General features: G+C 68.9%; 53 protein-coding genes and 4 pseudogenes. 29 read left to right on the plus strand and 28 right to left on the minus strand.

Translation table 11 applies throughout. The features are described 5' to 3' along the window. Positions 1–220 (minus strand): hypothetical protein (locus ABZ911_RS37740; RefSeq protein WP_358067581.1); only part of this gene is annotated, 220 nt, incomplete at its 3' end. Positions 221–300: 80 nt separating this feature from the next. Here ABZ911_RS37740 and ABZ911_RS37745 point away from each other — a divergent pair. Next, positions 301–711, plus strand: coding sequence for an NPP1 family protein (locus ABZ911_RS37745; protein ID WP_358067584.1), 411 nt, complete (start codon positions 301–303; stop codon positions 709–711). 24 nt (positions 712–735) lie between these two features. Beyond that, positions 736–1,341 carry a VOC family protein gene (locus ABZ911_RS37750; RefSeq protein WP_358067587.1) on the plus strand — a complete coding sequence of 202 codons (606 nt, stop codon included), beginning with the start codon at positions 736–738 and terminating at the stop codon, positions 1,339–1,341. On the opposite strand, the gene ABZ911_RS37755 is transcribed toward ABZ911_RS37750, so the two are convergent. The 3 genes from ABZ911_RS37755 to ABZ911_RS37765 all read right to left on the minus strand — a co-directional run bounded on the left by ABZ911_RS37755 (position 1,338) and on the right by ABZ911_RS37765 (position 3,817). After that, positions 1,338–1,883 carry a hypothetical protein gene (locus tag ABZ911_RS37755; RefSeq protein ID WP_358067590.1) on the minus strand — a complete coding sequence of 182 codons (546 nt, stop codon included), beginning with the start codon at positions 1,881–1,883 and terminating at the stop codon, positions 1,338–1,340. The two genes, ABZ911_RS37750 and ABZ911_RS37755, sit on opposite strands and share 4 nt — an antisense overlap. A 174-nt stretch (positions 1,884–2,057) precedes the next feature. Then, positions 2,058–2,876, minus strand: a complete 819-nt coding sequence (locus ABZ911_RS37760) for an ABC transporter permease (RefSeq protein WP_358067593.1) — start codon at positions 2,874–2,876, stop codon at positions 2,058–2,060. Beyond that, positions 2,873–3,817, minus strand: coding sequence for an ATP-binding cassette domain-containing protein (locus ABZ911_RS37765; RefSeq protein ID WP_358067596.1), 945 nt, complete (start codon positions 3,815–3,817; stop codon positions 2,873–2,875). Before ABZ911_RS37765 ends, ABZ911_RS37760 begins: the two co-directional genes overlap by 4 nt. Positions 3,818–3,875: 58 nt before the next feature. On the opposite strand from ABZ911_RS37765, the gene ABZ911_RS37770 reads away from it, so the two are divergent. Beyond that, positions 3,876–4,721, plus strand: a complete 846-nt coding sequence (locus ABZ911_RS37770; protein WP_358067599.1) for a TetR/AcrR family transcriptional regulator — start codon at positions 3,876–3,878, stop codon at positions 4,719–4,721. A gap of 317 nt (positions 4,722–5,038) precedes the next feature. Here the strand turns inward: ABZ911_RS37770 and ABZ911_RS37775 are convergent, their stop codons facing one another. The 4 genes from ABZ911_RS37775 to ABZ911_RS37790 form a co-directional block, all read right to left on the minus strand. Beyond that, positions 5,039–5,905 carry an MBL fold metallo-hydrolase gene (locus ABZ911_RS37775; protein ID WP_358067602.1) on the minus strand — a complete coding sequence of 289 codons (867 nt, stop codon included), beginning with the start codon at positions 5,903–5,905 and terminating at the stop codon, positions 5,039–5,041. Positions 5,906–6,049: 144 nt separating this feature from the next. Continuing rightward, the gene (locus tag ABZ911_RS37780; RefSeq protein ID WP_358067605.1) at positions 6,050–6,580 is read right to left on the minus strand and encodes a DUF1992 domain-containing protein; all 531 of its coding nucleotides are present in this window, start codon (positions 6,578–6,580) and stop codon (positions 6,050–6,052) included. A gap of 86 nt (positions 6,581–6,666) precedes the next feature. Further along, positions 6,667–6,918 carry a hypothetical protein gene (locus ABZ911_RS37785; protein WP_358067608.1) on the minus strand — a complete coding sequence of 84 codons (252 nt, stop codon included), beginning with the start codon at positions 6,916–6,918 and terminating at the stop codon, positions 6,667–6,669. A gap of 504 nt (positions 6,919–7,422) precedes the next feature. After that, positions 7,423–8,034 carry a TetR/AcrR family transcriptional regulator gene (locus ABZ911_RS37790; RefSeq protein WP_358067611.1) on the minus strand — a complete coding sequence of 204 codons (612 nt, stop codon included), beginning with the start codon at positions 8,032–8,034 and terminating at the stop codon, positions 7,423–7,425. A gap of 220 nt (positions 8,035–8,254) precedes the next feature. Here ABZ911_RS37790 and ABZ911_RS37795 point away from each other — a divergent pair, with 220 nt between their 5' ends. From ABZ911_RS37795 to ABZ911_RS37830, 8 genes are all read left to right on the plus strand, one after another. Continuing rightward, the gene (locus ABZ911_RS37795) at positions 8,255–9,973 is read left to right on the plus strand and encodes an FAD-dependent monooxygenase (protein WP_358067614.1); all 1,719 of its coding nucleotides are present in this window, start codon (positions 8,255–8,257) and stop codon (positions 9,971–9,973) included. 41 nt (positions 9,974–10,014) lie between these two features. Beyond that, positions 10,015–10,614: a VOC family protein gene (locus ABZ911_RS37800; protein ID WP_358067617.1), complete on the plus strand. Its 600-nt coding sequence runs from the start codon at positions 10,015–10,017 to the stop codon at positions 10,612–10,614. Between the two features lie 47 nt (positions 10,615–10,661). Beyond that, positions 10,662–14,168, plus strand: coding sequence for an indolepyruvate ferredoxin oxidoreductase family protein (locus tag ABZ911_RS37805; protein WP_358067620.1), 3,507 nt, complete (start codon positions 10,662–10,664; stop codon positions 14,166–14,168). Continuing rightward, the gene (locus ABZ911_RS37810) at positions 14,131–14,451 is read left to right on the plus strand and encodes a Dabb family protein (RefSeq protein WP_358067623.1); all 321 of its coding nucleotides are present in this window, start codon (positions 14,131–14,133) and stop codon (positions 14,449–14,451) included. The genes ABZ911_RS37805 and ABZ911_RS37810 overlap by 38 nt, the downstream gene beginning before the upstream one ends. Before the next feature lie 18 nt (positions 14,452–14,469). Next, entirely contained in the window at positions 14,470–15,321 is an 852-nt protein-coding gene (locus tag ABZ911_RS37815) for a fumarylacetoacetate hydrolase family protein (protein WP_358067625.1), read from the plus strand. Next, positions 15,318–17,339, plus strand: coding sequence for an acetoacetate--CoA ligase (locus ABZ911_RS37820; protein ID WP_358067628.1), 2,022 nt, complete (start codon positions 15,318–15,320; stop codon positions 17,337–17,339). Before ABZ911_RS37815 ends, ABZ911_RS37820 begins: the two co-directional genes overlap by 4 nt. 259 nt (positions 17,340–17,598) lie before the next feature. Beyond that, positions 17,599–18,057, plus strand: a complete 459-nt coding sequence (locus tag ABZ911_RS37825) for a DUF1579 family protein (RefSeq protein WP_358067631.1) — start codon at positions 17,599–17,601, stop codon at positions 18,055–18,057. A 218-nt stretch (positions 18,058–18,275) separates the two neighbouring features. Next, a complete protein-coding gene (locus tag ABZ911_RS37830; protein WP_358067634.1) occupies positions 18,276–19,820 on the plus strand; it encodes a carboxylesterase family protein in 1,545 nt (514 codons plus the stop codon). 514 nt (positions 19,821–20,334) lie between these two features. On the opposite strand, the gene ABZ911_RS37835 is transcribed toward ABZ911_RS37830, so the two are convergent. Then, positions 20,335–21,678, minus strand: coding sequence for an aminotransferase class V-fold PLP-dependent enzyme (locus ABZ911_RS37835; RefSeq protein ID WP_358067637.1), 1,344 nt, complete (start codon positions 21,676–21,678; stop codon positions 20,335–20,337). Positions 21,679–21,848: 170 nt separating this feature from the next. Here ABZ911_RS37835 and ABZ911_RS37840 point away from each other — a divergent pair, with 170 nt between their 5' ends. The 3 genes from ABZ911_RS37840 to ABZ911_RS37850 all read left to right on the plus strand — a co-directional run bounded on the left by ABZ911_RS37840 (position 21,849) and on the right by ABZ911_RS37850 (position 25,009). Next, entirely contained in the window at positions 21,849–22,445 is a 597-nt protein-coding gene (locus tag ABZ911_RS37840; RefSeq protein WP_358067640.1) for a hypothetical protein, read from the plus strand. A 156-nt stretch (positions 22,446–22,601) separates the two neighbouring features. Further along, complete coding sequence (locus ABZ911_RS37845) at positions 22,602–23,747, plus strand: PLP-dependent cysteine synthase family protein (protein WP_358067643.1); 1,146 nt, start codon at positions 22,602–22,604, stop codon at positions 23,745–23,747. Next, positions 23,744–25,009: an MFS transporter gene (locus ABZ911_RS37850; RefSeq protein ID WP_358067646.1), complete on the plus strand. Its 1,266-nt coding sequence runs from the start codon at positions 23,744–23,746 to the stop codon at positions 25,007–25,009. The genes ABZ911_RS37845 and ABZ911_RS37850 overlap by 4 nt, the downstream gene beginning before the upstream one ends. 46 nt (positions 25,010–25,055) lie before the next feature. Here the strand turns inward: ABZ911_RS37850 and ABZ911_RS37855 are convergent, their stop codons facing one another. Then, complete coding sequence (locus tag ABZ911_RS37855) at positions 25,056–25,331, minus strand: hypothetical protein (protein WP_358067649.1); 276 nt, start codon at positions 25,329–25,331, stop codon at positions 25,056–25,058. Positions 25,332–25,372: 41 nt separating this feature from the next. Here ABZ911_RS37855 and ABZ911_RS37860 point away from each other — a divergent pair, with 41 nt between their 5' ends. Together ABZ911_RS37860 and ABZ911_RS37865 are read left to right on the plus strand one after the other, a co-directional pair. Then, entirely contained in the window at positions 25,373–25,567 is a 195-nt protein-coding gene (locus ABZ911_RS37860) for a hypothetical protein (protein ID WP_358067652.1), read from the plus strand. 154 nt (positions 25,568–25,721) lie between these two features. Continuing rightward, positions 25,722–26,102, plus strand: a pseudogene (locus ABZ911_RS37865) (AraC family transcriptional regulator); the annotation flags it as partial. Positions 26,103–26,426: 324 nt separating this feature from the next. On the opposite strand, the gene ABZ911_RS37870 reads toward ABZ911_RS37865, so the two are convergent. From ABZ911_RS37870 to ABZ911_RS37890, 5 genes are all read right to left on the minus strand, one after another. Continuing rightward, entirely contained in the window at positions 26,427–26,840 is a 414-nt protein-coding gene (locus ABZ911_RS37870; RefSeq protein ID WP_358067655.1) for an arsenate reductase ArsC, read from the minus strand. Continuing rightward, entirely contained in the window at positions 26,830–27,921 is a 1,092-nt protein-coding gene (arsB, locus tag ABZ911_RS37875) for an ACR3 family arsenite efflux transporter (RefSeq protein WP_358067658.1), read from the minus strand. The genes ABZ911_RS37870 and arsB overlap by 11 nt, the downstream gene beginning before the upstream one ends. 4 nt (positions 27,922–27,925) lie before the next feature. After that, the gene (locus tag ABZ911_RS37880) at positions 27,926–28,267 is read right to left on the minus strand and encodes a metalloregulator ArsR/SmtB family transcription factor (protein WP_358067661.1); all 342 of its coding nucleotides are present in this window, start codon (positions 28,265–28,267) and stop codon (positions 27,926–27,928) included. Between the two features lie 398 nt (positions 28,268–28,665). Beyond that, the gene (locus tag ABZ911_RS37885) at positions 28,666–29,895 is read right to left on the minus strand and encodes a GNAT family N-acetyltransferase (protein WP_358067664.1); all 1,230 of its coding nucleotides are present in this window, start codon (positions 29,893–29,895) and stop codon (positions 28,666–28,668) included. 12 nt (positions 29,896–29,907) lie between these two features. Beyond that, complete coding sequence (locus tag ABZ911_RS37890; RefSeq protein ID WP_358067667.1) at positions 29,908–30,246, minus strand: metalloregulator ArsR/SmtB family transcription factor; 339 nt, start codon at positions 30,244–30,246, stop codon at positions 29,908–29,910. Between the two features lie 549 nt (positions 30,247–30,795). On the opposite strand from ABZ911_RS37890, the gene ABZ911_RS37895 reads away from it, so the two are divergent. Further along, a complete protein-coding gene (locus ABZ911_RS37895; RefSeq protein ID WP_358067670.1) occupies positions 30,796–31,095 on the plus strand; it encodes a hypothetical protein in 300 nt (99 codons plus the stop codon). A gap of 305 nt (positions 31,096–31,400) precedes the next feature. Here the strand turns inward: ABZ911_RS37895 and ABZ911_RS37900 are convergent, their stop codons facing one another. Beyond that, on the minus strand, positions 31,401–32,060 hold the full coding sequence (locus ABZ911_RS37900) for a helix-turn-helix domain-containing protein (protein WP_358067673.1): 660 nt from the start codon (positions 32,058–32,060) through the stop codon (positions 31,401–31,403). Positions 32,061–32,211: 151 nt separating this feature from the next. Between ABZ911_RS37900 and ABZ911_RS37905 the strand changes: the two genes are divergently transcribed. The 3 genes from ABZ911_RS37905 to ABZ911_RS37915 are packed head-to-tail and all read left to right on the plus strand — an operon-like array spanning position 32,212 to position 36,781. Then, the gene (locus ABZ911_RS37905) at positions 32,212–33,318 is read left to right on the plus strand and encodes a serine hydrolase domain-containing protein (protein WP_358067675.1); all 1,107 of its coding nucleotides are present in this window, start codon (positions 32,212–32,214) and stop codon (positions 33,316–33,318) included. Then, positions 33,228–35,069 carry an ABC transporter ATP-binding protein gene (locus ABZ911_RS37910; RefSeq protein ID WP_358067678.1) on the plus strand — a complete coding sequence of 614 codons (1,842 nt, stop codon included), beginning with the start codon at positions 33,228–33,230 and terminating at the stop codon, positions 35,067–35,069. Before ABZ911_RS37905 ends, ABZ911_RS37910 begins: the two co-directional genes overlap by 91 nt. Continuing rightward, entirely contained in the window at positions 35,066–36,781 is a 1,716-nt protein-coding gene (locus ABZ911_RS37915; RefSeq protein WP_358067681.1) for an ABC transporter ATP-binding protein, read from the plus strand. Before ABZ911_RS37910 ends, ABZ911_RS37915 begins: the two co-directional genes overlap by 4 nt. Before the next feature lie 79 nt (positions 36,782–36,860). Here ABZ911_RS37915 and ABZ911_RS37920 read toward each other — a convergent pair whose 3' ends face one another. Then, positions 36,861–37,388 carry an IS110 family transposase gene (locus tag ABZ911_RS37920; RefSeq protein ID WP_358067684.1) on the minus strand — a complete coding sequence of 176 codons (528 nt, stop codon included), beginning with the start codon at positions 37,386–37,388 and terminating at the stop codon, positions 36,861–36,863. A gap of 114 nt (positions 37,389–37,502) precedes the next feature. Between ABZ911_RS37920 and ABZ911_RS37925 the strand changes: the two genes are divergently transcribed. The 4 genes and pseudogenes from ABZ911_RS37925 to ABZ911_RS37940 form a co-directional block, all read left to right on the plus strand. After that, positions 37,503–37,829, plus strand: a complete 327-nt coding sequence (locus tag ABZ911_RS37925) for a PadR family transcriptional regulator (RefSeq protein WP_155350237.1) — start codon at positions 37,503–37,505, stop codon at positions 37,827–37,829. Further along, positions 37,826–38,182 carry a DUF1048 domain-containing protein gene (locus tag ABZ911_RS37930; protein ID WP_358067687.1) on the plus strand — a complete coding sequence of 119 codons (357 nt, stop codon included), beginning with the start codon at positions 37,826–37,828 and terminating at the stop codon, positions 38,180–38,182. Before ABZ911_RS37925 ends, ABZ911_RS37930 begins: the two co-directional genes overlap by 4 nt. Position 38,183: 1 nt before the next feature. Beyond that, positions 38,184–38,510, plus strand: a complete 327-nt coding sequence (locus ABZ911_RS37935; RefSeq protein WP_358067690.1) for a DUF1048 domain-containing protein — start codon at positions 38,184–38,186, stop codon at positions 38,508–38,510. 297 nt (positions 38,511–38,807) lie between these two features. Beyond that, positions 38,808–39,122: pseudogene (locus ABZ911_RS37940) on the plus strand (MFS transporter); the annotation flags it as partial. 238 nt (positions 39,123–39,360) lie between these two features. On the opposite strand, the gene ABZ911_RS37945 reads toward ABZ911_RS37940, so the two are convergent. Next, positions 39,361–40,248 carry a recombinase family protein gene (locus tag ABZ911_RS37945; RefSeq protein ID WP_358067693.1) on the minus strand — a complete coding sequence of 296 codons (888 nt, stop codon included), beginning with the start codon at positions 40,246–40,248 and terminating at the stop codon, positions 39,361–39,363. A 497-nt stretch (positions 40,249–40,745) separates the two neighbouring features. Between ABZ911_RS37945 and ABZ911_RS37950 the strand changes: the two genes are divergently transcribed. Further along, the gene (locus ABZ911_RS37950; protein ID WP_358067696.1) at positions 40,746–41,105 is read left to right on the plus strand and encodes a hypothetical protein; all 360 of its coding nucleotides are present in this window, start codon (positions 40,746–40,748) and stop codon (positions 41,103–41,105) included. On the opposite strand, the gene ABZ911_RS37955 is transcribed toward ABZ911_RS37950, so the two are convergent. Next, positions 41,095–41,532, minus strand: coding sequence for a histidine phosphatase family protein (locus ABZ911_RS37955; RefSeq protein WP_358067699.1), 438 nt, complete (start codon positions 41,530–41,532; stop codon positions 41,095–41,097). The genes ABZ911_RS37950 and ABZ911_RS37955 overlap by 11 nt on opposite strands. A 365-nt stretch (positions 41,533–41,897) precedes the next feature. On the opposite strand from ABZ911_RS37955, the gene ABZ911_RS37960 reads away from it, so the two are divergent. Both ABZ911_RS37960 and ABZ911_RS37965 read left to right on the plus strand, forming a co-directional pair. Further along, the gene (locus tag ABZ911_RS37960; RefSeq protein ID WP_358067702.1) at positions 41,898–42,665 is read left to right on the plus strand and encodes a hypothetical protein; all 768 of its coding nucleotides are present in this window, start codon (positions 41,898–41,900) and stop codon (positions 42,663–42,665) included. A gap of 332 nt (positions 42,666–42,997) precedes the next feature. Beyond that, on the plus strand, positions 42,998–43,252 hold the full coding sequence (locus ABZ911_RS37965) for a DUF6283 family protein (RefSeq protein WP_358067705.1): 255 nt from the start codon (positions 42,998–43,000) through the stop codon (positions 43,250–43,252). Between the two features lie 142 nt (positions 43,253–43,394). Here ABZ911_RS37965 and ABZ911_RS37970 read toward each other — a convergent pair whose 3' ends face one another. The 5 genes and pseudogenes from ABZ911_RS37970 to ABZ911_RS37990 all read right to left on the minus strand — a co-directional run bounded on the left by ABZ911_RS37970 (position 43,395) and on the right by ABZ911_RS37990 (position 46,726). After that, the gene (locus ABZ911_RS37970; RefSeq protein WP_358067707.1) at positions 43,395–44,189 is read right to left on the minus strand and encodes an SDR family oxidoreductase; all 795 of its coding nucleotides are present in this window, start codon (positions 44,187–44,189) and stop codon (positions 43,395–43,397) included. Positions 44,190–44,464: 275 nt separating this feature from the next. After that, positions 44,465–44,830 (minus strand): annotated as a pseudogene (locus ABZ911_RS37975) (ATP-binding protein); the annotation flags it as partial. A gap of 506 nt (positions 44,831–45,336) precedes the next feature. Continuing rightward, positions 45,337–45,495: pseudogene (locus tag ABZ911_RS37980) on the minus strand (DUF4158 domain-containing protein); the annotation flags it as partial. Positions 45,496–45,628: 133 nt separating this feature from the next. Beyond that, complete coding sequence (locus ABZ911_RS37985; protein ID WP_358067728.1) at positions 45,629–46,093, minus strand: aldo/keto reductase; 465 nt, start codon at positions 46,091–46,093, stop codon at positions 45,629–45,631. 21 nt (positions 46,094–46,114) lie between these two features. Continuing rightward, complete coding sequence (locus ABZ911_RS37990; protein ID WP_358067710.1) at positions 46,115–46,726, minus strand: TetR/AcrR family transcriptional regulator; 612 nt, start codon at positions 46,724–46,726, stop codon at positions 46,115–46,117. A 139-nt stretch (positions 46,727–46,865) separates the two neighbouring features. Between ABZ911_RS37990 and ABZ911_RS37995 the strand changes: the two genes are divergently transcribed. Both ABZ911_RS37995 and ABZ911_RS38000 read left to right on the plus strand, forming a co-directional pair. After that, the gene (locus ABZ911_RS37995) at positions 46,866–47,087 is read left to right on the plus strand and encodes a hypothetical protein (protein ID WP_358067713.1); all 222 of its coding nucleotides are present in this window, start codon (positions 46,866–46,868) and stop codon (positions 47,085–47,087) included. Continuing rightward, positions 47,084–48,646, plus strand: a complete 1,563-nt coding sequence (locus ABZ911_RS38000) for a carboxylesterase/lipase family protein (protein WP_358067716.1) — start codon at positions 47,084–47,086, stop codon at positions 48,644–48,646. Before ABZ911_RS37995 ends, ABZ911_RS38000 begins: the two co-directional genes overlap by 4 nt. Positions 48,647–49,073: 427 nt before the next feature. On the opposite strand, the gene ABZ911_RS38005 is transcribed toward ABZ911_RS38000, so the two are convergent. From ABZ911_RS38005 to ABZ911_RS38020, 4 genes are all read right to left on the minus strand, one after another. Continuing rightward, a complete protein-coding gene (locus ABZ911_RS38005) occupies positions 49,074–49,568 on the minus strand; it encodes a CocE/NonD family hydrolase (RefSeq protein WP_358067719.1) in 495 nt (164 codons plus the stop codon). Then, entirely contained in the window at positions 49,483–49,998 is a 516-nt protein-coding gene (locus ABZ911_RS38010; RefSeq protein ID WP_358067722.1) for a Clp protease N-terminal domain-containing protein, read from the minus strand. The genes ABZ911_RS38005 and ABZ911_RS38010 overlap by 86 nt, the downstream gene beginning before the upstream one ends. Beyond that, positions 49,998–50,186 (minus strand): helix-turn-helix domain-containing protein, encoded by a 189-nt coding sequence (locus tag ABZ911_RS38015; RefSeq protein WP_358067731.1) that lies wholly within the window; start codon positions 50,184–50,186, stop codon positions 49,998–50,000. The genes ABZ911_RS38010 and ABZ911_RS38015 overlap by 1 nt, the downstream gene beginning before the upstream one ends. A gap of 152 nt (positions 50,187–50,338) precedes the next feature. Beyond that, positions 50,339–50,678 (minus strand): helix-turn-helix domain-containing protein (locus ABZ911_RS38020; protein ID WP_358067725.1); only part of this gene is annotated, 340 nt, incomplete at its 5' end.

Here is a 50,678-nt window from a genome sequence, read left to right on the forward strand (position 1 = left end):
CTCGGCAATCGATGACGGCGAGCTCACGGTGACCGGCGACCTTGAGGCGGTCAGGCGACTGATCGACGCAGTCCCGCCACGCTGACGGCGACCAGCGCACCCGAGTCGGAGTCGCGGACACGGCTGCGGTGAGGAAGCCGGGGAACGCCTGCCACACGCCAGGGTACCGATGCAGCAGGGCCTGGATCTGGTTGCCGTCCCACAGGCGCCACTTGCGCAACCGTGATAGACGGGCGTGCCTGGCCTTCCGCTCGCTGCCACTTCGAGAAGGACCAGTCCACCTACTAGCCGACCGGGCACGTGCACGACTGGGAGCACGTCATCGTCTGGGTGAACAGCAACGAGGTCAAGTACGTGTCGGCGTCGGCGCACGGCAACTGGAACACCCGCTGGCGTGACCAGGTGCGCTTCGACCCCAGAGGCACCCACCCGAAGATCGTCTACCACAAGGACGGCGGCTTGACGCACGCCTTCCGCTTCGCCAACGCCGCCGATGACACGGTGGAGAACCACACCGGCGGATGGTTTTACCCGCGCCTGATCGGCTGGAACGGCTACCCGGGTATTTCCAACGGAGATGTCAGTTTCCGGAACGTGTTCGGGTACCACTCCAACTTCGGCGACGCCCGCCCGGCTTCCATGGAGTCCCAGCTCGAACGAGCCAAGCCCGGCGGCATCCCGTTCGACCCCAAGGACCCCTGGTCCTGGTAACGAATCGCCACCAAGGAGATAGCGATGGGCACCACAGATGCCGGCCTCGGCAGCTTCGACATGAAGATCGAGGTGATCGTCCTGCCCGTCTCTGACGTCGAGCGGGCGACGGAGTTCTACCGCAGGATCGGCTGGAGGCAGGACGTCACGCCGCCCGGGGTCGAGCAGTTCACGCCGCCGGGTTCGCCGGGCTCGGTGCACTTCGGGGAGAACATCACCTCGGCCGCGCCCGGCTCGGCCAGGGGGTACGTGATCGTCTCCGACATCGAGGCTGCCAGGCGCGCGCTGGTCGCGGCCGGCGTCGACGTCGGCGAGATCTTCCACCGCACCCCGGACGGGCAAGCCGACGGTCTGGATCCGGAGCGCCGCACCTACAACTCCCTCGCCACCTTCAGCGACCCCGACGGCAACACCTGGGTCATGCAGGAGGTCACGACCCGGCTGCCCGGGCGCGTGGATCCGGCTCCGACCTCGTACACCTCCGTGGGCGAACTGGCCGAGGCGCTGCGGCGGGCCGAATCCGCCCACGGTGAGCACGAGAAGCGCACCGGCGAACCGGACGCGGACTGGCCCAGCTGGTACGCCGCGTACATGATCGCCGAGCAGGCCGGGACGGAGCTGCCCACCTAGAAACCGTGTGGACATGCCGCCCTGTGCTCAGCCGAGTCGGCTCTGGATGATTCCGGCGAGGGCGGCATGTCCGGCTTTGTTGGGATGCGCCGAACCAGCGGTGATGGGCAGCAGGGGCTCGACGTAGCGCTTGCCGGGGGACTGGCACATGTCGTGGCCGACCACTGGTTGGTGTAGGAGGCCTTCAGCGTGGTCTGCACGGTGCGCCGATACACCGGCCCCTTGGTCTTGAACTCGTGCACCAGCTCGCGCAGCGTCTGCTCGCCGCCGCGGACAGCGGGGAAGACCACCTCGCGCACCATGCCGTCCGGCGCGGCCAGCGAGGCATCGGCGATGGTGAACAGGAGGTTCTCCTTGCCACACTTCCTGCAGGAGTACGGGCAAGCCGCTTGGAATGCCGCGATGTGGATGACGACGCTCTGCTGGCCGTCGTCGGTGCTCAGCGCGAGGGTGAAGGATCCCGGGAGGGTGCCGCTGACGTCTCCGGAAAGTGGGTCAGGTCTTCGGTGGTGGAGACGATGCCGCCGGCCGCCCAGCCCCATGAGGTGTTGAGCGCGGTGACGTCGATGGGCGGCTTGTCATGGTCGATCATTGACGCCCAGTTCTCCGCGGTGAGCGTCGCCGGGTCGACGCCATCCTTGAGGGCGCGCGCCGGCCAGGTAGTCGGAGGAGAACTATTCGGAGGAGAACACGCGGTCTGCAGATGCCTGGAGCGTTCAGCGTCCTCTGCGCATGTAGGCGCGGAGCGACAGCGGGACGAAGATCACCAGCAGCGCGGCCGACCAGAGCAGGACGGCGGTCACCGGATGCGCGAGTGGCCAGGCCACGTTTCCGGACGGGGCGCCCGGGTTGCCGAACAGCTCCCGTGAGGCGGCGGTGAGCACGCTCACCGGGTTCCAGTCGGCCAGGAAACGCAGCCAGCCCGGCATGCCGTCGGTCGGGACGAACGCGTTCGACAGCATCGTGAACGGCAGGAACAGCGGCACCATCGCGTCGGCGACCTGGTCGTTCTTCACCGCCAGGCCCACATAGACGCCCACCCAGCTCAGCGCGTACCGCAGCACGATCATCAGCAGGAACGCCTGGGCCGTGGGGATCAGGCCGCGGTGCGGCTGCCAGCCCACCAGCAGGCCCGCGCCCACCATGATGGCCAGCATCAGCAGGCCGGTCAGCAGGTCGGCGCCGGTCTGCCCGAACGGCACCGCCAAGCGCGCCATCGGCATGGAGCGGAACCGGTCCATCACACCGCGGGAGGCGTCGGTGGCCATCCGCGTCATGACCCCCATCACCGCGGAGAAGGTCACCATCGCGAACAGGCCGGGCATGAGGTACTCGCGGTAGTCGCCGCCGCCCGGCACCTGGATCGCGCTGCCGAAGACGTAGCCGAACAGCACCACCATGATGGCCGGGAAGATCAGCGCGGCGATGATCTGTCCGGGCTCTTGCCGCAGCCGTCCCAGCTCGCGGCCGACCAGGGTCAGTCCGTCGGTGAGTGTCCAGCGCAGGCGGCCCAGTGGCGAGGTGAGGGCGGTCATCGGACGGGCTCCTTGCGGTCGGTGAGGCGCAGGAACACCTCGTCGAGGGTGGGGCGGCGCAGGCTCACGTCGGCGGCGGCGACTCCGGCGTGGTCGAGCTTGCGCACGATGTCGGCGAGGCGGAGGCCGGTGGCGGGCAGGGCGACGCTGAGCCGGTCGGCGTCGGTCGTCGTGGGTTCGGTGCCGGCCAGGGTGTTCAGGACGGTCGCCGCCTCAGGCATCGCGGCGGGGTCTTCGAGGGTGACGTCGAGGCGGTCGCCGATCGTGGCCTTCAGCTCGTCGGGTGTGCCCGTGGCGATCACCTGTCCGTGGTCGACGACGGCGATGTCGTCGGCCAGCTGGTCGGCCTCGTCCAGGTACTGCGTGGTGAGCAGCACCGTGGTGCCGTCCGCCACCAGCTCGCGGACGTTGTCCCAGATCTCGCCGCGGCTGCGCGGGTCCAGGCCAGTGGTCGGCTCGTCCAGGAAGAGCACCTCGGGGCGCAGGATGAGGCTGGTGATCAGGTCCAGGCGGCGCCGCATGCCGCCGGAGTAGCCGGTGACCTGCCGATCGGCGGCGTCCATCAGACCGAAGCGTTCGAGCAACTCGTCGGCCCGCCGGTGCGCCTCGCGCCGGGACAGGTGGTAGAGGCGCCCGAACATGCGCAGGTTGCCGCGGCCGGTGAGCTTCTCGTCCACGGCGGCGTACTGGCCCGCGAGCCCGATCCTGGCGCGCACCTTGCCGGCCTCGCGGACGACGTCGTATCCGGCGATGCGGGCGTGCCCGGCATCGGGATCGGACAAGGTCGCCAGGATGCGCACCGCGGTCGTCTTCCCCGCGCCGTTGGGCCCCAGCACGCCGCAGACCGTTCCTCTCGGAACGCTCAGGTCCAGCCCCCGTAGCGCATGGGTGTCGCCGAAGGACTTGTGCAGCCCCTCGGCGACCACGATCGGATCAGGCATGACCCCTCCACTGGGTACGTTGTACGCGGTTGCGGGTCAGGTTAGATTACTGGGTACCATGTACGCAACTGGGGAGGAGGAGACGGTGGCCGACGCCGAGTACGTGAACATCTGGATGCGGCCCGAGCGCCCCGCCCGCGGGCCGAAGCCGGTCTACAGCCGCGCGCAGATCACCGAGGCGGCGATCCGGATCGCCGACGCCGAGGGGCTGGAGGCCGCCACCATGCGGCGGATCGCCGCTGAGATCGGCGCCGGCGCGATGTCCCTCTACCGGTACGTCCCGAGCCGCGGCAACCTGGTCGAGCTCATGGCCGACCGGCTGATGGGCGAGATCGACGTCACGAGCATGCCCTCGGGCGACTGGCGCGCCGACCTGACCCGCTACGCCGACGGGCTGCGGGCGATGTGGCTGAGGCACCCGTGGATCGCCACCGTGCAGCGGTCACTCCCCAGCTTCGGCCCCAACCAACTGCTCTTGATCGAACGGCTGATGGGAGTGCTCGACGCCTTCGTCTCCATCGACGAGAACCTCAGCCTCATAGCCATGCTGAACAGCTACATCGAGGGCACCGTCCGCGAGGAGATCAGCTCGGCCGAGGAAGTCCGCCGCAGCGGGCTCAGCGAGTCGGAGTGGATGGCGCGGAGCTACCCGTACATCGACCGGCTGGTGAAGAGCGGGGACTACCCGATCTTCACCAAGATCGTGATGGAGGCGCGCCAGCCGCACCTGAGCCGCAACGACCAGTTCCGGTACGGGCTCCAGCGCGTCCTCGACTGCATTGCCGCGGCCCTCCCGTCAACGGCCGAGTCTCCGATGTCTGCGCACCGAGAGGGGCGGGAAGAACAAGACAGGCCAGGGCAGGCTCGTAGTCGACCATCCGAGAGGACATCAAGAGCGAAATAGACGCACAAGCCATGCCTAACGGCCGTCTGTACCTAGGTACCGAATGCAGTAGCGCCAGAATCCGGTCCGATCCTCCCCGAAGGCCTGTACGAGTGGGAGACGTTCGCCACGGTGCCGCTCTGCGGGTAGCGGCGTTGCCGACAGCAGCCGAGCAGAATGGGGTAGATGGGAATCGCGTTGAGCCGCAGGGCGGGCCAGGACGCCGTCGAGGCGGTCCTCGACAAGGCGTACGGCGACGCCTACGAAGAGATCTACGCCGAGCCGCCGTACAACGCCGGCCCCTTGTTCACCCAGGCCCAGCGGCCTACCAGTGCGGCCTACCAGCGGGTGGCGGTGAAGTCGACGGGGCGGGGTCGCAGCTGGGCCGTTCGCGCCGCGAGGTTCCGCAGCCGGTGCGCCATGTCCTCCTCGGGGAGCTGCATGCGGTCACCATGTCCGGGCAGCAGCCAGGTGAAGCGGAGCCGGCCGACGACCCGGGCCAGGGAGGCGGCCAACTCTTCGATCGAGTACCAGGTAACGCTCTCGGCCACCACGATGTCCGCCGTCGTACGGGACCAGTAGAAGCTGTCTCCGCTGAAGCAGTACCGCTCGTCGGCGACGAAGAGCACGCTCCCCAGCGTGTGCCCGGGCAGCGGGTGGGCGATCACCCCTTCACCCACCTCGATCGGGTCGGTGCCGCGCATGACCTGGTCGGCGTCGGGCGCCGCGTCGAGATCGCCTTCGTGGATCCAGAGCCTGGCCCCGAAGCGGTCGGCGTACTGGCGGCCGTGCGCGGCGTGATCCCGGTGGGTGATCAGGACGTCGGTGATCGGAGCCAGTTCCTCGTACCGCGCGGCCAGTGCGGCACTCCAGCGAGGCGTGTCGATCAGCATGCTTCCCGAAGGGCGGCGCAGCAGATAGGAATTGGCTGCGGCGTTGTGCGGCGAATTATGTCCGAGCAGGTGAACACCGTCGTCCAGCTGTAGCGGGAAGGGGTCGAGCCCCGCCTCCTGCCGCTTGCCGGATTGACGAATGGAACGGGTGTGGCAGGCGTACGCGGCAGTCTGCAACTGCCTTATCTCCGCCAGGTTGTCCGGCTGGCGCAGCACCTGCGAGCGGCCGTCCACCTCGCCGATCACCCCTGGGGCGAGCTGCCGGGCGACATCGCAGTTCGTACAGCGACCGTCCACATACCAGTTATTCATAGCGTCTCCCCTGCGCCAATGGATGGGAACGCCTTTATGGATATCGTGCAGGGCGCGAAAAATAGAAGGGGGTGCAACTCTTGATATTTTCCGGGGTATCGCGTCCCCCCAAAAACCCGTTACTAACTCTACGTAGCCAAATATTCACACACGGGAGCCATGTCGAGCAGGCGAGACCCGGGGCCGATCGGCTCCCCGTTCAGCCGCGCCGCGCCCGCCGGAAGAAAGATCGCTTCTTCCGGGGCGGCGGTTCGGCGGCGGGCTTCTCCTCCTCGACCGGGTGGCGGGCCCGCCACTCGCGGACGACCTCTTCCACGTCAAAAGGGAAAGGGTGAGCGGAGGGCCGGACAGGAGCTTCCGATGGCCGTCGCGGATCTCGTCGTTGATGTCCTCGACGATCTCGCGGGCCTCGGCCTCCGTCCGCGCCTCCACCGCCCGCGCACGCGCCTCCTCGGCCTTCTTCCGCAACGCGAGAGTCCCCGGCAGGGGAAACGACAGCTCCTCCTCCCGCAGCTTCTGTTTGATCCACCACATCTCGTCGTACGGCCTGCCCGCGCCCGGAATGGGCTTGCCGGCACCGGGCAGGTTGTCGAACTGCCCCCGCTCGGTGGTCTCACGGATCTGCCGGTCGATCCACGTCTCGAAGCCGACCCCAGGGGGTTTGCGGTCCGTCACGAGCCTCGCCTCCCTCGCTTTCGAGGATAAACGGGCGCCCCCGGCCCCGGCATGCGAGATCCACATCCCTGCGAGCGGATTCGATCTCACCAGCCCGGTTCGTCGCATCCTCGGTGGTCGGCGGGCTCCACCTGGAGGGTGGCGTGGGCGACGCCGTGCCGTTGGCGCAGCAGGTCGCGTGCCTGGTCCAGGACGGCGTGGCCGTCGCCCTGGTCGCGGGTGACGAGGTGGGCGGTGGCGACGTTCATCCCGGAGGTCAGGGTCCACCGGTGCAGATCGTGGACCTCCCGTACCCCGTCGAGGGCGGCCAGGTCGGCCGCGACGGTGGCGGCGTCCATCCCGTCGGGGACGTGCTGGCCGTACGGCGAAGACCTGGCGGCCCAGCGCGACGGCGGTGTCCCAGAAGGGCTGGCCGGTGGCGGCGACGAGCCATCCGGCGGCGATGACGCCGACCGAACCTGCGGTGTCGGCCACGACCTCAAGGTAGGCGCCCTTGACGTTGAGGCTCTCGGTGGCGCCCGAGCGCAGGGCCAGGGAGTTGCGGCCGTAGTCGTTGCCGGCCGGCGCGGTGATCAGGACGCCTGCCTCGATGGCGTGGGTGATGGCGCGTTTGAGCATCGGGTCGGCGTCATGCGAGGCGGTGTGGTGGGCCGGAGTGTATTGATGATGGAGGAAGTCGGCCACCGGCCGTACGGGCGTACCGACGGCTGCCCGAGGACCTCTAACCCCTGACCCCGATCAGCAGTAACACGCTGAGAGCGTCCAGGAGCCGCCGTGCCGCTCCTGGGCTCAATCCCGGCATCCCGAGTTCGCCCGGCAGCGGCCAGGACAGTGCCGGGCGGTCAGGCCACCGGGGTCAGATCCCCGAGCATCGTGGTCACGTCGGGATGATGGCCCTCGACGCTGCGCAGCGCGGCGATCAGCGCGTCGTTCGCGAGCTGGACGATGTCGTCGAGGGGCACGTCGCCGTGTGCCAGCCAGTCCAGAGTGATCTCGTCCAGGAACCCGACCCAGCCGCGAAGCGCGGTCCGCAGGATCGGCGCCGGGGCTGACGTGATTCCGAACACCTCCAGCGTCAGCTCGACACCCGCGCCCCGCGCGGCCTCGAAGATCTGCCGGACCTCGGGATCGAGGAGTCCGCTGCGCATGAAGCCGACGAACGCCTGGGGATGGCGGCTGATGTACTCGAAGTGGCGCCTGACCATGCCGTGGAGGCGGGCTTCGGTGGTGCGTTCGGCGGTGCGGGGGCGCTGGTACTCCTGGACGTCACGGGAGAACTGCCGTAGCGCCTCCACATAGATGCCGTGCTTGTCCTTGAAGTAGTAGAAGAGCAGGCCGTGGGCGACACCGGCCTCGTCGGCGATGTCGTCGATGAAGATGTCCTCGTACGGCCGTTCGGAGAAGAGCTTGACCGCCGCCGCGAGGAGCTGCCGACGGCGCTCACCGCGGCGCACGGTGCCCTGCCCGGTGCCCTGACGGTTCGACCTCCGCTGTTTCGCACTGCCATCGGAACGAGGTTCGGCGTCGCCGGACCGCGACCGTGCGCTCTTCTCTTGTGCCCCCTCGACCATGTGCCGAGCATAACGAGCCGGAGGGAAGTCTCAGGCCGGACATCTTTGACTTGAAGTCAAAGTAGCGTTAGCGTGTCCCCACTTCGACCGACAGGGAGCGCTGATGGACGTGACAGAGGTGGAAGTTCTGGTGGTCGGTGCCGGGCCGGTGGGCCTGAGTACCGCACTGATGCTCGGCCGGTTCGGCATCAAGACACGGGTGGTGGAGCGGCGCGTCTCGACCTCGACGCATCCGAAAGCGCACGTCATCAATCCGCGAACCATGGAGCTGTTCCGCCAGTGGGGCATCGCGGACCGGATCCGGGCCGCCGCGCTTCCGCTTGAGCACGGCATCGGCGTTGGGTGGATGACTCGGATGACCGGGATCGAACTCGGGTCCATCGTGGCCTCCGACGACCCCGGCGAGCTGGCGAAGATGCTCGCCGACTCGAGCGAGGGGATCGTCTCGTGTCCGCAGGACGAGATCGAGCCGATCCTGCTCGAGGCGGTGCGGGCACTCGGCGTAGACGTCTCCTTCGATGCCGAGCTGACGGGGATCGCCCAGGATTCCGCTGGGGTGGATGTGACGGTGCGGCGTACGGGCGAATCCGCTGAAAGCTCGATGAGGGCCCGCTACGTGGTGGCGGCTGACGGCGCGCGCAGCCCGGTCCGTGAGCTCCTGGGCATTCGCAGTGACGAGATCGCGCCGGTCGGGCACATGATCAACGCACATTTCCAGGCTGATCTCACACATCTCACGCGCGACCGGCCGTACGTCGTGTGGTGGATCATCAATCTGCGGACGCAAGGCGCCTTCATCGCCCTGAACGGCAGTGATCGCTGGACGTACAACTTCGCGTTCGACCCCGCGCGAGAGAGCGCCGGCGACTTCCCGCCCGAGCGGTGCGCGGAGATCATCCGGGAGGCGGCCGGAGATCCGGACCTCACGATCGATGTGCGCAGCGTGCTGCCGTGGAAGTTGGAGATCGCGATCGCGGAACGGTTCCGGGACGGCCGGGTGTTCCTCGCGGGCGACGCGGCCCACCGGTTCCCGCCTACCGGGGGCTTCGGCATGAACACCGGCGTCCAGGACGCGCACAACCTCGCGTGGAAGCTCGCCGCGGTGCTGCGCGGACAGGCCGGTGAGCGGCTGCTGGCGACGTACGAGGAAGAGCGCGTGCCGGTGGCGCGGTTCAACGCGACGCAGAGCATGCGCAACGCCGAGAAGATGGCGCAGACCGGGGCGTTGCTCACCGATCCGCAGGCGCTGTCTGCGATCGAGGAGCCCGCGGGTGGCGAGCTGCGGACCCGTCTCGCCGCCGCTATCCCGGCCCAGAAGGAGCACTTCTTCTTCCAGGGGCAGACGTTCGGCCACGTGTACGCGTCAGCGGCCGTCATCGACGATGGGAGCCAAGCCCCGCGTTCGACGATCGGCGAGTACCGGATGAGCGCACGCCCGGGCGCGTTGGCACCGCACGCGTGGTTCCGCACAGCGGACGGCGCGCGCGTGGCCACGGTCGATCTGATGCGCGACGGGTTCCTCGTGCTGACCGGCCCGCACGGGCAGCCATGGATCGACGCGGCGCGGGACGTCGGCCGGGAGTTCGGCCTGGCCATCGCGGCGTACCGGGTCGGTCCGGACGGCGATCTTCAGGACGAGGACGACGCCTGGCAGCAGGTATGGGGTGTCGGCCCGCGCGGGTGCGTCGTGGTGCGCCCGGACGGTCATGTGGCGCTGCGTCACCCCGACCTGGACGCCGACCTGGCGTCGGTGCTGCACAACCTCCTCGCGCGGCACGAGACGGGCGCGAGGTCCTTCACATCAGCCGAGAACCGCCCCTGACATCAGTGCCAACAGTTCAAACACCCCAAGGGAGATCAGCAATGGCTGCCAAGATGAGGCTCGCGCACACGGTGCTGCAGACCAACCACAAGAACGAGATGCGCGACTGGTACTGCCGGGTCCTGGATGCGCACGTCGTGTTCGAGACCGAGGCGCTGGCGTTCCTGACCTACGACGAGGAGCACCACCGACTGGGGCTGACATCCGCTCCGATCGCGCTGGCCCCGCGCACGCCCATGACGGTCGGGCTCGGGCACACGGCCTACACCTTCGACACGATCGACGACCTGCTCGGCCGGTTCGTCGAGCTGCGAGAGGCCGGCATCCGCCCGCACGTGTGTGTCGCGCACGGCCCCACGACGTCCATGTACTACCGCGACCCGGACGGCAACCTGGTCGAGTTGCAGATCGACACCTTCGCGACCGCGGAGGAGGTGACCGCGTACCTCACGGGGCCGGAGTTCGACGCCGACCCGATCGGGCCGGCGTTCGACGCCGACCGCCTGCTCAGCGACTACCAGAGCGGCACTCCGCTGGCCGAGCTCACCAGCCGGGCCTGGGCGCTGGCCGGGCCCGAGCTGACGCACCCGTTGCTCGCTCTCAGCTCCGACCAGCCTGCGCGGCCGGTGTCGACCGGCTGACGAGCCGGTACCGCAACCACCACGACGGCCGCCAGGAAGGACCCACTGTGACGGGCAAACTCCAGCATCACGCGGGACCCGACTCCCGCTACACGGCAACAGACGGGCGCGTGCTGATGTCCGGAGTGCAGGCGCTCGTACGCCTGATCTTCGACCAGCGCCGCGCCGACGCCGTAGCCGGGCTGCGCACAGGTGCGTACGTGTCGGGATACCAGGGATCACCGCTCGGCACCGTCGATCTGGAATTCGACCGGCAGAGCCGCCTGGCCGAGGAACTCGGCATCGTCTTCCAGCCCGGCGTCAACGAGGAACTGGCCGCGACCGCCGTGGCGGGCAGCCAGCTGGTCGTGGGACAGGCCTCGCGCACGGTCGACGGCGTGCTCGGGGTCTGGTATGGCAAGTCACCCGGCGTCGACCGCGCCTCCGACGCGATCCGGCACGGCAACCTCGTCGGTACGGCGGCCGCCGGCGGCGTGCTCATGCTGGTGGGTGACGACCCGGCGGCCAAGTCGTCCACCGTGCCGGGCGCGTCCGAGGCACTGCTCGCCGCCCTCGGTGTGCCCGTGCTGCACCCGGGCAACGTCCAGGAACTGCTCGACCTCGGACGGCACGCCATCGCGTGTTCGCGTGCCTCGGGTCTGTGGGCCGCGCTGAAGGTGGTCACCCGGGTCGCCGACGCCACCGCGACCGTCGAGGTGGGCGGCGACCGTAGCGCCTCGGGCCAGGACACGAGTACCGATCATCGGCCCGACGCGCTGATGATCGGCCCGCGGCTGCTGGAGATGGAACGCGACCTGGTCGAGGCACGGCTGGAGCGCGCCCGCGCGTACGGGAGGCGCCACCGCCTCGCCCACGTCACCCATGAGGCACCCAGTGCGCGGCTCGGTGTCGTGACGTCCGGCACCGCGTACTACGACCTCATGCAGGCCCTGGGCCACCTCGCGGTAGAGGCCGACCTGCTGCGCGTGCTCAAGGTCGACATGATCTATCCGCTGGACGAGCAGGCGATACACGACTTCGCGGCCGGACTGGAGGAGGTACTGGTCCTGGAGGAGAAGGGGCCGTTCCTCGAACGGCTGGTGAAGGACGCGCTGTACGGCACCCAGGGGGCACCGCGCGTGACGGGCAAGCGCGACGAGCACGGCGCGCCGCTGGTGCCGACCGCCGGAGTGCTCGACGCGGACATCGTCGCACGCGTGGTCGCGGCCCGACTGCTCGCGCACCATGATCTGCCGCGACTACGCGACCGCGCGGCGGGCCTGGAGACGGCACGGCGGCGCACGCTGCCGCTCATCCAGCAGCGCACACCCTTCTTCTGCTCCGGCTGCCCGCACAACATGTCGACCAAGGTCCCGGACGGCTCCCTGGTGGGTGCCGGCATCGGCTGCCACGGCATGGTCATGGTGAACCAGGAGGGACACGGAGAGATCACCGGTGTCACCCAGATGGGCGGCGAAGGGGCCCACTGGATCGGCATGGCGCCGTTCCTCGGTCGGCCGCACCTGGTGCAGAACATCGGCGACGGCACGTTCGCCCACTCGGGCTCACTCGCGATCCGGGCGGCGGTGTCGGCGGGTGTCAACATCACCTACAAACTGCTCTACAACGACGCCGTGGCGATGACCGGCGGGCAGCAGGCGCAGGGCCGCCTGTCGGTGTCCGCGATCACGCGCCTGCTCGAAGCCGAGGGCGTACGCCGGATCATCATCACGACCGAGGACATCACGCGGTACCGGGGCGTGCCGATCGCCCGTATCGCGGAGGCGCGTCCGCGTTCGCAGTTGATCGCCGCCCAGGAGGAGCTGGCGGCGGTGCCGGGCGTCACCGTGCTGATCCACGACCAGATGTGCGCGATCGAGAAACGCCGCAAGCGTAAACGCGGTGAGCTCGCGGAGCCGCCCGAACAGGTGCTGATCAACACGCGGATCTGTGAGGGATGCGGAGACTGCGGTGCGAAGTCGGGCTGTCTGTCGGTCGAGCCGGTGGAGACCGAGTTCGGCCGCAAAACCCAGATCCACCAGTCGTCGTGCACCAAGGATTTCTCCTGCCTGGAGGGTGACTGTCCGGCGTTCCTGACCGTGTTGCCGGGGCCGGGGCCACGTGATCAGGTCACGGCGAGGCGGCCGGAACTGCCGAGACTGCCCGAACTGCCGCTGCCGGACTTTCGAGCGCGGTCCAAGGATCTACGCATCCGCATGGTGGGCATCGGCGGCACGGGCGTCGTCACGGTCGCGCAGGTGCTCAGTGCGGCGGCGATGCTCGACGGCCTGCACACCGGTGGCCTCGATCAGACCGGACTCAGCCAGAAGGCCGGACCGGTGGTGTCGGACCTGCGGATCTCCGCGGAACCGATCGGCGACTCCGCCACCGTCTCCGTCGGTGGGATCGACCTCCTGCTGGGCCTCGACATCCTCGGTGCCGCGTCCGGGGCGAACCTCGCCAACGCGACGACCGAGCGCACGGTCGCCGTGGTCTGCGCCGGCCTCGCACCCACCGGGCGGATGGCCGTCGACGTCACGGCGCCCGCGCCTGACCTCCAGGCCGCGAAGTCCGTCATCGACGGCTGCACGCGCGCGAGCGACAATCTGTACCTCGATGCCCGCGCTCTCGCCCAGCAGGTGTTCGGCGACCACCTGCCGACCAATGTGATCATGCTGGGTGCCGCGTGGCAGCACGGCATGCTGCCGATCTCGCTCAAGGCGATCGAAGAGGCGTTCCGGATCAACGGGACCGCCGTCGATCAAAACCTCGCCGCGTTCGCGTGGGGGAGGGCGACGGTGGCCGCTCCGGACATCGTACGCGAGGTCTGGGAGGTGACTGAGGGCGTCGCGGATGTGCGGACCCCCGGTGCCGCCGCCCTGGTCGACAGCGTCACCACCGCTCCGGGCGAGCTGCGCAGGCTGCTCATGATCCGAGTGCCCGAACTGGTCGCGTACCAGAACGTGAACTACGCCCGGAGCTACGTCGAATTCGTCGCGCGCGTCCATGAGATCGAGTCGCAGCGCATGCCCGGCAGCACCCGTGTCGCCGAGTCAGTAGCTCGGGGCCTCTTCAAACTGATGGCCTACAAGGACGAGTACGAGGTCGCGCGGCTGCATCTGATGCAGGTCTCCACACTGCCCAAGGGCGCCAGATACGCGCTCCATCTGCACCCGCCTGTGCTGCGCGCCCTGGGGATGAAGAACAAGATCAAATTCGGTAGGTGGAGCACCCCGCTGTTCCGCCTCCTCCACACGGCTCGGCCCCTGCGGGGCACCCGGCTCGACCCGTTCGGACTCACCATGCTTCGGCGCACCGAGCGGGAGCTGATCGGCGAGTACACCGACCACGTGTGCCACGCGCTCCGAGCGCTCACCCCGGCCTCGCTCGAGGTGGTCACGGAACTGTGCGACCTGCCCGACACCATACGCGGCTACGAGGAACTCAAGCTCGAAAACGTCGCGCGCTTCCGCGAACGGGCCCGCACTCTGCGCGAACGGCTGCCTCACCCCACCACCTCACCCCCTGGAGACGACCATGCTGATGCACGTGGTGCTCGCCACCTGGAAGCCTGACGTCGCCGCGCGCGATGTCACCGAGATCCACACCGCCGTCGCGAGGTTCGCGCACGAGATCCCCAGCGTCTTGCTCGTACGCGCGGGCACCGACCTGCAGTTGCATGATCAGAACGCCGACTTCGGCATGACCGCGGTCTTCGCGGACGAGCAGGGGCTCAAGGAGTTCGCCGCGCACCCGGCGCACCTGTGGGTCTCGCAGCGCCTCGCCACCATGGTCGCCTCGGTGACCCGGATCCAGTTCCCGCTCGCCGACGGCGACCCGATCGCCACCATCGCCTGAAGGCACGAGGAGACCGACATGCGCGTGGCTACCCTCAACGGCCGGCTGAACGTCCTCGTCGGCGGCGGCGCCGTCGACGTCCACGAGGCGAGCGGTGGCAGGCTCCCGGCGGATCCCGACCGGGCGTTCGAGCACTGGGACCGGCTCCGGGACTGGGCCGCCGATCTCACCCCGGAGCAGGCCACCCCGCTGAACGGACAGCGCGTCGGACCCCCGGTGTCACGCCCGCGGCAGGTGTTCGCGGTCGGGGCCAACTACCGTGACCACGCCGCCGAGGCCGGACTCGACGTGCCGGACGACCCCGTGGTCTTCGGCAAGTTCGCCAGCTGCCTCACCGGGCCGTACGACCCGGTGACACTGCCCAGCCAGGCAGTGGACTGGGAGGTGGAGTTGGTCGTGGTCGTCGGCCGGCGCGCCGAGCGCGCCACCGCCGAGGACGGCTGGTCGTACGTCGCGGGGCTGACCGTGGGGCAGGACCTGTCCGAACGCACCGTGCAGTTCAGTTCCCCGGTGCTTCAGCTGTCACTGGCCAAGTCCTCGCCGGGCTTCGGCCCGATCGGTCCCGCGATCGTCACCCCCGACGATTTCGACGACCCTGACGATCTCCGTCTCGGGTGTTCGATCGGCGACGAGGTTCTCCAGGACGGCCGGTCCAGCGATCTCGTGTTCGCGGTGCCCGAACTGGTCGCTCGGCTGTCCGCGTACTGCACACTGCTTCCCGGGGATCTGATCTTCACGGGTACGCCGACGGGTGTGGGCGCCGCGCGGCGACCGCCGCGATTCCTCCGGCCGGGCGAGACCCTGGTCAGCTGGGTGGAGGGTATCGGTGAGCTGCGTAACCCCTTGATCGCGCGGGAGTCCGCATCATGACGCGGCCTCACGCGACAACGGGGGAGCCGTTGTGGACGCCGCCCCCGTCCCAGATCGAGGGCGCTCGCGTCGTCGCGTTCGCGCGCTGGCTCGAAGCCGAGCGGAATACCGGACCGCTGCCCGACTACCGATCGCTGTGGAGATGGTCCGTCGAGCATGTGCCCGAGTTCTGGGCGGCTGTCTGGGATTACTTCGGCATCGTGGCGCACACGCCGTACACCCGGGTGCTCACCGGCGACACGATGCCGGGCGTGCGGTGGTTCGAGGGCGCCGCACTCAACTACGTCGATCACGTGTTTCGCCACGCCGTCGGCGACGCTCCCGCCGTCATCGAGGCCACCGAGCCCGGCCCCGGCGGTCCCGCGGGCCGCACGGAAGTGTCATGGGACGAGCTGCGGCGGCAGGTGGCCGCCGTCGCGGCGACGCTGCGCTCGCTCGGCGTGGGCGTCGGCGACCGTGTCGTCGGCTATCTGCCCAACAGCACCGAGACCATGGTCGCCTTCCTGGCCGCGGCGAGCCTTGGAGCCGTCTGGTCGGTCTGCGGCCAGGACTACGGCCCCACCGCGGCCTGTGACCGCTTCGCGCAGCTGGCGCCGACCGTCCTCGTCACCGCGGACGGTTACCGTCACGGTGGCCGGGAGCACGACCGGCGTGTGTCGTCCCGCGAACTGTGCGACGGCCTGCCGACGCTTCGGGCGACCATCGTCGTGAACCGTCTGGGACTCGACACGACATCTCTCGGCGACACGATCAGATGGGCCGACGCCACTGCCGGTGATCATAGATTGGAGCCGGTGGCGGTTCCCTTCGACCACCCGCTGTGGATCCTGTTCTCGTCCGGTACGACGGGCTTGCCCAAGGGGATCGTGCACGGGCACGGTGGCGTCCTCGTCGAGCATCTCAAATCGCTCGCGCTCCATTTCGACCTGCTCCCGGGCGACCGCTTCCTGTGGCACACCACACCGAGTTGGATGATGTGGAACCTCCAGGTGTCCGGGCTGCTCACGGGGGCGACGGTGGTGTGTTACGACGGCAGCCCGGTGTTCCCGCGGACCGACGCGCTGTGGGCGCTGGCCGCCGAACTCGGCGTCACGGTGCTCGGCACGAGCCCGGGATACCTGCTCGGCTGCGCGAAGGACGGGGTGCATCCGGGCGCAGATCACGACCTGACGGCTCTGCGCATCCTGGGGTCCACGGGGTCGGTACTGCCGGCCGAGTCGTACCACTGGGTCGCCGACCACATCGGCACGCGCGTGCAGGTGGTTTCCACGACAGGAGGCACCGACGTGGTGACCGGCTTCGCGGGCGGCGCGCCGACGGTGCCGGTATGGGCCGGAGAGATCTCCGTACCATGCCTCGCGGTTTCGCTCGACGCGTGGGACGAGCACGGGCGCAGTGTCATGGACCAGGTCGGGGAACTGGTCGTCACGCGGCCCATGCCGTCGATGCCGGTGTCCTTCTGGAATGACCCTGACCGGTCCCGCTACCGGCAGGCGTACTTCGACGTATACCTCGGGGTATGGCGGCACGGAGACTGGATCACCATGACGGACCGCGGAAGCGTCCTGGTGCACGGACGCTCCGATGCCACACTGAACCGCAACGGCGTGCGGATGGGCAGTGCCGACATCTACCAGGCGGTTGAGCGGTTGCCTGAGATCTCCGAGGCGCTGGTCGTGGGCGTCGAGGGCGACGACGGCTCGTACTGGATGCCGTTGTTCGTCGCACTCAGCGCGGACGCGCGGCTCGACCAGGCGCTGTGTGAACGCATCCGCACCGTGATCCGCGTGGAGGTCTCACCGCGGCACATGCCAGATGAGATCATCGTGGCGCCCGGTATCCCTCATACCCGCACCGGCAAGAAGCTCGAGATACCCGTCAAGCGTCTGTTCCACGGTGCTGCCGCCGAAGACGTGTTCGACCTTGAAGCCGTTGACGACCCCGCGCTCATCCCGTGGTTCACGAGCTTTCACCAGCAGCGCCGATCCGCGGCACGGGACCACCGAGGGGATGTGTGAGCGGCCGCACGAAGGCTTCTCGTTCGGCCTCCTGTGGGGACGCCAGGCCAGTGGCTCGCTATCGCCACGGAACATCACCCGCCGATACTTCGCGGTCGCGTACCAGCACGAGGATCGCGCGACGGGTCGGGTCGGCGACCGCTCGCAGCGCCTCGTCCACCGTCCACCGCCTTCACCCGGTCCGCTTGCGCATCCACCGGATCGCCTGTAAGTATTTAAGCAACATCTTACATACTTTCCAGATCAGGGGAAACGCACCATGCCCGACAACACCCAAGCTTCGACACCGGAGAACGAGCACCTGAACGCGCTGGTCGGCCGGTGGCGTTCACAAGGGCAGACGGTCGCCACCTCGACCGAACCCGCGTTCCAGATCACCGGATCCGACACATACGAGTGGCTGGAGGGCAGGTTCTTCCTCATTCACCGCGTGGACGTGCGCATCAACGATGACAAGGTCGAAGTCATCGAAATGATCGGCCCCTACGATCCGGAGACCCGCACCTACCCCATGCGCTCCTTCGACAACCGGGGCAACTTCGCTACGATGCGGGCGAGCGTGGACGACAACGGCATCTGGACATTCGCCGGCGAAACAGAACGGGCCACCCTGGTGATCGCCGAAGACCGCACCACCATGACGGCCAGGTGGGAACGCATCGACAACGGCCCGGATTGGCTGCACTGGATGGACATGACCTTCACAAAGGTCTCCTAACCCCAGCCGCCTCCTCACCTCGTCGCCAAGCCTCCGGCAGCCAACCTCCGTGGAGAGGCCCCGCAGCAATTGATCAACATTTTCGGCACTCTGAGATGAACAAACGTCACAGTGGGTAATGACGTGGTGTCTGGCCGCAGCTGGCGGCCTGGACGGTGCTCCGGGGGACGGCCGGTCCTGTGCGAGCGTGTGCCGCCCTGTCCCGGCCGAGGAGTGTCATGTCGCCCACCACCGTTGAGGTCCCGACCGCCTATGGCCCGGTATCGGGGCTGATCGAGAACGGGATCGCGTCCTTCCGCGGGATCCCCTATGCCGCAGCTCCCGTCGGGCCGAACAGATTCGGCGCGCCCGTACCGCCCGACACGTGGAGTGCGCCGCTGCCCGCCCACGAGTACGGACCGACCCCGCCGCAGCCGCCGCTCAAGGGGAAGCTCGGCAAGCTGTTCCACAACCCGGTCATCCCCGGGGACGGCTACCTCAACCTGAACGTGTGGACCAGCGCCACCGGCTCCGACATGCCGGTGCTGGTGTGGATCCACGGCGGCGCGTTCACCACCGGCTCCTCCGCGGTGACGACCTACGACGGCGCCACCTTCGCCCGCGACGGCGTCGTCTGCGTCACCATCAACTACCGCCTCGGGGTGGACGGCTTCGCCTACATCGAAGACGCTCCCGCCCCAGCCAACCGCGGGCTGCTCGACCAGATCTTCGCCTTGGAGTGGGTGCGGGACAACATCGCCGGCTTCGGCGGCGACCCCGGCAACATCACCGTGGCAGGCGAGTCCGCCGGCGCGATGAGCGTGCTGACCCTGCTCTCCCTCGGCCGGGACCTGTTCCACCAGGCCATCGTCGAAAGCGGCACCGCGCACATCGGCCAGACCCTCGAGGACGCCGCCCTGATCACCGCCGCCGTCGCCACCCGGCTGGGTGTGGAGCCGACCGCCCACGCGCTCGCGGCGGTGGACACCGCCGCCCTGATAACGGCGCAGGGCGAGGTGAGCGACGACGTCACCTCCAGCGCCGACCCCGAGCGGTACGGGGCGAGCACCATCGCCTCGTGCGGCATGTCGTTCATGCCGGTGATCGACGGCAAGGTGGTTCCGCAACTGCCGATCGACGCCATCGCCGACGGACGGGGCGCTGACGTGCCGTTGCTGATCGGCACCACGGTCGAGGAGTTCAGGACCTTCGTCGTTCCCACCCCCATGGTGGGCTGGCCCGGTGCGGCGGCGTTCAGGACCAGGACCGAGGTCTACGGTGCCCCGGCCGGCTTCTACGGCCGCTACGCCGAGACCAGCGTCGAGCCGTACGTCCGCAACGCCCCCTCCGGCATCGCCTGTGCGACGCTGACCGACCGCATGTTCCGCATCCCCACCTACCGCATCGCCGAGGCTCGCAGCGACGCGCCTGCCACCACCCACGTCTTCGAGTTCGGCTGGCGGTCACCCACCACGCCCAACATCCTTCGCGTCAAGCTCGGCGCCTGCCACAGCCTTCCCCTCCCCTTCGCGTGGGACACGCTCGACAATCCCGACAGCGCGGAGTTCACCGGTCCGAACCCGCCCCAGGATCTCGCGGACGCCTTGCACGGACGCTGGGTCGAGTTCGTCAAGACCCGTGAGCTCGACCAGTGGGCTCCCTACAACACCACCGAACGCCCGGTGATGACCTTCTACCGCGACAACAAGCCGGACAACGTCATCGTCCACGACCCGCGCCGCGACGAGCGCGAGATCTGGAAGAACGAGCTCAACCCGAGCTGACCGGCAGCACAGTGCCGGCCTCCTGCCCGCTGGGTCGTCTGCGACCGGTGCGGCGTCCGGCAAGGTGGTGAGCAGGTGGACGTGCGGGAAGGCGACCGGATCCCAGGAGGTGAAGGCTGCCGGGTGTCGGAGCCCGGTGCCGGGACGGTCGCCATTCTCGGTCAGAGTCCGGGCGGTATGGGAGTCCACGGTTCCAGCCGCCAAGAGATGTCTTCGACGTCGAGAACAAGATGAGATCCGCGATCGCGGCCGCGGAGATCGCTGGGTGGACGGTTCGGATGCATCGCTGATCAGGCTTGGCGGGGAGCGCCTGGTGACGTTGCGGGAGGAGATCCCTCAGCCGCAGCCAACCACACCTCGCGATCTTGGCCGTGTGCTGCGGGACCTGCATGCTCTCACGCCGCGGTGAGCCGGTGGCCTGTCGGCTTTCGCCGCACCCGGCGTGCTTGCGGCCCGGCCGCCGTGCTGGTGGGCTGCCCGGCTGCTGCCTGCGATCTGCTGCGCTCACCGGGTGTCACCTGGTGGTGTTCTGCGAGGCCGGAGGGCGGCGGTTGATGGCGCGCAGCGCGTTCGCCAGCCGGTCCACATCGTCGGCAGAGGTGAACAGGGCCGGTGTGACGCGTACGGCGTCGCCTCCGGTCATGCCGGTGCGGGCGACGGTGAAGATGCGGTGGCGGGTCATGAGCTCCTCGGTGATGGCGAGGTTGTCGGCCTCGCTGGTGCGGCCGCGTAGCCGGAAGGCGGTGATGGCGCCGTAGGCGCCGAGTTCGTCGGGGGTGAGGATCTGCACGTTGCCGTACTCGCGTGCCTGGCGCACCCAGCGGTCGCGCAGCCAGCGCAGCCGGGCCTGCTTGACCTTCGCCCCCAGCGACTGGTGGAAATCCAGGGCGGTATCGACGGTCAGGTGCGGGGCGACGTTCATGGTGCCGGAGTGCACGCGTGAGCGGATGTCGGTGGCCGGGTAGGTCTCATCGGCGAACAGCGGGTCGATGTCGGCCAGGCGGTGGCTGCGGATGTAGAGGAACCCGGCTCCCAGCGGTACGCCCATCCATTTGTGCAGGGAGAAGACGGCGAAGTCGGCGTCCAGGTCGGCCACGGTGAAGTCGAGCTGCCCCCAGGAGTGCGCGGCATCGACGATCACATCCACGCCTCGGTCGCGTGCCATGGCGACGATCTGGCGGACCGGGGTGACCAGGCCGGTGCGGTTGTTCATGTGGCTGAGCAGCAGCAGCCGCACCTTCGGATGCTCGCGCAGAGCGCGCTCGTAGGCGTCCAGCACCGCCTGGCGGGTGGCCGGTTCGGGGATGACCAGGCGCTCGACGCGCACGCCGCGTCGCTCGCGAAGCCAGTTCATCGCGTACTGGCCGCTGTGATAGTCCAGATCGGCGTACATGACGGCATCGCCGGGGCGCAGCCGGCGGTAGCCGCCGATCAGGTTCTGCAGCGCCTCGGTGCCGCCGCGGGTCAGCGCGACCTCCTCCCGGGTGACGCCGAGCAGAGCAGCCAAGCGCTGGCGTATCTGATCGGCGCGCGGCTTGTAGTCGGTGCGCAGCAGGTGCGAGCTGCGTTCGTTGAGGTGGTCGACGTTGCGCTGGTAGGCGAGCCGGACCGGCTCGGGCATGATCCCGTAGTAGCCGTTCTCCAGGTTGACGAAGTCGGCGCTCACCCGGAACTGGGTGGCGACGGCGGCCCAGAAGCGTTCGTCGCGCGCCACCTGCTCGGGCGCGACGCCGTCTGGCACCGTCAGCATCTCAGCCGGTGTCTCGGACTGGGCATCGGCGAGCGGGCCGGCGCCGGGCAGGGCGGCGGCCGTCAGCGCGCCGAGCCCGGCGACGATCCGACGCCTGGACAGCATCATCGAACATTCCACCTTTGGCACGATCGGGCACTCCGACGGCGGCACGCACACCGCCGTAACGGCCAGTGTGGCGGATCACCCCCTTGCGGTTCGGGCTTCGCAGCGCCCGTGTCGCCGGGGAGAAATGGCAGGTCATGGCTGTGGATGCGCTCTGCTGAGAGGTAATGCGCGTGATCGGCCGCGACGCGCAGAAGACAGCGGATCAGGGCGTGAGCTTTACCGGAAGCTTGGCCATTAGGTGGGCGCGCCCGGGTGCCGGGCGGGCAGGATCTGCGGTGATGCTCGCGACACGATCTGCCCGCTCCGGTCGTCCGGCCGCTTCTCGCGCCGGTCGGCTGGCGGCGCATGCGCTGCTCGCGATCAGCTTGGTGTTCGGTGTGGTGTTCGCGCACGGGGGTGCCTGCGCGGCCGTGGAACTGGCCGAGCCCGGCAGCTCCTTCCTCTCCCACAGCGCGGCTCGCAGCGTGGCGCGCAGTGTCGCACTCAGCACCACCTACAGTCCCGTCGGCGGCCTGGTCGGCGTTGAGCTCAGCTCCCGATGCGCGCATCGGGAGCTGCCAGTCGGCCACCAGCACGGCACCGAGCAGGACTGCTTGGCGATCACTGCGGCCGGTCCCGCCGGCCCGCTCGTTCCCGCGGCTCCGCCCGTGGCTGCGAGCACCGGCGACCCGGACGACGAGGTCGCCGGCATCGCGTCATCTCGCCCGGCCGCCGCTGATCGTCTGGCCGGGCCTTGCCCGAATGGTCTCTGCGTGATGCGCATCTAGGACGACGGCCGGCCTTCGTCGCTCGTCGTCCACCCAGGTTCGCGGCCCGCCCATAGGCGTACCTGCATCATTCACTTCGGGGATCTCACCATGTCATCGTCATCGCCTGCAGCTTTCGCGCGCCCGCACTCCGCCCCGCCAATCGACTGTTCCGCGTTGTCTCTCACGGTCGGCAACACGCCGCTGGCCTTCATATCCGAACCGCCCGCCCCAGACGGTACGCCCGGCTCCACGCCGAATGGTGCGGGGTTTTGGGCCAAGCTCGAAGGATTCAACCCCGGCGGCATCAAGGACCGGCCCGCCCTGCACATGGTGCGTCAGGCCCGCGCCCGGGAAGAGCTGCGGCCGGGCGCCACCATCGTCGAATCGACCAGCGGCACCCTCGGGCTCGGCCTGGCCCTGGCCGGGATCGTCTTCGGCCATCCCGTCGTGCTGGTCGGCGATCCCGGGATGGAGCCGCTCATGTGCCGGCTGCTGGCCTCCTACGGGGTCCGCCTGGAGATCGTCACCGAGCCGCACCCGGCCGGCGGCTGGCAGCAGGCCCGCCGCGAGCGCGTGCAGCAGCTGCTCGCCGACATCCCCGGCTCCTACTGCCCCGACCAGTACAACAACCCCGACAACGTCGACGCCTACGCCGGGCTGGCCCACGAACTGCTGGCCAGGCTGCCGCATATCGATGCGCTGGTGTGCTCGGTCGGCACCGGCGGGCACAGTGCGGGCATCCACGCCGTGCTGCGCCGTCACTTTCCCGGCCTGCGCCTAGTCGGCGTCGACGCCGTCGGTTCGACCATCTTCGGCCAGCCCGCCCGGCCGCGGCTGATGCGCGGCCTGGGCTCCAGCATCCACCCGCGCAACGTCGCCTACGACGCCTTCAGCGAGGTCCACTGGGTCGCCCCGGCAGAAGCGGTGTGGGCCTGCCGCACCCTGGCCACCCGCCACTACGTCTGCGGCGGCTGGAGCACCGGCGCGGTCGCCCTGGTGGCCCGCTGGCTGGCCCGTACCCAACCCGGCCAGACCATCGTCGCTGTCTTCCCCGACGGACCGTGGCGGTACTGGAACACCATCTACGACGACGAATTCTGCAACGCCCACGACCTGCTCGGCACCGTCCCGGCCGACGAGCCCGACCCGCTGGCCACCCCCGCCGAGCGGGAGGTGCACCACTGGAGCCGCTGCACCCGCATCAGCGATCCCCTGATGCCCCACACGGGAGAACCCGCCGAAGGACCTGCCCACGGCCCCGCCCGAGGGCCCGGGACGGAAGCGCTCGTCGCGGGCCGCGTGATGGGCGACCCGCGATGAGGGGCACCCTGGAGCAGTTCCGCTCCTTCGACCGCCCGATCCAACTGCTGCAGATCAACCAGGCGGGCATCAACCTCGGCTTCTACATGCTCATGCCCTACCTGGCCCAGCACCTGGCCGCCGGCGCGGGCCTGGCCGCCTGGACGATCGGGCTCATCCTCGGCGTGCGGAACCTGAGCCAGCAGGGCCTGTTCCTGATCGGCGGCACCCTGGCCGACCGGCTCGGCTACAAACCGATGATCATGGCCGGGTGCGCGCTGCGCACCGCCGGGTTCGCCCTGTTCGGGCTCACCACCGCGCTGCCGTGGCTGATCGCCGCCGCCGTGCTGACCGGCGTGGCCGGGGCACTGTTCAACCCCGCCGCCCGCGCCTACCTCGCCTGCGAGGCGGGATCACGCAAGGAGGAGGCGTTCGCCGTGTTCAACGTCTTCTACCAGGGCGGCATCCTGGCCGGCCCGCTGGCTGGCATCGCGCTGCTGAACGCCGGTTTCCCCATCGTGTGCCTGACCGCGGCGGCGATCTTCGCGGTGCTGACCATCCTGCAGGGCTGCTGCCTGCCCGCCCGCCGCCCACAGGCGGGCGAGCGCGAGCCGGTGCTGCGTGAGTGGCGGCGCGCCTTCACCGACCGGGCGTTCGTCGCCTTCGCCACTGCGATGATCGCCTCCTACGCGCTGTCGTATCAGATGTACCTGGCGCTGCCGCTGGAGATGGAACGGCTCGGCGGCGGCTCGGCCGGGGTGACGGTGCTGTATGCGATCTCGGCGCTGCTGGGCATCGCGGCCCAAGTACGCCTGACCGCCTGGTGCGCCGCGCGGTGGCGGCGCGGCCAGGCGATCAGCCGCGGCCTGGCGCTTATGGGCGTCGCCTTCCTGCCCCTGGCCGCCACGGCGGCCCTGCCCGGGGCGGCGTCCCCGGCCGTGGCGCGGGCGGGGACACTGGCGGCACTGGCGGCGTGCGTCGTGCTGCTCACCACAGGCACACTGATCGCCTTCCCATTCGAGATGGCCACGATCGCCGACATGGCAGGAGACCGTCTGGTCGGCACCTACTACGGGCTGTACAACCTGGCCTCAGGCGTCGGCATCCTGGCCGGCAACCTGCTGGCCGGGGCCCTGCTCGATGTGGCCCGCGCCCGCGGGCTGGCCGGCCTGCCGTGGCTGCTACTGGCCGCCGCCGGGCTGGTCTCCGCGGCGGCCGTCGCACGGCTGGATCGGCGTGACCGGCTACCGGACAGCGCCCCCCAGGCGGCCACCGCCACCTGAGACCGCCCGAGACCGTCTCCAGCTGCCTGGGTCAGACGGTGACTGATCAGACAGTGACGCTGTCGCCGTGCTCACCGGCGGGCGCGCTGCTGCTGCACGCGCCTGAGGCGCGGAAGGGCTCGGCCAGCTGGGCCAGGTAGCCGGTGGGGTAGTCGGGTTTGGCGGCCATGCCGAGCTGGTCGGAGGGAAAGGGGCGGGTGGGGTCGTAGGAGAAGGTGCCGAGCAGGTGGTCCCAGATGAGGGTGAACAGGCCGAAGTTGACGTCGCCGATGCCGGCCCATTTGAGGTGGTGGAAGCGGTGGCCTTCGTTGAGGGCGAGCACGTACTTCAGGGCGCCGATGCGGTAGTCGGCGTTGGAGTGCTGTGCGAGAACCCAGCCCGTTCGACCGGCGCGCCGCACTGGTACGGCTGACACCCGCAGGCGAGGCGGCCGTCGACGCGATCTTCCCCCGGCAACTGGCCAGGGAGGCAGAACTGCTCGAAGGGCTGGGCGAGGACCGCGAACGCGTGATCGACGCGCTCAACCTGCTGGCCGAAGTCCTTGGCAGACGCACATGAGTTCTTCGGACGCCGCGAAGCAGTGCCGATCTAAGGGCGCCAGCCATCACGGCAGCTGGTCTGCGCATAAGCCGGTCGGCACCCACCCCTGCGCGATGTCCGTGCTCATCGCGAATGATTGTCGCGGTCCGCGGGTGCTGCTTGAATCGGGATCATGGTCCTCGACGAATTACGCGATCTTCTCAATCGCCATGCTCGGCCTGATCTGAGGACTTCCATCGAGGACGTGCTGATCTTCAAGGCCGAACAGCCCACGCCGCCGACGCCGGCGACCTACGGCAACGTGCTGGCTGTGGTCGCGCAAGGAGTGAAACGGTTCGCGTTGGGCGACACGGTCTACGAGTACCGGGAGGGGCAGTACCTCGTCGCCTCGGTCGACCTGCCGGTGACCGCCCACTTCGCCAAGGCCAGCCCGGAGCTGCCAGGGCTCGGGGTCGGGCTGACCCTGCATCCGGCCAGTGTCGCCGAGGTACTGCTGCAGGCGGCTCCCGGCGACCTCCCGGAGCTCGGTGACGACGCTCCGCCGGGCCTGGCCGTCAGCACCGCTTCGGCCGAACTCCTCGACGCCGTCGTCCGCCTGGTGCGCCTGCTCGGCCACGGTGGACCAGAACAGCCCACTGATCGAGCCGGTAATGCGCACGAGCGCGATGTCGTCATTGCGGGCGACGATCTCCTTGTCCAGCTTGGACATCGTGCCGTAGCTGTCGCCGTGGGCCAAAGCGCTGCAGCCACTCCACACCGCCAGAGCGACAACGCCACCGAGCCTAGGGGTGAGCTCCCCGGCTTCGCGGACGATGGCGGAGTAGGTGGGCGCTGCCTTCAGCGTCTTGGCGGCCTCCTCGCCCGGCAGATGCTGATGTCAGGTCCGCGGCAGGTCGATGAGCAGCTTCTCGACGCGGTTCTTGATCTCGTCCCGGATCTCGCGTACGGCCTCGATGCCCTGGCCGGCGGGGTCGTCAAGTTTCCAGTCCTCGTAGCGTTTGCCGGGGAAGATCGGGCAGGCGTCGCCGCAGTCCATGGTGATCACGACGTCGGAGGCCTCGACAGCGTCGGGTGTGAGCACCTTGGGCTGGGCGCCGGTGATGTCGATGCCCACTTCGTTCATGGCCTCGACGGCGACCGGGTTGACCTGGTCGGCGGGCGCGGACCCGGCCGAGCGCACCTCGATGCGGCCACCGGACAGATGGGTGAGCCATCCGGCGGCCATTTGGGAGCGGCCGGGGTTGTGCACGCAGACGAGCAGCACGCTGGGCCTGCTGGGCTTATCGGACATTCGCGGGCTCCTTGAACAGGCGTCGGCCCCACAGGCTGACGTAGACCAGGGCGACCAGGACGGGGACCTCGATGAGCGGGCCGACCACTCCGGCCAGGGCCTGGCCTGAGGTGACGCCGAAGACGCCGACCGCGACGGCGATGGCGAGCTCGAAGTTGTTGCCGGCGGCGGTGAAGGCGAGCGTGGTGGTGCGGTCGTAGGGCAGGCCGACCGCCCGCCCGGCCAGGAACGAGCCGCCCCACATCAGGGCGAAGTAGGCCAGCAGCGGCAGCGCGATCCGGGCCACATCGAGGGGGCGTTCGCTGATGGTGTGGCCTTGCAGTGCGAACAGGATGACGATGGTGAACAGCAGCCCGTACAGGGCGATCGGCCCGATCTTCGGCAGGTAGCGTTGCTCGTACCATTCGCGGCCGCGGGTGCGCTCGCCGAGCTTGCGTGAGGCGTATCCGGCGGCCAGCGGGATACCGAGGAAGATGAGCACGTACTTGGCGATGTCCCACGCGTACACCTCCAGGGCCGCCTTGGACAGGCCGAGCCAGCCGGGCAGCAGTTCCAGGTAGAACCAGCCGAGCAGCCCGAACGCGACCACCTGGAAGACGGAGTTCAAGGCCACGAGGACGGCGGCGGCCTCGCGGTCGCCGCAGGCCAGGTCGTTCCAGATGAGGACCATGGCGATGCAGCGGGCCAGGCCGACGATGATCAGACCCGTGCGGTACTCCGGCAGGTCCGGCAGCAGCGCCCAGGCCAGGGCGAACATCAACGCGGGCCCGACGATCCAGTTGAGCACCAGGGAGGAGATGAGCAGGCGGCGGTCGCCGGTGACGGTGTCGAGGCGGTCGTAGCGGACCTTGGCCAGCACCGGGTACATCATCAGCAGCAGGCCCAGCGCGATCGGCAGCGAGATCTGCCCGATCTTCACCGCTTCCAGGGCGGTGTTCAGGCTGGGCAGCAGGCGGCCGAGTAGGAGCCCGGCGGCCATCGCGGTGCCGATCCACACCGGCAGGAAGCGGTCCAGCGTGGACAGCCCGGCGATCACGCCCGGGCTCGGCGGAGGCGTCGGGGCGGAAGCGCGAGTGGCCACAGGTCTACACCGTCGCCGGGACGCCGAGCAGCGCCGACAGCTCACCCAGCGTCTCGGGCACCAGCCGGTAGTACACCCACGAGGCCCGCCGCTCCGAAGTCAGCAGGTCGACCTCCTTGAGGACCTTGAGGTGGTGGCTGATGGTCGGCTGGGACAACTCGAAGGCGCCGGTGATGTCGCACACGCACACCTCGCCGCCTTCCCGGCTGGCCACGATCGACAGGATGCGCAGCCGCACCGGATCACCCAGCGCCTTGAACACCCGCGCCACGCCGGCGGCCTGCTCGGCGTCCAGCGGTTCGCGCGTCAGCGGTGGGCTGCACTCCAGGATCTGCAGCAGCTCCATACACCCTCCCTTATAGATGACCATCGAAGTCAGCTCACGTCTATATTGACATACGTCTATGCATGCTCGGTGACGGGGACGTCGAGGTCGGCCAGCAGGGCGCGGACCCGGTGCTCGATCTCGTCCCGGATCGAGCGCACGTCCTCGACGGTCAGGCCCGCGGGATCGTCGAGCTCCCAGTCCAGGTAGCGCTTACCGGGGTGGACGTGCGGCGGCGGTCAGGGCGAGCTGCTGGTCGATGGTCAGGTCGTGGCGCTTGTAGGTGTCCGGCATCTCGGGGCTCCCGCGGTTACATAGATGAGCCTCGATATTGACATCCATCGATGCGCAGGAGGCGAGCAGCGAGTGAACAGTCGGTGCCGATCCCTCGCTGTCCGCCGTGCTGCCCGACCGCCTGCTCAGCGCCCGGCTGAGTCGCTGCGGCGCTCCACGAGGATGACGTCGCGCCAGATGCCGTGGTGGCGGCCGATGCGCTCGCGGATGCCGACCACGCGAAAGCCCAGCGCCTGGTGCAGCGACAGGCTGGCGGCGTTGCCGGGGAAGATCCCGGATTGGATGGTCCACACGCCGGCGTCCTCGGCCGCCGCGATGAACGCGGTCAGCAGTGAGCGGCCGATGCCGTGGGCCTGGCAGCCCGGATGCACGTAGACGCTGTGCTCGACCACCCCCGCATACACCGGCCTGCTCGAGACCGGCGAGGCGGCGACCCAGCCGACGACCTCGCCGGTCTCGGTGTCGACGGCGACGTAGCGCAGATGCGGCAGCTTGCCGGCGTCAAAACCCTCCCACGACGGCGCGACCGTCTCGAAGCTGGCCTGGCCGGTGTCCAGCCCGGCCTGGTAGATGGCCAGCACCTGGGCGGCGTCGGCCGCGCGCATCGGCCGGATCTCCAGGCCCGGCCCGATGGCGGGCTTGGCCGCCTGGACGATGGCCGAGTGCACGCCGTCGCCGTGGCCGGCGGTCAGCGTGATCGCCACCTGCATGAACCCGGCCGCCGCGAGCAGGGCACGATAGGCGTCCATGCTGAGCGCCCCGGCCGCGCAGCCGATCCGCTGCTCGGCGGCCGCCTGCCGTACCGGGTCGGCCTGGCCGTCGGTGACGACGTCGCTGATGCCCAGCCGGCCGCCGGGGCGCAGCACCCGGAACGCCTCGGCCAGCACCGCGGCCTTGTCGTCGGACAGGTTGATCACGCAGTTGGAGATGACCACGTCCACGCTCTGGCCGGGCAGCGGAACCTGCTCGATGGTGCCGTGCAGGAACTCTACGTTCATCACGCCGGCCTGGGCGGTGTTGCGGCGGGCCAGCTCCACCATCTCCGCGCTGGCGTCCAGCCCGTAGGCCTTGCCGTACGGGCCGACCCGGCGCGCCGACAGCAACACGTCGATGCCGCCGCCCGAGCCCAGATCCAGCACCGTCTCCCCGGCCCGCAGCTCAGCGACCGCGACCGGATTGCCGCAGCCCAGGCTCGCCAGCAGTGCGCCGTCCGGCAGGCCGGCCAGGTCGTCGTAGCCCGCCGTGCCGAAACCGCCGTCGGCGAAGGCCTGCGGGCCGCAATCCGTGACGCGCTCGCCCTCCAGCGCCTGGCGGGCCAGGCCGGAGTAGCGCTGGATGATCTCCTCGTCAGCCATCACACGGCTCCTTCACTCACACACCGGGGGTTCGGGGACGGGCTTGCCCATGACCACATCAGCCGCGGTCGGAAAGCAGCTCACACAGGCCTCGTTGATCCGGTACAGACTGGAGGTGCCGCGCCGCTCGACCAGCACGAACCGCACCTCGGCCAGGAGCTTCAAGTGGTGCGAGACCGTCGACTGCCCCACCCCGGACACCTGCACGATCTCGCCGACCGTCATCGGCTCCCGCCGCCGGGCCAACAACGACACGATCTGGATCCGGGTGGCGTCGGCCAGCGCCTTGAACCAGCTCGCGTACTCCTCGGCCTCGGCCCGATCCAGCGGGCCCACTCCATACTCGTTCATCGAACATCGACGATAGTAGATTGTTATGGTTGAGGGAAGCCCCCGGTTCGCTTCGGGCCCAAGGCGAACCCGAATGGGGCTTGCATCCGGTACCGAGGTACAGGCTTACCGTCGGTGACGGTCCGCCGCGGCGGAGCAAGGTCGCCGCCCTCAGCGGCGTCCTGCTGCTGATCAGCGGCGGCTAAGTCGCCTGGTATGGCCTGTACGAGCTACGCCTGGCATCCGGACACGCGGCCGGTGGCCCGGTCATCGACGCGGCCGCCGCTCTGCAGAACACCCTCGCCGGATGGGTCGACCAGCTCGGCCCCTGGCCTATCGCCCTGGCCGGGCTGGCCTTGGCGGCCGGGGCCGCGGCGGGCGCGGTGGCCAGGCGACGCCAGCCGGGCCCCCTGCCGTCCCGCCCAGCGAGTAGCCCGCCCGTCACCGCCGATCCGCCCCTGCCCAGGTGGTGCGGGCAGGGGCCGTGGCACGCTGAACCCGCCCCCCGACGGCACCTGTCGTTCGAGCGCACCACCAACAAGCACCACCCGAACAGGACCCACGCCTGCAATGAGCCAGACCGTCACCCTGCCCGCCCGCACAGAAGATCACCAGATCGCCATTTACTTGGCCGCGATCGGCGCCGGGACACTGCTGGGCTGGGCGCTACCCGCGCAGGGGGCGGGCCTGGCCATCGCGATCAACCCGGTGCTGGGCGCGCTGCTGTATGTGACCTTCCTGCAAGTCCCGGCCGCCAGCCTGCTGCGCGCCCTTGGCCAGGGACGGCTTCTGGCTGCCGTGCTGACGGTGAACTTCGCCGTCGAGCCGCTCGCGGTCGGCGCGATGCTGCCGATGCCGGTGCGGTCGTGATGATCGCGGAGTTGTTCGAGGCCGGCGGTCTTGAGCCGGTCTGCTGAGCAGGAGCGGGCGCTGCCCGAGGGCGTCAAGACTCCGCTGCCACGCCCTGATGGCCGCCGTGGTCACCAAGGGCACCGCCAAGGCCGCCTGGCTCCCGTCGGGCACCCGAGGCAAGACCGGCACCGCCGAGTACGGCACCGGCCCCAAACTCGACCCCCACGCCATGGTTCATGGGCTTCAAGGGCGACCTGGCCTTCGTCGTGGTCGTCGAACCGGCCATGTAGGAGAACGGCGGCTGCCAGCGACGGGCCGGTCGGCTAGCTCGGGCGGATTGCGGCCTCGATGTGGGCAAGGTGCGCGGCGAGAATCTCTTCGAACGCGGCGCGGCGGTCAGCCCCGAGAGGGAGGACGTCACGGGCAAAGTGGGCCAAGGCCGGGAAGCGTTCGGGATCGGCGCCGAGCACCGCGACGCGGAACAGCTCCATGCCCTGTTCATACTCTTCGGGGGTGAGGGCGCTAACCCCTGCCTCGGAGGCGATCAACGCCGCGACCAGGACCGCGATCCGGTGGTAGTGCGCCGGGATCTCCGCGTCGGGCAGCCCCGACGCGCGCAGAGCCTGCAGCATCTCTTCCATGACCAGCCGGGAGCCGGCGCCGCCTGAGGCGTAACGTCCCCAGACCGCGGCGAGCTGGGGCTGCTGTCCGGATGCCTCTCGCACGCGCAAGGCCAGGGCCGTGATGCGCTGCTTCCAGTCGCCCTCGGGGTGGTAGCCGTCCATGGCGGCCACGAGGATCCGGTCGGCGACCGCGCGCAACAGTTCGGTCTTGCTGCGGAAGTGCCGGTAGAGGCTGGAGGAATCGGTCCCGAGCGCCGCGGCGAGCTTGCGCACGCTGAACGACTCAGCGTCGCCCGTGCACAGCAACTCCGCCGCCGCCTCCAGGATCTCCTCGGTCGACCAGCGTCTTCTACCTGTCATCTCACCCTCTCGCCGGACTCAGCCTAACCCATGCACTTGCCGTTGCACGCACTGCGTGCATAATGTGCCAACGTGAGCGCGCCGGGCGGCCCGGCACTCGTGCCCCGCCGCCCGTACAGCTCACCCCGGGAAATACGAAAGGACGCATGCCATGGATTCCGCGGAGCTGCACACCGCCATAGAGAACGTCCGCCGCGCCGGGATACCGGGCCTGTTCGCCGAGGTTCGTGACAGCGACCAGGTCTGGCACGGCGCGGCCGGGGTCGCCGATGTCACCACCGGCCGTCCCGTCACTGCCGACATGCGACACCGCGTCGGCAGCATCAGCAAGACCTTCACCGCCGCCGCTGTGTTGCAGCAGGTCGAGAGCGGTCAGATCGGTCTCGACGCGCCGATCGGCCGCTACCTGCCGAAGCTGGTTCCCGGAGAACGCGGTGACGCGATCACGGTCCGGATGTTGATCAACCACACCAGCGGCCTCGCCGAATACCTCCCCTACGCCTACCCCTCCCTCAAGGCGTTTCCCGCCCTCGCGGACACCGGGCCCCAAAGCCTGGACGACCACCGGCTAACACGGTTCGATCCCACTGAACTGATTCAGATGGGGGTTACCGCACCTGCCATCGGCACCCCGGGCGGTACTCCGGGGCTGTACTCCAACACCAACTACCTGCTCCTCGTCAAACTCCTGGAACGGGTGACCGGTACCACGGCTGAGAAGTACATCACCCAGAACGTCATCGAGCGCGCCGGGCTCCGGTACACGGAATTCCCCACCGGAACGCATGTCAACGGGCCCCACTCGCAGCTCTACGAGGCGTGGTTCGGCATGATCGACCCGCCGCGCGACTACAGCGTCTACGACATGTCATGGGTGGGGCCGTCGGCCTCGCTGATATCGACCGTCGCGGACCTCAACCGCTTCTACGGCCTGCTGCTCGCCGGCGAGATCGTCAACCAGTCGTCACTGACGCAGATGCGACGCACCGTCCCTGTCATCTCCCAAGAGGGCAAGCTGATCGAGTACGGCCTCGGCCTGTACCCGATGGAGGACCCCGGCGGCGAGACCTTCTGGGGCCATGGCGGCACGGTCTGGGGCGGTGGAGCGCTCTCCATGACCAGCGCCGACGGCGAGCGGCAGATGTCCGTCGCGGTGAACCTGCAGAGGTGGAACAGGCTCGACTCCACGGGCAGGCCACAGCCCCATCCCATCGACGACGCGCTCGCGGCCCTCTATCGCGTGGCGATGCAGCGATGACCACAACCGACTTTGCGCCGGCGAGGGAGCAGGGACAGTCCGTGGCAGGGTTGCTGCGCCCTTACCGATGGAGCTTCGCCGCCGTTGTCTTCTTGCAGGTTATCGGCGCCCTCGCGGGTCTCGCGCCGCTGCTGGCGGTCATCGAACTGGGGCGCAGCCTGCTGGCGCCAGGCCCGATCGATCACGATCATGTCTGGTTCGTCGTGATAGCCGGTGCGGTCGGCTTGCTCGTCCGACTGCTGTTCACGGCCGCATCATCCGGAATCGGGCACCTTCTCGACGGCCGGGTGCAACTGGCCCTTCGCCGGCACCTGGCCGCGCGGCTGGGCGGCGTACCGATCGGCTGGTTGTCCCGGCGCCGGACCGGGGAGCTGACGAAGGTGGTGGGCGAGGACGTCAGTGCCGTACATCCGTTCATCGCCCATGCCCCCGGCGAGCTCATCGCCGCGTTCGTGGTGCCACTCGTCTCGCTGATCTATCTGTTCACCATCGACTGGCGCCTCACATTGATCACGCTGATCCCGGTGGCGCTGGCCCTGGCACACCTCCCGCTGATGATGACTCCGACCCGGCTGCGCGAGGAGAAGCAGTTCGAGGCGGCCATGGGGCAGATCGCCAGTTCCGTCGTCGAGTTCGTCCAGGGCATCTCGGTCGTCAAGGCGTTCGGCGGTTCCGGGCGCGCCCATCGCGGGTTCCGCACGGCCACCGACGATTTCGTCGGCATCTACTCCCGCTTCGTGCGCGGCCTGTCCGTGATCGCCGCCGGAATGCAGCTGGTGCTGTCGCCGCCGTTCGTGCTGCTGGTCGTGCTGATCGGCGGTGCGGTCCTGATCACGAGCGGCGCTCTGGCCCCGGCCGACCTGCTGCCCTTCCTGCTGCTCGGGCTGGGCCTGACCGCTCCGGTGGCGGCCCTCATCTCCCACAGCTTCGACGACCTGCAGGCGGCCCGGCGCGCGGTCGGCCGGATCAAGGACGTGCTCGACGTGCAGCCGCTGCCTGAGCCCACGCACCCCGTCACACCATGCGATCACCGGGTGGAGCTGCGCGAGGTTCGCTTCGGCTACGAAGCCGATCACGAGGTGCTGCGCGGGATCGACCTGACTCTCGAACCGGGTACGGTCACCGCGATCGTCGGCCCGTCTGGCAGCGGCAAGTCCACGCTGGTCCAGCTGCTGCCACGCTTCTTCGACCCGACCCACGGTTCGATCACCGTGGGCGGCGTCGACCTGCGCGAGATCGGCAGCCACAAGCTTCACCAGCTGGTCTCCTTCGTCTTCCAGGACGTGCGTCTGCTGCGCGCATCAGTCGCGGACAACATCGCGCTCGCCGTACCGGATGCCGATCTTGACGATGTGGTCAGCGCGGCCCGGATGGCGAACATCCATGAGCGGATTCTTGAACTGCCGCGCGGCTACGACACGGTGCTCGGACAGGAGGCCGGGCTGTCGGGTGGCGAGGCGCAGCGGATCTCACTCGCCCGCGCTCTGCTCGCAGCCACGCCCGTGCTGGTGCTGGATGAGGCGACCGCCTTCACTGACCCGCAGACCGAGCAGGCGGTACGGCAGGCATTGGCGGCACTGCAGGGTGATCGCACGATCCTGGTCATCGCTCACCGCCTGGAGACGGTCGCCGACGCCGACACCGTCGTGATGCTGGACAACGGGTCGATCGTCGAGCAGGGCAGACCCGCCGACCTCCTGGCAGAGAACGGAAAGTTCGCCGCCTTCTGGCAATCCAAGGAGTACCGATGATTCGCATGCTGCTGCGCGTCCTGGGCCAAGATTACGCCCGGCCAGTGCGTCGCACCGTCGCCTTGATGACGATGACCGCGATCGTCGAGGGTTTGTCCTACGCCCTGCTGGTTCCCGTGCTGCGGACCCTGTTCGGCAGCAACCCCGCAGACGCTCTGCCCTGGCTGATCGCGTTCGGCGGCGCGGTCGCGATCTACGCGGTGCTGCGCTATGTCAGCGATCTGTTCGGCTTCCGCGCCGGAACCACGCTGTTGCGGGGCATGTATCACCGCCTCGGCGATCATCTGGCCCGGCTGCCCCTCGGCTGGTACAGCACCGGCCGAGTCGGGGAGGTATCCGTCCTGGCCAGCCAGGGCGTGCTGGAGACGATGGGCGTGATCGCGCATCTGCTGGCGCCCTACATCTCCGCCTTCGTCACCCCGTTGACGATCGTTGTCGTGATGCTCGCCTTCAATTGGCAGCTCGGGCTGGCCGCGCTGATCGCCGTACCGCTCGTGGCGGCGACCCAGATCTGGACCGGCCGCTCGATGGCCGCAGGCGATGCCGATCGCCACGAACGTGACATCGAGGCCACCGGACGGGTCATCGAATACCTCCAAGCCCAGCCGGTGCTGCGCGCCGGCGGCCGGAGCGTCCAACGCTTCACGTTGCTCGACGACTCGCTGCAGGAACTCCAGCGCGCGTCCCGCCGTACCGTGTTGTCGGCGTTGCCCGGCATGATCGGCTTGACGCTCGTGGTGCAGGCGATGTTCACCGTGTTGCTGGTTCTGGGCGCCTACCTCGCGCTCGGCGGGAGCATCGGTGTTGCGGAGGTGCTGACGGTCCTGGTGCTGGCCGCCCGCTGCGCCGATCCGGTCCTGTCGCTGGCCGACATCGGCGGCAAACTCCGCGCCGCGCGCTCCGAACTGGCCAGACTCGACGCGGTCCTGCGCACCGAGCCGCTGCCGGAAGCACCGGAACCGATCCAGCCGGTGGGCCATGGCTTGGAGCTGGAGTCCGTCGCCTTCCGGCATGACGACCGCCAGGTGTTCGACGACCTGTCGTTGTCCGTGCCCGAGGGACAGCGGCTTGCCGTGGTCGGCCCCTCAGGCGCGGGCAAAAGCACACTGCTGCAGTTGCTCGCCCGGTTCCACGACGTGGACGCGGGCGCGGCGCGCGTAGGAGACGTGGACGTGCGCGCCATCGACACCGAGGTGTTGATGGCGCAGATCGCCATCGTCTTCCAGGACGTCTACCTCTTCGACGGCACGATCGAGGAGAACATACGGCTTGGCCGTCCCGACGCTTCCCAAGCCGAGGTGCGAGCGGCGGCGACCGCGGCGCGGCTGGATGAGGTGATCGAGCGGCTGCCCGGGGGCTGGGCGGCACATGTTGGTGAAGGCGGTGCGCTGCTGTCCGGCGGTGAGCGTCAGCGCGTCTCGATCGCGCGGGCGCTGCTGAAGAACGCGCCCATCGTGTTGCTGGATGAGGTGACCTCCGCGCTGGACCCGGTGAACGAGGCAGCCGTCCACGACGGCATCGAACGCCTGATGGCCGGCCGGACGGTCGTGATGGTCGCGCATCGGATGCGGACCGTCCAACGCGCCGATCGCATCGCCTTTCTCGACGGCGGCCGGATCGTGGAAGAAGGCAGCCACGACGAGCTGCTCCGCCGCGGCGGCCGCTACGCCGACTTCTGGAATGTCTCCCTGACACCGGCAGCGCATGACTGACACGTGCGTCGACCTCAGTGAAGTAGGCGGCAGCGAACCCTGGCTGGTGATCGTCGGTCAGGGTCTCGATGGAGGCTGGTCAGGCTGGCGCGAGTTCCACGGTGACCTTGTGGCCGAGGGCCTCGAGCTTGGCGATGAGCCGCTGCGCCTCCTTCTCGGGGTCTTTGCGGGTGGTGAAGTAGTCCTCGCCGAGCTCGTGGTAGGGCTTGCCGGTGGCCAGGACGTGCCAAATGATGACGATCATGGCGTGGGCGACGGTGACGATCGCCTTCTTCTTGGCCACCGGACTGCGGTAGCCGCCGTTCTGCATCACGTGCCGGTGGTAGAGGGAGCGCAGGTAGCCGGGATGTCGCACCGCTGACCAGGCCGCCTCCACCAAGACCGGTTGCAGGTGCTGGTTGCCGTGGCGGCGCCTCCCGGAGCGGCGCTTGCCGGCGGACTCGTGGTTGCCTGGGCACGTGCCCGCCCAGGAGGCGAGGTTGGCGGCGGTGGCGAAGAACTCCTGCGGGGTGGTGCCGATCTCCCCGATCACCTGGGCGGCGGCCATCGGCCCGAGTCCCGGGATGCTCATCAGCAGGTCCCGGGCGGCGCGAAAGGGGACCATCATCGAATCGCTTCGGTGGTCTGCGCTCGCCGCCCGCTGGGCATGGTTTACTACTCTGTGGTACCGTATAGTGGTACTCGGTACTACAAAGTACCAGGAGACCGAAGAGGACCCACGATGGACGACCTGACGGAGATGCTGAAGGGCACGCTTGAGGGCTGCGTGCTTGAAATCATCGGCAGCGAGGAGACCTACGGGTACGCCATCACGCGTCGGCTGAACGAACTCGGCTTCGCCGACGTCGTCGAGGGGACGGTTTACACCATCCTGCTGCGGCTGGAGAAGAACGGGCTCGTCCAGGCGACGAAACGACCGTCCGGGCTGGGCCCGCCGCGCAAGTTCTATGCGCTCAACGACGCGGGGCGCGAAGAACTCGCAACGTTCTGGGCTAAATGGGAGTACATCACATCACGGATCGACAAGCTCAAGGAGGGCGGGAGATGAACTTCTGGGAGACCATGACAGGCAGCGATCTCACCAGGGAATGGAAGGCGTTCGAAGCCCGGGCCGAGGCATTGCCGGCCGACTACCGGGCGGCGTGGGAAGAGATCAAGGGTCACCTTTCTCCCTACGCGGACTTCACAGGTCGAAACCTGATGCCGATTCTCGACAATGCTCTGGGGCTGCTCGAAGAGACAGCGTCCGATGGGCAGAGCATTCACGAGGTGCTGGGTGACGACATCGAGGGCTTCTGCGCGGCGCTGGCCGGCGGAGAAGGGGCTCGGAGCTATCGCGACCGGTGGCGCGAGCAACTGAACAGGAACGTCGCAAAGAAATTGGGCCGGCTAGGAGGCTGACGTGGGCATCCAAGACATCATCGAGGGCAAGAAGCAGTGGCGGGCGCACATGGCGCGGGTCAAGGCGCTCCCGCCGGACTATCAGATCGTCTACAAGGAGATTCAGAGGTACATCTTCAAGGTCGGACCGATCGACTTGCTTGACGGGCCCCTGCTCTCAGGGATCCTCGAATTCTTCGAGGAGGGCGTCGCGGCCGACAGGGGAGTCCTGGAACTCATCGGCAACGATGTCGCTGCCTTCTGCGACGACCTGATCAAGGACTCGCGCACCTACGCGGACATCTATCAGGAGTCCATCAGCGGGAAACCCGGCACGGCCGAGAAGTAACACCCGTCGACCGGTGCTGGCGGAGTTCTTCGATGGGTGGGCCGAAGGAGAACATCGGGCCCCTGACCGTCGACAGCCTGCTTGCCGCTGCGCGCGCTCGGCGCTGCTCGCTGTCGGATGTTTCATCCACCGATGTCCGTTTCTTTGGGCCAGGAAAGCACCCTGTCAGGAAACCGACTCATCCCGCCCCCCTTCGAGGGCACGCCCTGCAAGTACACATGCTGAACATCCAGGCCACCATGGCGGCGCCGGCGTTCAGTACTGCGCCTGCTGGTCGCCTCGCTCGCCACGATCAGAATCGCGACGGTCACGGTCGCCGTCGGCGGCGACTACTGGACTCATGTGCTTCCCGGACTGCTGATCAGCGGCCTCGGGGGCGGCCTCAGCTACGCTCCTGCGATGATCGTGGCCACCACGGGCGTCTCGCGAAGCGAGCAGGGGCTGGCCTCCGGCCTGGTCAACACCTCGCTGCAGCTCGGTGGCGCGCTCGGCTTGGCGGTGTTCACCGCCGTCGCGGCGTCGGTGGCCGGGCCGAACCCGGACCTGACCGAGCTCACCGGCGGATATCAGGCCGCATTCCGCTGGTCGCTGCTCCTTCCGGCCGCCGTCCTCGCGGCCGTGGCCGCGCCGCGGTCGCCGACCAGGTCGCCGCCGCGATCGGCGAGTGGGAGCGCGACTACGGCAACGACGCGCCCGCCCCCGGATTCCGGATGGCCACCGCCGCCCAAGCGACCTGCTCAAGGCCGCCGACCCGCGCTTCATCATCGACAAGCCGTACAGCCGCCTCGTCATCGACTTGCAGAGAGGCCTTCGGGGAGGATCGGTCCGGATTTGGCGCTACGCCTGACCGTTAACGAGAGGTGCAACATTCCTCCCTGCTGCCCCCTGCAGGGGTCGCCGGAGTCTTCGTCGAAGATCCAACACATGTGCCTGACCAGCAGAAACGGCGGTCGTAGGTGCGGCGGGAGGGCATGACAGCCCGCCGAGCTTCTGGGTAGCTCCCGGTCAGCCCGTGGCGGCCGCCGCTGTTGCGGCGGCGGCTTCGTCGTGTTCGCGGAGCATGCGCAGCACGGTGGCCGGAGATGGATGCTGGTCTTTCTTCTTGCTTTGGTGATGACGAGCCGGGCGGCGATGTCGCGCAGGCTGGGTTCTGCTCGCGCAGGTGCAGGGCCATGGACAGCATGGCCTCGTCGGTGACGGCGGCGCCGCCGATGTGTTTGCGGCGGTTGCGGGCGGATTCGTGACCTTCCAGCGTTCGGTCGCGGATGTACTCACGTTCCATCCCCGACAGCGCCGCGAGCACGGTGAACACGCCCCCTGCGGGGTCGTGGCTGCCCTGCAGGTCGCCGGTGAGGAACTCCAAGCCGATGCCCGCGGCGCGCAGTTGTTCGGCCAGGGCGGCCATGTCGAGGCCGCGGCCGAGCCGCTTGTGCTCGTGCACCACGAGCGTGACCGCGATGTTCGCCGAGCGGAGCTCGCGGGCCAGAGCGATGGCCTTGTCGAGTTCTGGGCGGGTGGAGATCTTCTCGGAGAAGATGTGGGTGACGCCGGCGGCCTGGAGCGCGTCGAGCTGGGTGCCCAGGGACTGGCGGACGGTGGAGGCGCGGGCGTAGCCGATCCGCACGTGCCCCACCGGTTCGGTGCCGACCATGGCTGGGCGGGGCAGCTCGATCCAGGCCGTGCTCAGCTTGCGGAAGGTCGGGGTGGCCACGGTGAGCGCCTTGGCGAGCGCGGGCACGAGGCGGAAGCGGGCGGTGTAGTACTGGACGGCCCCGGGGGGCAGAGAGATTTGGAACGCCGCGCATGCCCGCGGAGCGCGCGACTACCCTGCCGCCGTGCGGCAACTGCCATGGCCTGGTCACCCACGGCCGCAACCGCGCCAAGCTCAACCAGGTCCTCGCCTCGGCGGCGAAGGAAACACATCAGCGGCTCCTGGCGCTTGAAGCGCACTCGGGCGTGTCAGGTTGGTCTCAGCGGCAACCATGGAGACCCAGCCATGGGCGATGGGAGTCCGGACTGAGCGGCCGGTACGCGACCCGGAGCGATCGTGCTATTCCGACCGCCCTGGACGAGGAGCTGGGCACAGGCCGCCGATGCCAGGCAGGATGGCCCGGGGCCGGCGCCTGTGAAACCGACACCAGCGGCGGTGTTGTGATGAGGCGGGCGCGCTCAGGCACTCCTGACATCATGAAGGCAATTGTCGGGATCACCTGACTTCTGATCGAAGGGTGTGGCATGGGCTGGGAGACCGTCGACTGTGCACACGTGGGATGGGCCGCCACTGAATTCCCTGATGGACGGATCTCGGTGGGTTCGGAGGCCGGCGGCACCGTGGTGGTGCGCTGGGGCCTTGAGGATCAGGAACCGGCGGGCCTACTGGATGGCCGGGATGCGGTCGGCTGGCGAGCGGTCTGCGAGTGCGACTGGCGTGGTCCGCTGTGGACCAGGGTCGCCACCGACGGTGAGCATAATCCCGGTCGGCGTCGCGTCTACGCCGACCCCGGCCCGTACAGCGACACTCCAGACGACATCGAGGATGCCCTCATGCGTGAGTGGGAGGGCCACCTGGAGCCAGCCACACATGCTATGAGCTGATGGTGCCGCTGCGGGATGCGGCCGACGTACTCGGCTGGGGCGACCCGGCGGTGGAGCAAACCAAGGCGGCTGCCCTGCCCAGCGGCGGCTCCCACATCATCCACATGACGTTCGAGGCCACCCGCGTCGGGGCGTCGCCGAAGTCTGCGACGGCTTTCTCCCACGGCAGCCCGTCCGCGGAGCCGCAGTCGGGTTCGCGCAGGTCCGGGTAGACGACGGGCGCCCAGGCGGAGGGCGTCGGAGACGATCCAGGCGATCTCGGCTGCGCGCGGCAGCGGCGTGGTGTAGATGACGTCGATGGGCTGGCGAACCGATCGGCGAGCCGTTGGGAGAGTTTGGCGAGCTGCTGCCGTCCCTCCGGGGTGAGGCCACGGCAGGTGCGCAGCCCGCCGATACGGCATAGCCGAGAAGATGTGGAGGCTGGCACGCTGCGAGGGTATGAACGACCTGCTCATCGACCTGTGCGACGCCAAAAGAGATTAGCCCCGCCGGAGTCGAGTTCGCCATTGAGAACAATGGGGCGAGGGACCCTCGGTTAGGGGGTCTTCTACTGACCGTACCGCGGATGGCTGCTGTCTGCTTGTTCTTGGCTTCGTCTGCCTCGACGGCCGCTCATGCCCGACGATGAGCGGTGTGGGCGTAGCGTGGACGGATGCAGCGCGCCGCTGAGCAGGGCGTCGCCTCGAAACTTTCGGCCCGTACTTCTCAGACTCCGGGGATCCACGGCCCGGTCTGCGCAAGCAGGTGTCTCGAGGTGGCTGTCGTCGTGAGCGTGGAAAGGAGTGCCTAAGCGTGGAAGACGGGCACGGCCATATCGTGGCCACCACTGCGGAGCTGGCCGCCCTCGCGGCCGGCTTCGCCGACGGCACCCCGGTCGCGATCGACGTCGAGGAGATCGAGCCCGGTCACGACCCTGCCGACGTTCGCGGCTGGGCGGTTGTGGTCCGCGTGGAGCACGTGCCGCTGAACGAGGCGGGGCAGCTGGCAGGACCTGGTGAGCGCATCGCCACCGGCGAGGCGAATGACAAGGGCGAGCGGCCGCTGCTGTTCGGCGAGGTGCTGACGCTGCAGTCGCGCAAGCTGGCCACTCCCGGCCGCATCGGGCCGCTGGCCCGCGCGGCCGACCCTTGCCAGCGGCGCGTTGACGCCTACGAGGCGATCGAGCGTGAGGGCGAGGCGGGTCTGTACCTGATGGAGCTGTTGGAGGCCGTGACCGACCTTCAGAACGAGGTGGCCGGACTCGCCGATGACAAGGACCGCCTGCTGCACCCCGCCGCGCGCCGGCATCTGGCGAGCATGCGCAACGCGCTGCAGGCGGCGCAGGCAGCCGCCAACCACGCCAGCCGCTTTGGCTCGGTGTGCGAGCTGCTCCGCGTAGAGGCCGCCGAGCAATGGGCCGACGAGATCGAGGACGGCCAGCCCTGCGATCAGGGCAACCTGCACCAGATGCTCGTCGAGCTGCCAGGGACGGGATACGTCGAGCTCGCCTGCCCGATTCACGCCAAGCTCGCCCAAGAGCGTGTTCCGGACGCGATCGTGCGGCCGAACCCCCAAGTATGAGGTCGTCCTGCCCCTCGTGAGTCGGCCGTCCACGCTTCCCGGCTCGCCGCGGGCCGAGGCGCCAGGGGCAGGAGATCTCGCCGCGTCGATCCGTGATCTACCGCCGTCGCGCGCGAGCACTGACCGCGCGGTAGCGAACGTGGGGGACAGCGTGCCCCTCGATCGCCACGCCGAACCGGTGCGAGGCGTTGGCCGCGACCTGCTACCTGCGCCAAGGAGGAGGTCTTGACCGAGCTCGCTGAACTGGCGACGCTGCCCGCCGGGATCGGGCGCGTGCGCGAGGCGGAAGACGGCTGGGGGGCACCACCGTTGTCACCTGCCGCGCTGACCGCTTGGAGGGGGAGCCGGATCACCAGCGGGCGCCGTGCGCGCGCTGCCCGTGGCGCGTCGACACCCCCGTCGGGGTTTTCCCTGCCCAGGTGTTTCGTGACTCAGCCGCCACCACCTACGACCTGGCCGTTGCCCCCTTCGGCTGTCACGCCTCCGACCCAAACCGGCCCCTCACCTGCGCGGGCTTCCTTCTGCTGGTTTTGCTCGTGACTAGCAGCAGCGTTTGCTCGTCAGTTTCGACAGCGCTCGGGGACTGAGTCAGCCCCGAATGTCGGTGAGAAGTAGCAGCACTCAGAGACCAGTCACCTATAGCGATCAGGCGATTACTGAGGAGGTGCCTCTCGGCCTCAAGATCATGTTTGTTGAACGTGCGGCTTCACTCACCGCCTCGGCTCCCTTTCAGAGAGCGGTGTGGAAGCCGCCGTCACTGAAGAGGTGCTGGCCGTTGATCCACTGGCCCTGCGGGGAGCAGAGGAAGGCGACGAGCTTGGCCGGCTCGTCGGGGCCGGCGAGGCGCCCCGCAGGGGTCTGCTTGCTCCCGGCAATACGGATTTCGTCCGTCATCCACCCGGTGTCGATGGGGCCGGGATTGATGATGTTGGCGCGGACGCCAAGATGGGCGAACTCGTGGGCGGCGGCGAGGGTGATGCGGTCCAGGGCGCCTTTGCTGGCGCCGTAGGGGAGGTTGTCGACGACGTGGTCGCTGGTGAAGGCGATGATGCGCCCGGGGTCGGCATCGTTGGTCGTCCCTTGAAAGCGCCGCCCGAACTCGCGGATGAGCAGCCACGAGGCCCGGGCGTTGACGGCGAAGTGTCGGTCGAAGCTATCCACGGTCGTGGTCAGGAGGTTCAGGTCGCGCTGTTCGCAGTGGCACATCACTAGAGCCCTGACGGGTCCGAGGTCCCTCTCAACGGAGTCGAAGATGGCCGCTGGGGCGCTCGGGTCTGCGAGGTCTGCTTCCACAGCGGTGTGCCGGGCGCCCAGGCCGCCCAAGTCGTGACCGAGCGAGGTGGGCGCACCGGGCTCGGGCTCCCAGGGCTTCTCGTCGTCGTAGGGGCGCCAGTAAGTGAACGCGATGTCCCAGCCGGTCTTGGCGAGGCTTCGGGCCACGGCGGCGCCGATGTTGACGGTGCGTCCGCCCGCACCGGTGACGAGAGCGACGGGTCGGGAACTGGAGGGCGTCGTGTCCGGCATGATGGGATCATGGCTAACCCCGGCTGTCGCCTCAACTGCTTTTCAGCTCGGGGATTGGAGGGGATTTGCCTGCGGTAATACCGCCACTTCGCGGCTAACTGCAGAGACCCGAGCGAAGCAGCCGGATGCCTGGTGCTCTTCCTCGACGCTACGACGATCGCCGCTGCTCGTCCCACATCAAGATCGTTCGTCCTCGGCTTCGCCTGCGGGCGCCGCATCTTGACCCGCTCCTCCCAACGGCGGGAGCAGGCGTTGCCGAGGAAGGGCAGAAAGGGTCAGCCGGCGGCCCTGTTCGCGACGGCAGCGGCGTCAGCCTGGGCGCGGGTTTGGGCGAGCCGGTAGGACTCGGTACCGGTCTCGATGATGTTGCCGCCGTAGGTGAGCCGGTCAACGATGGCCGCGCAGAGCCGGGGCTCGGTGAATGTCTTGGTCCATCCCGAAAACGACTCATTTGAAGCTATCGCGACACTGTTGGTCTCCTCTCTTTCGGTCAGAACCTGGAACAACAGTTCGGCCCCATGTCGATCAAGCTCCATATAGCCAAGCTCATCGATGCATAAAAGGTCGACGCGGCCGTAGCGGGCGATGGTCTTGGTCAGCACCTTCTCGTCGGCGGCCTCGACCAGCTCGTCGACCAGCTTGGCGGCCGGTGTACTTGACCTTGAACCCGGCCATCGCGGCCTCGTACCGCGCTTGCCGGACTACTTCCCGATCGGCCGAGTCCGCCCACTCCCGTCCTGACCGAGGGTGGACTCACAGGGCAGGGCGACCCCGTCGAAGCAGCCAGCTAAGTTACTCACGGGTACCGCCAACGGCTGTCCGCAGGTTCCTCAACCCCGAGATCCTTGCCACCAACCCGGCCCGGCGGCTGGAGCGCCGCAAGAGCGCCCGCCGTGGCGACCGCTCCATCCCGCGCACCCGGCTGGAGACGCTGTTCACCGACGATCGGCACGCCCTGCGAGAACGCGTGCTCTGGCGGCTGCTGTATGAGACGGCCACCCGCGCCGAGGAGATCCTCATCCTGAAGGTCGAAGACCTCGACCCCGAGTTCCGCCGTGCCCGCGTCACCTCCAAGGGGGCGCGATCGAGTACGTGCACTGGGCCACCCCCACGGCTCGGCTGCTGGCCGGCCGCACGAGCGGGCCGGTGTTCCTGGCCGACCGGCGCGCCCCAGCCGGTTGTGCTCCCCGCGCCGCTTGGCGATCAACTTCCGGTCAGCATCGTCGAGGAAGAAGAAACGCTCCAGCTCCCCGCCAGTGGGCGCGCGGGTGAACCGGGCCGTAGGCCGCCGCCTGCTCGTCGGCACGTTCTCGTTCCGCTGTTCCTCATGGGCCGAGCTGAGGCTGACGCCCGGAGCGTCCCCGCGCCACACGCTGTGGACACGGTACAGGGATGAGGGTCCCGCGTACGGCGGGGGGCCATCGTGCTCAGGGGCAGGCTCAGTTGAGCTCGTCCGGGTGCGGGCCGGTGCGCAGTCCGCGGTCGGCGGCGGCGATCGACGCCATGTCCTCCTCAGTGAGCCGGAAGCCGAACACGTCGAGGTTCTGGCGGATACGGGCCGGGGTGACCGACTTGGGGATGACGATGTTGCCCAGCTGCAGGTGCCAGCGCAGCACCACCTGGGCCGGGGACCTGCCGGTTCTGGCCGCGATCGCGGTGATGGCCGGGTCGTCCAGGACCGCGCCCTGGGCGAGCGGGCTCCACGCCTCGGTGGCGATCTTGTGCTCGGCGTGGAAGGCGCGCAGCTCGGCCTGCTGCAGGCCGGGGTGCAGCTCGACCTGGTTGACCGCCGGGGTGAGCGCGCTGGCGTCCAGCAGGCGCTTGAGGTGGGCGGACTGGAAGTTGGAGACGCCGGCGGCGCGGATCCGGCCCTCCTCGGCTAGCCAAGGCTCCCGGAGCGTGATTAACCTCGCTGAGGATGTGGGCTACTCACCGTTCGGCGTGGTGAAGATACGGGCAAGCTGGTAGTCGATCATGGCCACGGCGTCTTCAGCAGACCGCTGCCCCAGCAGAACGCTCGACTGAATCCCCTCAGCGCCTGCCACCAGGAACGTGGCCTCGGCCGTGGCGTTGACCTCCAGGGGCACCTGGCCGGACTCCTGGCCTTGAACGATCAGGCCTGCGACGAGGTTCTCAAGCGCGTGCGGCGCGTCACGGGCGACCTTGGCCAGGGAAGGGTCGGTCAGGAAGCGGACGAAGTAGGCGGCGTACACCACGTGCCGGTTGCGTCGTTCCCCGTCTAGGGGGAGCAGCTCGAGCAGCACTCCCCGCACGATCTTGTGCATGCCGGGCGCGTCGCCGAGCATCCCGAGGCGTTCGCGGGCCTGCCGTTCGGCGTCGTCGTTGAGGATCTCCAGTGCACCGAGCAGCAGCTGGTCGCGGGTGCCGAAGTAGTACTGCAGCAGCCGGGCGGAGACCTCAGCCTCGGCGGCGACCTGTCTCAAGGTGACGTCTTCCAGACCACCGCGGGTGGCCAGACGCCATACGGCCTCTGCGATCTGGCGGCGGCGCTGATCATGGTCCACCTGTCTCGGCATGCCATCTGTCCCTTGCGACTCGTTGTGGTGCGATCGTACCAAATCAGGTGTTATGGTTCGATCGAACCACAAAAACTGTGGAGGGCGTGTTCACGCCTGCCGCCACGGCCCCTTCGGGGCGATGGGAGACGAAGCGCACATGAAGCACGTCACCGTGCTGATCATTGGCATGCTGCTACTGGTCCTGGGAGCACAGGGCGCCATCCGACTGCTGGCCGACCACGACAACGCCGGGCTGCTCGCATGGTTGCCTGGCGGATTCGCGGTGTGGCTCGCGTGCTATTCGGTGGCTGCCGTCGTCGGAGTGTTGCTGGCCGGCTGGGGCAGCAAGAAGGCCAAGCAGAGCGGGCGCGGGCGATGACCGGCCGCACCCGAGCAGCCGCTGTCCTCACCACGCTGGCCGGCGTAGCGATGCTCGCGGCGAGCGCTCCGCCTGCTCACGGCAGCGAGAGCTCCGCTCCCGTGGTCGTGACGGCGTCGGGCAAGGTACGGGGCACGGATCAGGATGGGGTCCGCCGCTTTCGCGGCATTCCGTACGCCGCCCCGCCCGTCGGGGAGCGGCGCTGGCAGCCGCCTCAGCCGGCAAGCTCCTGGACCGGCACCCTCGACGCGACGAAGGCAGGACCGGCGTGCCTGCAGCCAGAGGCCCCTGACATGCCCAAGGGCACCCCGCAGAGCGAAGACTGCCTGACCGTGGAGGTGACCACGCCCGCCCAGCCCGACAGGGGACGGCCGGTCATGGTCTGGGTGCCCGGCGGCGGTTTCATCACCGGCGCCGGCTCGATCTACGACCCGACCCGGCTTGCCAAGGCCGGAGACATCGTGGTCGTCACGGTCAATTACCGGCTCGGCGTGTTCGGCTTCTTCGCCCACCCCGAACTCGGCGAGACCAGCAATTTCGGCCTGCATGACCAGGTCGCGGCGCTGCGCTGGGTGCGCGCCAACATCGCCGCGTTCGGCGGCGATCCCGGCAAGGTCACCCTCGCCGGAGCCTCGGCCGGGGCGATGAGCACCTGCACCCTCATGACCTCGCCGCCCGCCCGGGACCTGTTCCACCAGGCGATCGTCCAAAGCGGTTCGTGCCGCACCAGCCACCCGGCCGGCGCGATGGGCAAGGGCATGCCCGCGATCTCCTCCTGGCACTCGATCAGCACGATCCAAGGCGCCGGCCGGGCCCTGGCCGGGCAGCTGTCCTGCTCCGACGTGGCCTGCCTGCGCCGCAAGAGCGCCGGCGAGCTGCTGCCGTACACCGCCCAGTTCCCGCTGCTCGCCTACGGCACCAGCCTCGTCCCGCAAGAGCCGGCCAAGGTCTTCGCCACGGGCAAGCAGATGGCCATACCACTGCTGCAGGGCAACGCCCGCGACGAGCACGTCGAGTTCACCCTGGCCCTCTCCCCGCACGGCATCACCGCCCGCGAATACCCGGCCCTGCTCAAGACCGCCTTCGCTTCGGCCGCGCCACAGGTCGCACGACGCTACCCGGCGCGACGCTACTCCTCTCCCACCGCGGCGGCCAGCCGCGTGTTCAGCGACAGCGGCTGGATCTGCCCCTCCTGGAAGTCGGGCCGCGAGCACGCGAGAAAGGCGTCCACCTACGCCTACGTCTTCGCCGACCCATCGGCACCCACGCCCAGCGGAGAACCCCTGCCCGCGCACGTCCGCCCCGCAACCGCGCACGGAGCCGAGACCTTCTACCTGTTCGACTTCCCCGATTCCCCACAGCTCAGCGCGGAGCAGCAGCGCCTGGCCGACCGGCTCGTCGGATACTGGACCAGGTTCGCGCGAACCGGCGACCCCAACGGGGCGGGCAGTACGAGATGGCCCCGTCTGGGTGCCGCCGACCAAGCGCTCAAGCTCGCTCCGGAAGCGCTACGACCGATCAACATGAAGAGCGCCCACCACTGCGGCCTCTGGTTCTGACGGCTGGATCATGCCGAAACCCCCAACGGACCCGAGCAGGAGTGAGCCGTTCGGGCGGTTGCCGGGCGACGCGCCCGGTCGGGTTGCGACACAGGCACTGAGCTTGACGTTTAACCTCCACGGTTGCTGGGCGGGAGCCCGGTTCTTGGAGCCGGGTGGTCGTCCGGGGCCGGGCCAAGTGGGTTTCGGCGCACTGGCCGGCTGGGGCAGTCGCGGGCGCAGGCTCCTGAGGCAACCCAGGTTGCGCAAACTCGGGACTTTCGCACTGAGGCTTCTCGTTGGCGAGCAGGGCGGCGTAGTCGGCCAGCATGCCCGGCAGGAAGAAGTCGTGCCAGCCGCCCTGCAGGCGCACCACCGGCGGCATGCGGGCGACGTTGGCGCGGTGATCGGTGCTCGCCCAGTACGGCTCGCCGGGACCATGACCGGCTCAGTCCCGGAACCAGGGCACGGGATGGCCGGTCAGTGCCTGATCGGCCTCCTGCAGGGGAAGGGCGAGGGCGGCACGCGACAGCTGGCGCGCGGCGCCGATCATGCCGACCATTTGGCGGGTGATGCCGTAGCCGCCGGTGAACATCCGCTCCACCAACTGCACCCAGCCCAGCGCGTTATCCGTCGCGAACGCTCCGCCGGGGTACATGAAGATCTCGGCGAAGCTGGATGGCGCGTCCTGGATGAGGGCGATCTTCCATTCGGGGATGTCGCGGGCGGCCAGCTCCCATTGGACGTAGCCGAGGTAGCTGGCGCCCCACGTGGCCAGCTGGTCGCCGAACCACGGCTGGGCGCGCAGCCAGCTCAGCGTGCCGTGGCCCTTCCTGCTCACCTGGGTGCCCACCGGGTCAAGCGCGTCGCCCAGCACCCCGTACAGCAGGTGCTCGGGCCCGACGCCAGCCTCGCCCTGGCGCTTGGCGAGGCCTGCGGCCATGTCGAAGGCACGTTTGGCCAGCAGGAAGGTGCACGGGCGGGCCCAGCCCGTCCCGCCACCACGGGCGGTGCCGCACGCGCCGTTCCGCGGCCGCCACCGCCTCGCCGCCGAACGACTCCTGCAGCCGCCGGCGCAACGCCTCGGGGTCCACCCCGAATGCACGCTGCGCCTCGCCGCCGTCGACGTGCGGCCGCAGCACCGGGCCGATCCGGCGCAGCCGCTCCCGGGCCTCGGCCAGCTCCAGGCCGTGCTCGCGCAACAGCCGGGCGGCCGCGCTGTCGCCGTGCCGCAGGATGCCCAGCAGCACATGCTCATCACCGATGTAGGAATAGGTCCACGGGTAACGGCCGAGCTGATGGCCGAAGGCGGCGGCTTCGGCGTGGGCGTAGCGGATCACCTGGCGGCCCTCGGCGGTCAGCCGGTCCCACATCACCACTCCTCGCGGCGGAATCGCAGCCCATGCTTGTAATGCACGGCCTGCTTGGTCAGCCCGAGTCGGCGGGAGATGTCGCGCCAGGACCAGCCCTGAGCGCGCGCGTTGTCCACCTGCAGCGTTTCCAGCACCTCGACCAGCTGGCGCAGCGCGAGTACCGCCGCCAGGCTGACCTCGGGATCGATCGAATTGAGGGTCGTCGTCGCTCATGGTCCGCACCGTAAGCGAATCGAGACCTTCGTCAAAGGGGGCCAGGGGTAGAGCTGGCCGAGGGGTCCATGCTGCTCGCTTTCGCCTGGACGAAGAGGTGCGAACAGCCGAGCGTCTGGATTGAAGTTCAGGACGATCTGGGGAGAAGGCGGATCTGCGCGGCCGTGAGTTCGTCGTTCTCCCCGGAGCGGACGACGACGCGGACGGGCTCGCCGTCCGGCCCGACGGCTTCGATGTCCTGCTGGGCCGCGTTGAGATGCTTGCTGCCCCAGGAGAACAGCCCCAGCACGACGGGCAGGAGTTCCTCGCCGGCTTCGGTCAGCTCGTATTCGTGCCGCGGCCGCGAGCCGGGGTCTTGGTAGGGCACTTTGTGGAGCACGCCCACGGCGACCAGTTCGGCCAGGCGTTTGGCGACGGTGGCCTCGGAGGCGCCGCTGTGGTGCACGAAGGCCTCGTAGCGGCGGTCG

The organism is Nonomuraea sp. NPDC046570, assembly GCF_040645915.1.
Taxonomy (GTDB): Bacteria; Actinomycetota; Actinomycetes; order Streptosporangiales; family Streptosporangiaceae; genus Nonomuraea.

Coding starts and splice junctions, on each gene's coding strand:
- ABZ911_RS37750 (WP_358067587.1), top strand. CDS start 736: ATGGGCACCACAGATGCCGGCCTCGGCAGCTTCGACATGAAGATCGAG.
- ABZ911_RS37755 (WP_358067590.1), bottom strand. CDS start 1,883: ATGGGGCTGGGCGGCCGGCGGCATCGTCTCCACCACCGAAGACCTGAC.
- ABZ911_RS37760 (WP_358067593.1), bottom strand. CDS start 2,876: ATGACCGCCCTCACCTCGCCACTGGGCCGCCTGCGCTGGACACTCACC.
- ABZ911_RS37765 (WP_358067596.1), bottom strand. CDS start 3,817: ATGCCTGATCCGATCGTGGTCGCCGAGGGGCTGCACAAGTCCTTCGGC.
- ABZ911_RS37770 (WP_358067599.1), top strand. CDS start 3,876: ATGTACGCAACTGGGGAGGAGGAGACGGTGGCCGACGCCGAGTACGTG.
- ABZ911_RS37775 (WP_358067602.1), bottom strand. CDS start 5,905: ATGAATAACTGGTATGTGGACGGTCGCTGTACGAACTGCGATGTCGCC.
- ABZ911_RS37785 (WP_358067608.1), bottom strand. CDS start 6,918: ATGGACGCCGCCACCGTCGCGGCCGACCTGGCCGCCCTCGACGGGGTA.
- ABZ911_RS37795 (WP_358067614.1), top strand. CDS start 8,255: ATGGACGTGACAGAGGTGGAAGTTCTGGTGGTCGGTGCCGGGCCGGTG.
- ABZ911_RS37800 (WP_358067617.1), top strand. CDS start 10,015: ATGGCTGCCAAGATGAGGCTCGCGCACACGGTGCTGCAGACCAACCAC.
- ABZ911_RS37810 (WP_358067623.1), top strand. CDS start 14,131: ATGCTGATGCACGTGGTGCTCGCCACCTGGAAGCCTGACGTCGCCGCG.
- ABZ911_RS37815 (WP_358067625.1), top strand. CDS start 14,470: ATGCGCGTGGCTACCCTCAACGGCCGGCTGAACGTCCTCGTCGGCGGC.
- ABZ911_RS37820 (WP_358067628.1), top strand. CDS start 15,318: ATGACGCGGCCTCACGCGACAACGGGGGAGCCGTTGTGGACGCCGCCC.
- ABZ911_RS37825 (WP_358067631.1), top strand. CDS start 17,599: ATGCCCGACAACACCCAAGCTTCGACACCGGAGAACGAGCACCTGAAC.
- ABZ911_RS37830 (WP_358067634.1), top strand. CDS start 18,276: ATGTCGCCCACCACCGTTGAGGTCCCGACCGCCTATGGCCCGGTATCG.
- ABZ911_RS37835 (WP_358067637.1), bottom strand. CDS start 21,678: ATGATGCTGTCCAGGCGTCGGATCGTCGCCGGGCTCGGCGCGCTGACG.
- ABZ911_RS37850 (WP_358067646.1), top strand. CDS start 23,744: ATGAGGGGCACCCTGGAGCAGTTCCGCTCCTTCGACCGCCCGATCCAA.
- ABZ911_RS37870 (WP_358067655.1), bottom strand. CDS start 26,840: ATGTCCGATAAGCCCAGCAGGCCCAGCGTGCTGCTCGTCTGCGTGCAC.
- ABZ911_RS37880 (WP_358067661.1), bottom strand. CDS start 28,267: ATGGAGCTGCTGCAGATCCTGGAGTGCAGCCCACCGCTGACGCGCGAA.
- ABZ911_RS37885 (WP_358067664.1), bottom strand. CDS start 29,895: ATGGCTGACGAGGAGATCATCCAGCGCTACTCCGGCCTGGCCCGCCAG.
- ABZ911_RS37890 (WP_358067667.1), bottom strand. CDS start 30,246: ATGAACGAGTATGGAGTGGGCCCGCTGGATCGGGCCGAGGCCGAGGAG.
- ABZ911_RS37895 (WP_358067670.1), top strand. CDS start 30,796: ATGAGCCAGACCGTCACCCTGCCCGCCCGCACAGAAGATCACCAGATC.
- ABZ911_RS37900 (WP_358067673.1), bottom strand. CDS start 32,060: ATGACAGGTAGAAGACGCTGGTCGACCGAGGAGATCCTGGAGGCGGCG.
- ABZ911_RS37905 (WP_358067675.1), top strand. CDS start 32,212: ATGGATTCCGCGGAGCTGCACACCGCCATAGAGAACGTCCGCCGCGCC.
- ABZ911_RS37915 (WP_358067681.1), top strand. CDS start 35,066: ATGATTCGCATGCTGCTGCGCGTCCTGGGCCAAGATTACGCCCGGCCA.
- ABZ911_RS37920 (WP_358067684.1), bottom strand. CDS start 37,388: ATGATGGTCCCCTTTCGCGCCGCCCGGGACCTGCTGATGAGCATCCCG.
- ABZ911_RS37925 (WP_155350237.1), top strand. CDS start 37,503: ATGGACGACCTGACGGAGATGCTGAAGGGCACGCTTGAGGGCTGCGTG.
- ABZ911_RS37930 (WP_358067687.1), top strand. CDS start 37,826: ATGAACTTCTGGGAGACCATGACAGGCAGCGATCTCACCAGGGAATGG.
- ABZ911_RS37950 (WP_358067696.1), top strand. CDS start 40,746: ATGGGCTGGGAGACCGTCGACTGTGCACACGTGGGATGGGCCGCCACT.
- ABZ911_RS37970 (WP_358067707.1), bottom strand. CDS start 44,189: ATGCCGGACACGACGCCCTCCAGTTCCCGACCCGTCGCTCTCGTCACC.
- ABZ911_RS37990 (WP_358067710.1), bottom strand. CDS start 46,726: ATGCCGAGACAGGTGGACCATGATCAGCGCCGCCGCCAGATCGCAGAG.
- ABZ911_RS37995 (WP_358067713.1), top strand. CDS start 46,866: ATGAAGCACGTCACCGTGCTGATCATTGGCATGCTGCTACTGGTCCTG.
- ABZ911_RS38000 (WP_358067716.1), top strand. CDS start 47,084: ATGACCGGCCGCACCCGAGCAGCCGCTGTCCTCACCACGCTGGCCGGC.
- ABZ911_RS38005 (WP_358067719.1), bottom strand. CDS start 49,568: ATGGCCGCAGGCCTCGCCAAGCGCCAGGGCGAGGCTGGCGTCGGGCCC.
- ABZ911_RS38010 (WP_358067722.1), bottom strand. CDS start 49,998: ATGTGGGACCGGCTGACCGCCGAGGGCCGCCAGGTGATCCGCTACGCC.